We start from the raw sequence: 57,671 nt of genomic DNA on the forward strand, positions 1-57,671 counted from the left end.
GCTTCACCCCAGGACCCGCACACACCGAGACCATGATGCGCAACCTCACCAACGCGCTCGTCGAAATCTGGGGCCGGATCGAACGCAGGATGGCCGCGTGAGGCCGCAACATCATGATTTGACGGCGAAGCTTCGCGCGCCGCGCGGCGGCCGCGGGCCGGTCATTTCCTTAGCAGGGCGAGGTCGATGGAAGACGAAGTAACACTCAAGGCCGGGCTGTGGCTGTTCGCCGGCATAGGCGCCATCTTCATGGCGGCCATGGCCGCCGACGGGCCGTTCGCGGTTCACATGACCATCGTCTTCTGCGCGGCGGTTCTGACCGCCTTCGTGACGATGCGCGGCGTATCCGACACCGTCCGGTCCGCGGGTGCTGCCTCGACCGACCAGCGTTACTATGACGATGTCATTCGCTGGGGCGTGCTGGCCACGGTCTTCTGGGGCGTGGTCGGCTTCCTGGTCGGGATCGTCATCGCCGCGCAGCTCAGCTTTCCGCTGCTGAACCTCAGTTCCGAATTCACGACCTTCGGGCGCCTGCGCCCGCTGCACACCTCGGCGGTGATCTTCGCATTCGGCGGCAACGCGCTGATCGCGACCAGCTTCTACGTCGTCCAGCGCACCTGCCGCGCGCGGCTGGCGTTTCCGGGGCTCGCCCGGTTCGTCTTCTGGGGATATCAGCTCTTCATCGTCCTCGCCGCAACCGGCTATGTCATGGGCGTGACCGAGGGCCGCGAATATGCCGAGCCCGAATGGTATGTCGACATCTGGCTGACGATCGTCTGGGTCAGCTATCTGGCGGTGTTCGTCGGCACGATCGTCCGCCGGTCCGAGCCGCATATCTACGTCGCCAACTGGTTCTACCTGGGCTTCATCGTCACCGTGGCGATGCTCCATCTGGTGAACAATCTGTCGCTCCCGGTCTCCTGGGTGGGCTCCAAATCCTATTCGCTCTTTTCGGGCGTGCAGGATGCGCTCACCCAATGGTGGTACGGCCATAACGCAGTCGGCTTTTTCCTGACCGCGGGCTTCCTCGGCATGATGTACTATTTCGTGCCCAAACAGGCCGAGCGGCCGATCTACAGCTACCGGCTGTCGATCCTGCACTTCTGGTCGCTGATCTTCCTCTATATCTGGGCCGGGCCTCACCACCTCCATTACACCGCGCTGCCCGACTGGGCGCAGACGCTGGGAATGGTCTTCTCGGTGATGCTGTGGATGCCGAGCTGGGGCGGCATGATCAACGGGCTGATGACGCTCAACGGCGCGTGGGACAAGATCCGCACCGATCCGATCATCCGCATGATGGTCTTCGCACTCGCCTTTTACGGGATGAGTACCTTCGAAGGCCCGATGATGTCGATCAAGAGCGTCAACTCGCTCTCGCACTACACCAACTGGACGATCGGCCATGTCCATTCGGGTGCGCTCGGCTGGAACGGCATGATCACCTTCGGCGCGATCTATTACATGGTCCCGCGCCTGTGGGGCCGCGAGCGGCTCTATTCGCTGCGCATGGTCAACTGGCACTTCTGGTGCGCGACCCTCGGGATCGTCCTCTACGCCTCGGCGATGTGGGTGGCGGGCATCACCCAGGGGCTGATGTGGCGCGAATATGGGGACGACGGCTACCTCGTCTATTCCTTCGCCGAAGTCGTCGCCGCGATGCACCCCTATTACGTGATCCGCGTGACCGGGGGCCTGCTCTACTTCGCCGGCGCGATCTTCATGGTCTGGAACGTCTGGATGACCATCGCCGGCAAGCGCCGCGCGGAGGCCCCGATGTCCGCGCCCGCCTTCAATCCCGCGCTCGATCGCCCGACGCCTCGTGCCGCCGCCGCCGCCGCCGCCGCCGAATAGGAACCAGCGATGAACCTTGTTCAAAACCACAAGAAGATCGAACGCAACGTCACGCTGCTGGGAGCGCTCGCGCTCGTCGTCGTCGCGATCGGCGGCATCGTCGAGATCGCGCCGCTCTTCTGGATCCAGTCGACGGTCACCCGCGTGGACGGCGTGCGGCCCTATACCCCGCTCGAGCTGGCCGGCCGCAACATCTATGTCCGCGAGGGCTGCTATGGCTGTCACAGCCAGATGATCCGTCCGTTCCGGGACGAGACCGAACGCTATGGCCATTACAGCCTCGCTTCGGAAAGCATGTACGACCATCCCTTCCAATGGGGATCCGAGCGCACGGGCCCGGACCTGGCGCGCGTCGGCGGCCGCTATTCGGATGAGTGGCACGTCCAGCACCTCAGGGACCCGCGCGCCGTCGTGCCCGAATCGATCATGCCGCCCTATGCTTTCCTTGCCGATCGGGATCTGAAGACCACCGGCATGGCGCCCCATCTGAGGGCGCTGCGCGCGGAGGGCGTTCCCTACACCGATCAGGATATCGCCAAGGCCGATGACGACCTGCAGACCCAGGGCTACGGCGAAGGCGGCACCGCCGATCTCGCGCGCCGCTACCCCAAGGCTCAGTCGCGCGACTATGACGGCAACCCGGGCCGCCTGACCGAAATGGACGCGCTCGTGGCCTATCTCCAGGTGCTCGGCGTGCAGGTCGATTTCTCCAAAGCGGCCCCGCAGGAGCGCGAGAAATGACCTATGACGCGCTCCGCCATTTCGCGGACAGCTGGGGCCTGCTCGCCATGGCACTGCTGTTCCTGACCTTTATCGGCTGGACCTTCCTGCCCGCCGCCCGGCGCAGCCATCAGCGCGCCGCCCACAGCATCCTTGAAGATGAGGAAATGATCGATGGCTGAGAACAAGCGCATCGACCCCAAGACGGGCACGTCGACCGTCGGCCATGAATGGGACGGCATCGAGGAACTCGACACGCCGATGCCGCGCTGGTGGCTGTGGACCTTCTACGCCACCATCCTGTTTTCGATCGGCTATTGCATCGCCTATCCCGCATGGCCGCTGATCGACCGCGCGACGGCGGGCGCGCTGGGCTGGACCAGCCATGGCCAGCTCGAAAGCGAATTGTCGGCGGAGCGTGCGCGCCGCGCCGACCTCGTCCGCGCGCTGGCGGGCATGCCGATCGAGGAGCTGCCCGCCCATCCGGACCTGCTCGCCGCCGCCGAGCAGGGCGGGCGATCGGCATTCAAGGTGCATTGCGCGGCATGCCACGGCGCGGGCGCTGCGGGCAGCCGCGGCTATCCCAACCTCAACGATGACGACTGGCTGTGGGGCGGAAGCTTGACGGCAATCGAGCAGACGCTGCGTCATGGCATCCGCCAGCCGGGCGACGATGCGACGCGCCAGTCGCTGATGCCGTCGTTCGGCCGCGATGGCATCCTCAAGTCCGAACAGATCGACGACGTGGTGTCGTTCGTGCGGGTCGTGTCGCGCCAGGAGCGGCCGAGCGCCGCCTCTCGTCGCGGGGCTGCGCTGTTCGCCACCAATTGCGCCGCCTGCCACGGCCCCGGCGGCGAGGGCAAGCGCGACCTGGGCGCGCCGCGGCTGAGCGATGGCATCTGGCTCTATGGCGGCGACCGCACATCGCTGACCGACACGGTCACCAATGCGCATGCCGGGATGATGCCGGCCTGGGCCGACAAGCTCGATCCCGTGACGATCAAGATGCTCGCGGCCTATGTCCACTCGCTCGGGGGCGGCGAGGCGGCGCAACCCAGGCTCGCGCCTGCGCCAGTGCGGCGATAGCGATGACCGCCCATACCAATGTTCCCAGCCCGCCGCGTCTGTTCGAGGCGCGGCGGAAGATCTTCCCCAAGGCGGTCAGCGGGCCCTTCCGGCGCTTCAAATGGGCGGTGATGGGGATCACGCTGCTGATCTACTATGTCACGCCCTGGCTCCGCTGGGACCGCGGCCCCTATGCCCCGCATCAGGCGGTACTCGTCGATCTCGAGCACCGCCGCTTCTACATGTTCGCGATCGAGATCTGGCCGCACGAATTCTATTATGTCGCGGGGCTACTCGTGATGGCCGCGATCGGGCTGTTCCTGGTCACCTCCGCGGTCGGCCGCGCCTGGTGCGGCTATGCCTGCCCGCAGACGGTGTGGACCGACCTGTTCCAGCAGGTCGAACGGCTGATCGAGGGCGACAGGAACGCCCAGATCCGTCTCGCCCGCGCGCCCTGGAGCGCCGGGAAGATCGCAAAGCGCGTCGCCAAACATGTGAGCTGGATCGCGATTGGCATCGCCACCGGCGGCGCCTGGATCTTCTATTTCGCGGATGCGCCGACGCTCGCACGCGCGCTCTTCAACGGCAACGCCGCCCCCATCGCCTATGCGACCGTCGCGATCCTGACCGCCACCACCTACATTCTGGGCGGGCTGATGCGCGAGCAGGTCTGCCAGTTCATGTGCCCCTGGCCACGCATCCAGGCGGCGATGATGGACGAGCGCTCGCTCACCGTGACCTACAAATTCTGGCGGGGCGAACCGCGCAGCCACGGCACGAAGCGCGCCCAGGCCCGCGTTCCCGTCGAGCCGGTGCGGCCCGTTCCGTCGCTCGCCCGGCTTGCTGACGACCCAAGTCTGCTCGCGGGTCCCGGCGATTGCATCGATTGCGGCGCCTGCGTCGCGGTGTGCCCGACGGGAATCGACATTCGCGAGGGACCCCAGATCGGCTGCATCACCTGCGGCCTGTGCATCGATGCGTGCGACGATATGATGGTCAAGATCGCCCGGCCCACCAAGCTGATCGGCTATACGACCGAGCTTGATGCGCGCGCCGAGCAGGCGGGCCGCCCGGCCCAGCCTCCGCTCCGCCGACTGCTGCGGCCGCGCATGATCGCCTATCTGGCCATCTGGTCGCTCGTCGGCCTGACCATGTTGTTCGCGCTAGGCGCCCGGACCCGACTCGATCTCAGCGTGCTCCAGAACCGCAATCCGCTCTGGGTCCGCCTGTCGGACGGCGACATCCGCAACACCTATCAGGTCAAGATCCGCAACATGGAGGCGCGCCCCCGCGAGGTCGAGGTGTCGCTTGCCGGCATCCAGGGTCTGCTCTGGGACGAGCACGGATCGCGCGCGACCGCGGGACACAGCCTGCGGCTTCGGGTCGAGCCCGACAAGGTCGCCAAGGTCCAGCTCTTCGTCGCCGCGCTCGCCGATGGGCCCCCGCGAACCGATATCAGCTTCTCGGTCCGCGCGCTCGATCGCGAAGGCGGCGGCGACACCGATCACAGCTTCTTCGAACGGCCGGAGACCCCGCAATGACCAGGCAATTCACCGGCCGCCACATGACCGCGATCATGGTCGCCTTCTTCGCGGTCGTGATCGGCGTCAACGTCGTGATGGCGCGCAGCGCGATCGGCACGTTCGGCGGGGTCGTCGTCGATAACAGCTATGTCGCGAGCCAGAAATTCAACACCTGGCTCCGCGACGCCGATGCGCAGGACCGTCTGGGTTGGCGCGCGCGCGCTTCGGCGGAGCCCGGCGACCGGCTTGTCGTGACGCTGGCCGGACCGCGCGAACCCGTCACCCGTGCGACCGTGACGGTCGAGGCCGAGCACCCGGTCGGGCGGCTCAAGAGCCAGCAGCTGACGCTGACCGAGGAGCGCCCCGGCGTCTATACCGCCCCGCACGCGCTTCCCCGCGGCCGATGGCGGCTGCACATCGAGGCGCGGGCGGCGGCGGGCAGCGCGCGTTTCATCCAGGACATCCGGCTGTGAACGCCGTAGCGGCGATCCGGCCCGATAGCGCGACCGGCCGTACCGAGCTGGCAGTCGAAGGACTGCGCTGCGCCGGGTGCATCTCGAAGATCGAACGCGGGCTGCTCGACATCCCGGGCGTCCACGCCGCACGCGTTAATTTCACCGCCAAGCGGCTCGTCGTGGAGCATGCGGCACCGGTCGATGCGCCCGCGCTGGTCGATGCGCTCGAGCGCCTGGGCTTCACTGCGCATGGCATGGTCGATGCCCCCGCCGGCGCCCAGGATCGCGAGAGCAAGCGGCTCGCCAGGGCGCTGGCCGTGGCTGCCTTCGCCGCGATGAACGTGATGCTGCTCTCGGTATCGGTCTGGTCGGGTGCCGAGGACGCGACCCGCACCCTGTTTCACTGGGTGTCGGCGCTGATCGCGCTTCCCGCGGTCGTCTATTCCGGCAGGCCGTTCTACGAGAGCGCCTGGCGCGCGCTGCGGCACGGGCGGACCAATATGGACGTGCCGATCACCATCGGCGTGGCGCTCACCTGCGCGATGAGCCTGTACGAAACCGCCACGGGCGGCGCGCATGCCTATTTCGACGGCGCGATCATGCTGCTCGCCTTCCTGCTCGGCGGCCGGTTGCTCGATACGGTGATGCGCGAACGCGCGCAGGACGGCGTCACCGCGCTGCTTCGTCGGCTTCCCGAAGCCGCCACCATTCTCGCGCAGGACGGCACCGCACGGCAGGTCCCGCTGGCGCAGCTCCGCGCCGGAATGCGCGTGCTGGTCGCCGCGGGGGAGCGTTTCGCCATCGACGGGACCGTGGAAACCGGCGCCAGCGACGCGGATTGCAGCCTGGTGACCGGCGAGAGCGCCCCCGAGGCGATCGCAGCCGGCAGCAAAGTCCTTGCCGGGACGGTCAACCTCACCTCACCCGTCACCGTGCTGGCCTCCGCGGCGGCGGACGATACCGCGATCGCCGAGATCGCGCGGCTGATGCAGTCCGCCTCGCAAGCCAAGTCCCGCTACGTCCGGCTCGCCGACCGTGCCTCGCGGCTCTATGCGCCCGCTGTCCATATGCTCGCCTTTGTCAGCCTCGCCGGCTGGCTGATCGCGGGGGCCGGCTGGCACCAGGCGCTGTCGATCGCCGTCGCGGTGCTGATCATCACCTGCCCCTGCGCGCTCGGGCTCGCGGTCCCGGTCGCGCATGTGGTTGCCGCGGGCGCGCTGATGCGGCGCGGCGTCCTCGTCCGCGACGGCGCGGCGCTCGAAAAGCTCGCGAGCATCGACCGGGTGCTCCTCGACAAGACCGGCACCGTCACCTGCGGCAAGCTGGCGCCCGTGGCCGGCCTGCCCACCGGGGGACGCGAGCGGGGCATCCTGCTCGCGCTCGCCCAGGCAACGCGGCACCCGATGGCGCAGGCGATCGCCCGCGCGCTCGAAGCCGAGGGTGTCGCCGCCGAGCCGGTCACCGAATTGCGCGAACTGGTGGGCAAAGGAATCGAAGGCAGGATCGACGGCGTCCGCGCAGCGCTCGGCCGCCCTGACTGGGTCGGCGGGGTGCTGGCCGCCCAGCCAGCCATGCTCACTGCCTTCCGGCTGGGGTCCGGACCTGCCAGCGCCATCGTCTTCGACGATGCGCTGCGGCGCGACGCCTCGTCCGCGATCGACCGCATCCGCGCACTCGGGCTCGACGCGCAATTCGTGTCGGGTGACAGCTGGACCGTGGTCGAGCCGCTGGCGCGCCGGCTCCGCTTGTTCGCCCGTGCGCGCATGTCCCCCGCCGACAAGTTCGAAACGGTCGCGCGGCTGGAGGATGGCGGGCATCGCGTCCTGATGGTGGGGGACGGCGTCAATGACGGCCCCGCGCTCAAGCGCGCATCGGTGGCGATGGCACCGTCCGTGGCGAGCGATGTCGGGCGCCAGGCCGCCGATCTCGTCTTCTTCGGCGATCTGCTGATGCCGGTGCCCCAGGCGATCGCGGCGGCGCGGCGTACGATGCAGGTGGTGCGCCAGAACTTCGCGCTCGCGATCCTGTACAATCTGCTGGCGGTGCCGCTCGCGATTGGCGGGATGGTCACGCCGCTGGTCGCGGCCTTGGCGATGTCCGGCTCGTCGGTTCTGGTGGTCGCCAACTCGCTCCGCCTGCGGAGCGCCGCGCGATGAATATCGTCGCAGTCCTCATCCCGATGGCGCTGCTGCTCGGCCTGCTGGGTCTGGGCGCGTTTTTCTGGGCGTCGTCGAGCGGCCAGTTCGAGGATCTGGACGGCGCCGCCTTGCGGATCCTGATCGAGGACGAACCGGAGTCGAAGCCGTGAACCCGGAACACCCTGCAAGCTGGCCCTGGCATCCCGAGCTGCTGGCCAGGCCCGTCCCGCGCTACACCAGCTTTCCCACTGCTGCCGAGTTCGGGGAGACCGGGGCGGACCCGTTCGCGTCGAACCTGGCGGCGCTGCCCGAGGGCGAGCCGGTCTCGCTCTATCTCCATATCCCCTATTGCCACGAAATCTGCTGGTATTGCGGATGCAACACCGGCGCCGCCAACCGGCGCGGCCGGCTGGCCAACTATGTGCAGCGATTGCGCGACGAGATCGCGCTCGTCGCCGCGACCATCGGGCACCGCGCGCGCGTGAGCCGGATCGCGTGGGGCGGCGGCAGCCCGAACGCGCTCGAGCCTGCGCAATTCATCGGCCTTGCCGAGGCCGTTGCCGATGCTTTCGACACGAGCAGCGCGGTCATGTCGGTCGAAGTCGACCCGCGCGCCTTTACGCCCGCCTGGTCGGACGCCCTGTCGGAGAGCCGGACTTCGCGCGTGAGTCTGGGGGTTCAGACATTCTCGCCCACGATCCAGGCCGCCATCGGCCGCGTGCAGCCCGAGGCGAGCATCGTCCAGACCGTAGCGCTGCTGCGCAAGGCGGGGGTGGAGTCGATCAATTTCGACCTGATGTACGGCCTGCCCGGACAAACCCCGGGCGATCTGCGCGAAAGTATCGACCGCACGATTGCCCTGTCCGCGGATCGCGTCGCCGTGTTCGGCTACGCGCACGTGCCCCACCTGATCCCCCGCCAGCGCCGGATCGATGCCGTCAACCTTCCGGACGCGGAGCAGCGCTTCCGCAGCGCCGAGCTGGCCTATCGCTGTTTCACGGCCGCAGGCTATGCGCCGGTCGGTTTCGACCATTTCGCCAAGCCCGGCGACGCGCTTGCCATAGCCGCGCATTCGCGCACGCTGCGGCGCAATTTCCAGGGCTTTACCGAGGACAGCGCCGAGGTCCTGATCGGCCTTGGTGCCTCTGCGATCAGCGCCTTCCCCGGCGCCTTGCTGCAAAATGAAAAGAATGCCGGCCGCTACGGCATGCGGATCGAAGCGGGCCAGCTCGCCACCGCGCGCGGCATCATCCGGCGGCGCCCCGATCGGGTTCGCGCCCGCGCCATCGAGCGCATTCTCTGCCAGGGTGCGGCGGACCTTTCGGCGCTGCCCGATCTCGACCGCGTGCGGCGCGCCCTCAGGCCGTTCGAGCTTCGCGATCTCATTGAGTGGCGGGCCGGCGTCGTTCAGCTGACGCCACCGGCCCTGCCCTATTCGCGCGCAATTGCCGCCACCCTCGATCCCTTCCGCGTCGAGAATAGCGGGGCATTCAGCAATGCGGTTTGACGCCTCCCGGCTGCTCGCCTGCGGCGTCGCGGCCGGGCTCGCGGCATCGCCGCTTGCCCCCTCGCCCACTCATTATCTCGAGCTGTCGATCTGCGGAATCCAGGACAGAAAAGTCCACATCCCGATCCCCGGGAAATCCCCGCCCCGTCCCGATTGCCCGACAGCATGCCATGCGCTTGCCTGCCGCCGGGGCGAAGTGGAGGAGGATCCGGCGTGATACGGGCGCGGGGCTAGCGCTTCGATGCGTCCGAACCGGATCGGCACATCATGGACAAGGGGTTCGGCCCCTTCGCGGTGATGAGCCCGAGCCGGTAGGGCAGGTTGATATAATCATAGGTCCCGCCGGGCGCGTAGCCCTGGTAGAGGAATCGAAGCGGTTTGCACGGATCGATGGTCAGGTTCTGGTCATTGCCTTCACGGATCATCTCGCCGTGCGAGATGTCCATCGACCAGCGTCTGCCCTCATAGCTCACATTGGCCGGGCCCGCGAACGGCTCGCTCACGCTGCCCGCCAAAGGCGTCCAGCTGCCGTCGAGCCGGTCGCTCGTCCAGGACCGGAAATAGCGTCCCTGCGGTCCGATCGCCTCGATCATCGTGACATAGCTGTCCGTGCCGGCGACCCGATAGGTCATGCTCGCCTCGAACAGCCGGTCGCGCTGGTCCTCGAGAACGACCCGGGTATTCGTGAAGCCGTGCGGGAACGCCCCGAGCGTGGTTTCCGAACGGTAGAAGCGCCCATTGTCGCCGGTGTTGAACAGATAGCATTTGGCCGTGTCGCAGATCACCCAGAAGTCGAGCCAGACGGGCCTGCCGTCGCTGCCCTTCACCGCATCGGGCACCTTTTCGAACAGGGGCCTGGGCGCGCTCCACGACATCGGATCGCCGATCGTCCGGGTCGTCGAATAGAAGGGGTCGCCGCCCTGGAAGACCATGTACCACAGGCCCTGCGGCCCGAAGTAGAAGACCTGCGGCGCGGCATGATAGCCGCCGCCGATCGGTGTCGTGTCAAGGAAGGTCAGCGGCGCGGACGGCGCCTCGTCCCAGTCCCTGAAGCTCGCATAGGCGAGCCCCCAGCCCTGCGCGCCGGCGGTGGTCATGAAGACATGATATTTGCCGTCGGCATGGACGATCGACGGATCCTTGACCGCGACGATCGCGTGGTTGGCGTCGGGCTTGGGCAGGATCAGCGGCTGGCTGGAGGCCCAGCGGAACAGCGCCGGGGGGGATGCGCCCGCCCCGCCAAGCCGCTCGCCGCCGGGGGGCCCACAGCTGGCGGTCAACAGCGCAACCGCCATTGCCATACCCGCACAGTGGCGCCTCAGTTTCATATCCATCCCCCTTCAAACCCCCAAGCTAGCCGGCGCCGGACATCTCCACGCCTGCGCGATAGGTGAGCGTGCGGAACAGGACCGAACCCGGGCCCGCGGCGTAGAGCGCGGGCCTGAGACTCAGAAAGCCGTCCGCCATATTGTGGTTGTAGCCCGCGATCTCGAACGAGCGCTCCTTGCTCCAGCGCTGGCCGTCGGTGCTGTAAAAGAAGGTCGCGATATTCTCATGGTTGCGGACGCGCAGATACATGCGCCGCGTCGATGCCGGCCCGCCGGGCGGCCAGCGCTCCTCCTGCCCCAGCCGATAGGCGTGCAGCCTGCCCTCGCTGAGGCCGAGGCCGCAGAATAGCCGCTCATTGTAGAAGAGCAGCAGCCCGCCCTGCGCGCCGCTGTCGATCTCGATTTCCACGGTCACTTCATAGGACCGGTCCCCCGCCACGAAGAGCAAGGGCGAGGCGTCGGCAGGCCCGCTGCCCTGCCCGGCAAGGCGCAGCGTGCCTGATTTGAGCTGCGCGCGGTCGGGACCGTCCGCGCGAGGCGAGAAGAAGGCGAACTTGGTCTTGAACGCATCGGGCGCAAAACCCGACAAAGCGAGACCGTGCGGCCCGGCCGCGGCGCCCTTCGGCTTGGCGAGCGGCCGCGACAGATCGGCGCCGAGCGCCCTTGGCCAGCCGTCGGCGGTCCACTCGATCGGCTCGAGCAGCATCTGCCGCCCGAGCGTCCGGTAGCCATTCTCATAGCCATGATAGACCAGCCACCAATCGCCCCCCGGACCCTGAACCGGGGTGGCGTGGCCGCGCGACCACCAGGGCTCGCCGGCGCTTTCGGTGCGGACGATCGGGTTTTGCGGGCAATTCTCCCAGGGCCCCTGGATCGAGCGCGAGCGCGCGACCACGACCATATGGCTGGTCGGCGGGCCCGCAGTGCCGCCCTGCCCCGAGAACATGTAGAACCAGCCATCCTTGCGCAGCAGCTTGGGGCCCTCGAGCGCGAAGCCTTCGATGATCCAGTCTTCGGGAATCGGCCAGCCGCTATAGACATGTTTGGGCTCGCCATCGGCCGAAAGCCCGTCGTCGCTCAGGCGAACGCAGTTCCCGCCGTTGAAGAAGAGATAGCGTTTGCCGTCTTCGCCCACGGCATGGCCGGGATCGATGAACCCGTCGAGGTGCAGGTCGATCGGATCGCTCCACGGCCCGCGCATATCTGCGGCATGGATCACCCAGGTCTTGACCGGCCGCGCGCTATCCACGAGATCGAGCGCGGGAATGTAGATGAAGTAGCGGCCGTCATGCTTGGCGATGTCGAGCGCCCAGACGATGCCGATATTCCGGGTCAGCGCCGCGGTGACCGGGGTCCAGTTGACCAAGTCGCGCGAATGCCAGATCGGGATGCCCGGATAATATTGGAAGGACGAAAAGGTGGCGTAGTAATCGTCGCCGTCCTTCAGGACATTGGGATCGGGACGGTCCCCCGCGAGCACGGGATTGAGATACCGCCCATCGCCGAGATCAGCCTTGCGCTGGCCTTCGATGCCGGCCCTCCAGCGCGGGTCCGGCGCCTTGCAGTCGCGGGCGCCGTTCGGCGTGGCGTGTGCCGGAAGGGCAAATCCGGCGCTTCCCAACGCAAGGGCGAGAGTCTGGCGGCGTGTGGGTTTCATACGTCTTTCAATCTCTCGCGTGCCCGCAAACGGGACTGATTCAGGGGCGGCGCCGGCGTTTGGCGGGCTCGATGAGCGCCAGAACGACGTCGTTGGTGCGCATCGGTATGCGAAGCGTGTAGCGACCGTTGGTACCGATCTGAATGACGATGTTCTTCTCAGGGCGGTCCCGCGTAAGCGCCTGGAGTTCGCTCAGCTGCGTGGGGCTGAGCGCTTTGGGCGACCCCATTTCGAGGTAGCGCGTATGGGCGTCGTTCGCGTGGAAGCCGGTGCGGCGCACCGTCAGGCGATAGCTGCCCTTCGCCAGCCCGGCGAAGCGGATCTCGGTCGCGGGCAAATCCGTGGCGGGTAGTAGCTTCGTGAAGAAGGGCCGATTGCTCAGCGTCTGATCGGGCTGCCGCCAGCTCCAGGCGAGCACGCCGGTCCGCCCCTTCTCGGTCGCGGCAAGCGTTTGATTATCGGCCGAGGGCACCTCGCGCCCGCGCAGCAGGTTCAGATATTTGTACGCGAACCAGGCGGGCTTGCGGATGCCCTCGCGATTCATCAGCCCGAATCCGCCATGGAACGGCGTCGGCGGCGGACCGGCTTCCTCGAACAGGTCACTGTAGGTCCAGTAGCTCATGCCCTGCGCAAAGGGGCGGGCCGCCTTGAGCTTGCCCAGAATATAGGCCGCGCTGACATAGGAATCGTGCACCGGATCGCGCGGATTGTAGCTCGTGCTCCATTCGGTGAAGAAGAGCGGGAGGCCCGGGAATTTCGAGGCCTCGATCTGCTGGCGCACGCGCCGCACATCGCCGGTCACCGCGTCGGGATTGGACGACAGCCTGTTGTCGTCATGGCCATTCTCGTCGAGAAAACCGCCATCGACGCCATAGGTGTGGGTGGAGACGAAATCGACGGCGATCCCGCGCTCCGCCGCAAAGCTCAGCAGCTCGGGAACCCAGGCCGCGCCCGCGGTCGAGGGACCACCGACCCGCAACGCCGGATCGATCGCCTTGATGGTGCGGGCGGTGTTTTCGTAGAGTTCGAAATAGGCCTTCTGGTCAGCCTTCTCCCAAAAGCCGTCGAGGTTGGGCTCGTTCCACACCTCGAAATACCAGGTGCGGACCTCAGCTGCGCCATAGCGGCCGCGCAGATGCCGGATGAAGGCATCCATCAGCGCGTGCCAGGCTTCGGGCCGGGGATGCGACGTATTGCCCTTCCAGTAGAAGATCGTCTGCGGCGAGGTCGCCATCGCCTCGGGGGTGAAGCCGAGTTCGACGAACGGCTTGATCCCCATGCCGAGAAAGGCGTCGTACAACCGGTCGATTTTGGTCCAGTCATAGACGGTCTTGCCGTCCACGACGCGCACCGTTCCCAGCGCATCGTGGAAGATCGCATGGAAGCGGACGTAGCGAAAGCCGAGCTCGCCGGCCGCGGTCTTGAGGTGGCCCAGCGCATCCGGGCGGATCATCGTCCCGGCATAGTCCCCGCCGACCGAGAAGTTGAACGACCGGTCCAGCGGCCGGCCGGCCTTCGAGATGTCGATATCGATGCGGCGCGGATCTCCAGGCGCAGACGCAGACGCTGCGGACGCCCACAGCATCGCCGCCGCTGCCGCGATGGCCGCAAACCGCGACCTCCACTTTCCTGGATTCATTCCTGTCACCTTGCTTGTGCTGAAAGGCCGAAAGGCGAAATCCCGGCGCGTTCGGGCGGCGCGTCCGACTCCTGATAGGCTATCGCGTGATCGACGACGGTGTTTTGAATCAAGGGCTCCTCGCCCCGGCTCAGCGCGACAAGTTCCTCAAAGAGCTGGCGGATACCCCAGCTGACCATCTTTGCGATGGGGCGGCGGACCATCGTCAACCGCGGACACGTCATTAACACGGCCTCGCCATCGTCAAAGCCGCAGACGGTCAGCGAGCGGGGCACCGCGATCCCGCGTCCGATCGCCATATGGATGACGGCGGCGGCCATATCGTCGTTCGACGCGACAATGGCGGTCACGCGCGGCTGCAGGGCGAGCGCATCGGCGGCAGCGATCGACGAGTCGAAGGTGTAGGGGGCTTCCCATTGCAGCGCCTTGTCCGGCTTGATGCCCTGCTCGATCAGCGCAGCCTCATGGCCCGCCCTGCGCTGGGCCGAGGAGCAGTGGCGCGGATTGCCGGCGATGAAGCCGATGCGCCGATGCCCCAGTTGGAGCAGATATCGGGTCAGATCATAGGCCGCGCGCGCATCGTCGATGCCGATGCTGGAAAGACCCGGATCGGAGTCGCTGGAACCGACCGCGACGAACCGCATGCCCGCTTCGCGCAGGACGACCCGCAGCCGGGTATCGTCGCAGAGCGGCGCCGACAGGAGCACGCCTCTGATCCCGAGATTCTCCAGCGTCTCGAGGGTGTGGATCGGGTCATCCTCCCTGCGCACCCTGACAAACACCAGCTTCACGTTCAGCCGCGCGGCCTCGTCGGAACCGATGCTGACCATCTCTCCCAGAGCGGTCACGTCCCGGGTGTCGAACAGAAGCGCGATCTTGTCGGTCAACTGGGTCTTCGCCAGCGCCTGCGCGGCAAGGTTCGGGAAATAGTTGAGCTCCCGCATCGCCCGCTCGACAAGCGCCCGCTTGTCAGGGCCGACACCGCGCTCGCGGTTGATCACCCGGGACACCGTCATGTTTGAAACGCCGGCCCTTTGCGCCACGTCGCGAAGCGTGGGGCCCCGCCTCGCGCGCCGGGATTTGGGTCGCTGGGTCGGTGCCGCGGCGGCTCCCGGAGATGCATCGCCTCTCATCGGAAGGTCGGGGAACGCCCCGGAAGCGTCTAGCAAAGCGGACATCTCACACCGTCTCCGCCGCCTTCGCCGCGCAGTTTTGCGCGATGAAATCGCCGTGACTGGGCATCGCCGCCGCGGTCTTGCCGATCACGTCGCGCAGGTGAGCCATGAAGCGGCCGGCTTCCTCCACCGGCAGCCCGTGGACGAGCGGGTCGAAGGATTGCGGGATGATGCGCTGGCCGAACAGCACGGCATACCAGCTGTCTTCGGTGAACAGATCGTCCTGCTCCCGGATGCTGCGCGCCTTGCCGCGCCACAGCGCCAGCTTGGCGGCCAGGCTGTCGGGCACTTCCATCGTCCGGCAATGATTCCAGAAGTCGGAATCGCTGCGCTCGGTGGCGTGATAGTGGAGGATGATGAAGTCGCGGATCAGCTCATATTCGGTGATCAGCCAGCGATTGTAGCGGTCGATCTCGGCCTGGGCGAAGCCCTTGTCGGGGAACAGCGCCATCAGCCGCGTGATCCCCTGCTGGATCAGGTGGATGCTGGTCGATTCGAGCGGCTCGATGAACCCGCTCGCCAGGCCGATTGCGACGCAGTTCTTCTCCCAGAGCCGCTCGCGCCGCCCGGCGGTGAAGCGAAGCAGCCGCGGATCCGCGGCGGCGGGCGCGTCGAGGCCGTCGAGCACCTGCCGGGTCGCTTCGTCGTCGCTGATGTGGGCGCTCGAATAGACAAGGCCGTTGCCGACACGGTGCTGGAGCGGGATGCGCCACCGCCAGCCGGCATTGCCCGCGCTCGCGCGCGTATAGGGAACCGGCGGCCCGGCGACCTCGCTCGGGACGGCGACCGCACGGTCGCACGGCAGCCAATGCTGCCAGCTCCGGTATCCGACGCCGAGCGTCTGGCCGAGGAGCAGCGACCGGAAGCCGGTGCAGTCGACGAAGAAATCGCCTTCGACGCGGCGGCCGTCCTCGAGCGTCAGCGCTTCGAGGAATCCCGTTTCGCCATTCTGCTCGACCGAAGCGATCTTCCCTTCGACACGGCGTACGCCCCCCTCCTCGGCAAAGCTGCGCAGGAAGCGCGCGTAGAGGCTCGCGTCGAAGTGGAAGGCATAGCGAAGCGTCGAGAGCACCGCCGCGGGATTGGCCGAGGGGCGCGTGAAGCGGCCCATGCGGGCGGCGACCACCGACAGGCAATAATCGTCGATCGGGCCGACATCCGCGCCGCCCTCCAGCCGCGACTGGCGCAGCCAGAGCTGATGGAATTTCACGCCCTGGACGTCGCGGCCATAGACGCCGAACGGGTGGATGTAGCGGTCGCCGATCCGGGCCCAGTCGACGAATTCGATGCCGAGCTTGAACGTCGCCTGGGTCTGGCGAATGAAGTCATTCTCGTCGAAGCCGAGCAGGCGATTGAAATCGTGCAGCGGCGGGATCGTCGCCTCGCCGACACCGACCGTGCCGATCTCCTCGGACTCGACCAACGTCACCGACACGTCTTCGCCCAGCATCCGCGCCATGGCGGCGGCCGTCATCCAGCCGGCGGTGCCGCCCCCGGCGATCACGATCCGGGAGATCGGCTCCCCCGTCATGCGGCTGCCGATTGCGGGCCGAAGCCGCGGGTCTGGGCATATTCGACGAGTTGGCGGTTCGAAGGCAGGTTCGCGATCGCGTAATCGGCCTGACGCCGGACCTCGGCAAAGGCGGCACGCGCATCGTCGAAATAGCGATAGGCGCCGGCCTTGGCGCTCAGATCGGTCTTCCAGCCCATGCCGTAAAGCACATACTGCCAGCTTGCTTCGGTGAAGATGTCGATCCTGGGGTCAATGTCGAGTTCGGTCGGCGGACGAAAGCGCCATCGGTCGAGCAGTTCGTGGAGGCTGTCGCGCACGCTGCCCGGATCGACATTGTCGCGCCAGAACTGCGTGTCGCGGCGTTCGGAGATGCAATAGTGCAGCTTGATGAAGTCGAGCGCCCGCTCGTAGCGCTGCCGCATGACCGTGTTGAACTGGCGCGCCGAGGTCTCATAGTCGCCGCCCCAGGGAAAGAGATTGGCGACCAGCGCGGCGGCGATTTCGGAGAAGACGATGCCCGTAGCCTCGAGCGGCTCGAAAAAGCCGCTCGAAAGGCCGATCGCGACACAATTCTTGCGCCAGTTGATCTCGCGATAACCCGCTTCGAACCGGAACTTGCGGATCTCAAGACCTTCGGCCTGGGGGCCGATATAGGCGCGGAGCGCAGCCTCCGCGCTCGCATCGTCGCTGTGATCCGACGAATAGACATGGCCGATGCCGCGGCGGTGATCGAGGCCGATGTCCCAGATCCAGCCCGATTCCTGCGCGGTGGAGATGGTGTAGGAGGCGATCGGCGCGTCCGGCCGGGCGTACGGCACCTGCATCGCCAGCGCGCTGTTGCAGAACAGCACGTCGCGGCACGAGCGGAAGGGCACGCCCAACGCCTTGCCGATGAGCTCGGCGCGAAATCCGGTGCAGTCGATATACAGATCGGCGTCGAGGATGCCGTTGGCCTCGGTACGGACGCCGGCGATCGCGCCGTCCTCGCCGACCAGCACCTCGGTGACGGTGTCGACGAGATGCTCCACCCCATTCGCCACTGCCTGGTCGCGCAGCAGCTGCGCCAGGGTCACCGCGTCGAAATGATAGGCATAGTTGAGCGGGCCGGCAAAATCGGGATGGTTGGGGAGCTTGGGCGCGCGATGCGCGTCCGCCGCCTTTTTCTGCGGCGTATTCACCTCGTCCCAATTCTCATCCCCGGCGACGCCGAGCAACCAATAGGGCAGCAAATCGAGTCCGCCGCGATCCTCGGTGGTCTGGAACGAATGGAAATAATGATCGTGCGGGCCCTGGCCGGGGGTAAACCGCCAGTGCGCGAACTTGGCGCCCTGCTTGAAGGTGGCACCGCACCGCCGGACCATCTCGGCCTCGTCAATGCCGATCGTCGCCAGGGTCTTGCGGATTGTCGGGAAGGTACCCTCCCCGACGCCGAGGATACCGATCTCGCGGGACTCGACGAGGCGTATCGAAACCGCATCGGGAAGATCGGCGCCAAGGCGCTTGGCCAGATAGCCCGCGGTCAACCACCCCGCGGTCCCGCCCCCCACAATCAATACGCGCTTCGACATGGTATTTCCAAAAAATGCGGCCGGCCGCCCTTGGGGATTGGGCGGCCGGCCTGTCGGCATCAGAAGGCCAGATTGATGCCTGTGCTGATCCGCCGGTCGCTCTGGAACCAGCTGCGATTATAACGCACGCCGTTAGGATACCCACCCATTTCGGTGCGGAACGTCGTATTCAGCAGGTTGGTACCCTGGACGCTGAACGAGAAGTTCTCCGTCACCTTGAACCGGACGCCCGCATCGAGGGTACCGTTGGGAGAACCATAGACCGGCAACGCGGTCTGGATCCCCAGCCCCTGAATCCCCGGTCCGGAGACATAGGTATATTGCGCATTGGTGCCGTTGGCGTTGGTCGTTTGCAGGTAACGCGACCGCCAGGAGTAGGAGAGACGGAACGAGATCGGATCCATCTCATACAGCAGCGTGGCGTTGAAGTTGTGCTTCGACAGACCCTGCAGGGTCGCGTCGTTGTGCGCCACTCCGTTGATGTCGAGATACCGGTCGCCCGGATTCTTGCTGTCGACAAAGGTATAGTTGGCCTCGACGCCAAAGCCGTGGAGGAAACCCTTGTCGAAGAACATGCGCCCGCCGACTTCGATGCCCTTGACCTTCGCGGGAACCGTCGCATTGGCGACGTCGGTCGACGTGACCATCTCTATGGAGCTGGTTCCGCCGGTGTAATAGACCGGCACGGGCTGCTGCGTGAGCGTATAGATCGTCAGGTTCGTGATGGTCTTGTGGAAGGCGGCGACGTGGAAGGTCGTACCCTGGCGGGGGTACCATTCCATCGACAGGTCGAAATTGTTCGACATCGTCGGCTTCAGCGTCGGATTACCCGTGTTCGTCGTGAAGTTGACGAAGATGGGCGGAAGCTGCGGCGCCGGCGACGGCGGGTTGTTCGGATTGGTCAGTGTCGAAACACCGAGCGATCCGGAAGCCCGCAGCGCGTTGAACGAGGCATTGTCCGTCGTGATGTTGTAGCCAAACCGGACCTTGGTCGTGCTGCTCGGCGCGAAATTGAGGTTCACCGAGGGAAGCACGCGCGTGAACTCCGCGCCAGCCTTACGGATTGCCGAAAACTGCGCCAGCGACACCGTCTGCCCGTTGCGGATGTATGTGGTAGGGTTCTGCTGGTAGAAGCCCGAACTCTCGTTCTGGATGTTCACCACGCGCACGCCGATGTTGCCGGTGAAACCGAGCCAGTCCTCTTGCCCCACCCGCAACAGCGCATAGCCGGCCAGCGTCCGGGTCAGATAGTCGGTCTGGTCCGAGGGCAGGAAGCCGGGGGTGCGGTAGTCGGGCCCGCCATAGCCGGACTTCGGCAGCGGGCCTGCGGACGAGCAGTTGAAATAGGTGGCATTGCCCCAATCGGCCGGACCACAGAAATTGGTGGGCGGCGGGGAGTGGAGCAGGTTCCGGTCGAAGGTGCTCACCAGCGCCGATGACGGGAAGTAGAGATTGGCCGGAAGCACGGCCTGGCCGTGGAAGAAGTTCTTGAAGATGTGCAGCCCGACATCGCCCGGCGCCGCGTTGGCATAGGTCAGCTGCGGGGCCTGCACGGCGCCGAAGCCGTTCCAGCCGCGTCCGAGCGCCGTCCAGTTGTAGCCGTTGTCGAAGTCGCGCTCGGTGCGTTCCGCCCAGCGCCCGCCGATCTTTACCGAGCGGAAGAAGTCGTCGCCGAACTTGTACTCGAGGTCGAGAGACGCCGAATCCAACCGGCCCCTGTTGTTCGCCTCATGCGGCATGTCCGCCGACCACACATAGCTCGCCGGATTGGCGAAGATCGCCTGGGCGCTCGCCGGCACGGTCACCAACGGCAGGTCTCCGGTGAGATCCATCCCGAAGGTTCCCGGGAACTGCACGTCGCGGAACACGTCGAGACGGTGGGAGATCGAGGTCGACTCGACGCGCTGCACCGCTCCGCGGATCGCCAGCCGGCTGTCGTCGGGCGCCCAGGTGAAGGCCAGCGAATAGTCGCGCGTGACCGAATTGTCGCGATACTCGCCCTTGTTGCCGCCGCTCGTGATCGGCGAGTTGTTCGGCTGCAGTGTCGCAGGATCGCGCGTGAAATAGCTGGTTGTGGAAAGCAGCCCGTTGTTGGAGTCGAATTTGCTGGTCGCGGGATCGACCGCGAGATTCTGGGCGGCGACAAAAGCGCCCCAATCGCCCGAGTTATTCTTGTAGCGCGACTGGAAGAAAATCCCCGTCAGGGTCAACGAATCCGTGGGCGCCCACTGCACCGCGCCATAGATGCCCGTGCGCTGGCGTTCGAACTTCTCTTCGCCATAGGTGTAGCCGCCCGGGATATAATAGTCGGTCGCGCCGATGCGCGTCTTGTAATAGGTTTCCGCACGGAAGAAATTCGAGACAGACGAGAATTTGCTGTACGCGACGTCGACGAGCACACCGATGTCGCCGATCGGCGTGGACCAGCGCCCCGCGGCCAGAGCCGAACCCGAATAATCGGATTTCCGCGCCAGGTCGCCCATGCTCAACTCGCCCGTCGCGGCGACGTGGAGGCCAGCCTTGAAGTCGAAGGGCAGCTTGGTGCGCAGATCGATCTGGCCGCCGGTGCCGCCTTCGATGAGGTCGGCCGTGGAAGCCTTGTAGACATCGACCGCCGCCATCAGTTCGGGGGTCACGTCGCCCCAGAGCAGCGCGCGTCCATTATTGGCGCTGAAGATTTCGCGGCCATTGAGGCGCGAAGCGACGCCGGAGAGGCCGCGGACCTGGACGCCCGAGCCCTCGGAGGAGAAGTGGTCCGGATCGCCGAGCGCGCGGAAGCGGACGATCGTTACGCCCTGGACGCGCTGCAGCACTTCGGTGATCGAATTGTCGGGGAGCTTGCCCGCCTCGTCGGCCACGACCGAGTCGATGATCGTCTCGCTCCTGCGCTTGCGCTCGTCGGCCGCCTGAAGCGCCGCGCGCCGGCCGGTGACTGTGATAACGCTGTCATCCCGGGCGTCAGCATCTTGCGTCGCTGCTGGCGTATCCTGGGCCCAGGCCGGCGCGACGAAACCGCCCATCGCCAACGCGCACAAGGAAACTCCGGCGTAGGCGAGACGGCGCGCCCGGCCAGGCACCCGATTCACACGAACTTGCTGCATTTGAAACTACCTCCCCTATTTCATTCTCGACCCGCCGCGATCGCACTGACGGTCTCCGCCGCTAGCGCTGGCTCGCCGGTTGATTTTTCAAATATGCGATCGACCTCGCATATTTGAGAATTGTGCCTATCCAAAATGGCCAGACCCAATCAAGATTATTATTTAATCGAAGCCCCAGGCGGGCGCCACGAATCTCATGCTCCAGACCTGCGGGGCCGGGCGCAAAACACGCGTGAAATCAGCCATATAGTCCAGCTCGCCAATCCATGGACCGGATTGCAAACCCAGAGTCCGTTTCGGAACATTTCCGACAAGTGGCGGGCCGCGAGGCTTGGCCGGGCCCACTTTCCGGCCATAACAGCCGGGTCAGGCGGCCCGGCTTCCGCGCGGGCGCCCGAATCGCCCCACTACCCCCTTGCGGTCCGGAGGCGGCCAGCCGATCCTTCTCTCGGGTAAACGGGGTTTGCGGAGGCCATGAAGTTCGTCTGTCGTTCAACCACAGCAATCGCCGGATCTCGGTGGGCGCCCTTCGTCCGCCGCCGCAAACTGAGCGGGCATTCCGCTCACGGTTTTGCTATTGGCTGCAACCAGCGATGAGTACCGCCCCGCCCGATCCGACAATCCTTGCGCGCGGTGCGCCACGGCGCGCGCAGCCCGCCGAGGCAGGCGCGGAGGAAGGTCGCGCCCTGCTTGCCCGGCTTCGCCCGGCGATCCTCACCTTCCTGGTCTGGACGTCGGTCGGCGTGTTCCTGGCGGCGGCCGATGCCCTCAACGGATATTTCGAGTGGCACCGTTTCGTGGCCAAGATGATGGAGTCCTGGTCATGGGCATTGCTGACCCCAGTCCTGTTGCTGATCGACCGCAAGCTCGCTTCGGGCGAACAGAACATCGTTCGGCTGGCGTTCCTGTTCCTCGTTCTGAGCGTCCCTTTCAGCCTCGCCCACACCTATCTTACCGGCCTGCTCCTCTATCCGATCACCGAGATCTGGTGGAACCCGCTACGCCGTCACGATTATGCGGTCTTCTATTTCCTCGGCAGCTGGCAGATGTACTGCGGGCTGGTCGGCGTCCTCTACGCGTTCAAATATTACAACCGGCTCCTGACCAGCCAGCTTCAGCTGGAGCGCGTGGAAAAGAGCCTGCTTGAATCACGCCTCAACGCGCTGCGCCTGCAGCTTGAGCCCCATTTCCTGTTCAACGCGCTCAACGCCATCTCATCGGAGGTCGCCTCCGACCCGAATTTGGCGCGGGACATGATCGGTGACCTGGGCGCGCTGCTGCGGCAGTCGCTGGACTGCAAGGACAGGGCGGAAATAACGCTGGCGCAGGAGCTGTCGCTGCTCGAGCATTATCTTTCCATCCAGCGCGTCCGATTCGGAGACAGGATCGAGATCGAGATCGAGATCGAGCCTCGGACGCTATCCGCCATGGTGCCTTCCATGCTGCTGCAACCCTTGGTGGAAAATGCAATTCGCCATGGAATCGAAGGCCGGCTGTCCGGGGGGAAGGTCATGATTTCGGCGTCGCGGTCGGGAGACCGTTTGCTGCTCCTCGTGCGTGACGATGGCGTCGGCCTGCCCGCCGACTGGCGCATGGAAGCCTCGACCGGACTTGGCGTGCGTGTGGCGCGCGAGCGCTTGGCCGCGCTATACCCCGATATGGGTGAGAATGGTTTCCTGATCCGGCGCCGCGAGAGCGGAGGTACGGAGGTGGCGATAAGCATCCCCCTGCACGGTGCGGGCGACCGCGCATGAAAGCCGCGTCTCAGTCGATCCGTGTGCTGGTGGTCGATGATGAGGCACCCGCCCGCAAGCGCTTGCGGGATCTGCTCTCCAAAGACCGCGACGTCAGCCAGCTCTTCGAGGCGAAAAATGGTGTCGAGGCGGTCGCCCTGATCCAGGGCGAGCATCCGGACATCGTGTTTCTCGACGTGCAGATGCCGGGCGTCGATGGCTTCGGCGTCATCGATACCCTGGGCGCGGGGAATATGCCGCTGACGGTTTTCGTCACGGCGTACGATCAATTCGCGCTCAGGGCATTCGAGGCGGAAGCGCTGGACTATCTGCTCAAGCCGTTCGGCGACGCGCGCTACCGCACGATGATGGAGCGGGTCAAAAAGCGGCTGAGCGAGCTCCGTGCGGACAATGCGGGCGATGCCAATGCCTTCGGTCCGGAGCTGCTCAAACTGGCTGCCGCGCGGGCGAAGCCCGGTGAAATCTGGAACTGGATGGTGGTCAAGAAGCGCGACGCCACCCAGCTGGTGATGACCGAGGACATTGACTGGATCGAAGCGGCCGGAGTCTATGTGACCTTGCATGTGGAGGGGCAGGAACTTCTGTACCGCGCCGGCCTGGCCACGGTCGCGAAGAGACTCGATCCCTTCCGCTTCGTCCGCATTCATCGGTCCAGTCTTGTGAACCTGAGGTCCGTCGCCCTTCTCGAGCGCCGGTCCCATGGCGAGTTCGAGGTGGTGATGAAGGACGGCAAGCGCTTGACGCTCAGCCGGAGCTACCGCGCGGACGTCGAAGCGATGCTTGGCCAATCGCTTTAGGACCGGTCGCCTGCCTGCCCCTTTGGGAGCGCGTGCTCAGGCTGGCCTGTCCAATCTCGGTTCCGCGCTTGAAATGCAGCTTGCAGGGGCTACAGCCTGTCCGGAGCATTTTAGGTGAATAACTCTGATTATTAAGTATGAAAGCGTTATCGGCGCACCGGCGAGGAGGAGCGACATTCATACGCAGTTGATCATCACCCGGGCATCTTCTGTTCGAACCCGCACGGTCGGGCTTGCCGCGGGAGGCAGGTCTGCTGATCGTCGTACGTCGGATTCCCATGCGTAGCAGTCGCGTAGCCGGTCACGACGAAATCGTCGCCATTCTGGGCTCCCAGATCCTGTCGGGCGAGCTCCCGCCGGGCAGCCGCCTCCCGACGGAGGAGGAAATGCTTGCCCGTTTCGGCGCATCGCGGGTGCTGATGCGCGAAATCACCAAGACTTTGGTCGCGAAAGGGCTGGCGGTTGCCAAGACCCGCGTGGGCACACGCGTCTCGCCGCCGGAACAGTGGAGCTATTTCGATCCCGACGTGCTTGCCTGGCGCGTGCGTCTCGGTTTCGACCATCAGTTCCTCGAGCAGCTCGTTCAGATGCGCCGCGCGGTGGAGCCGGCGGCGGCCGCGCTTGCGGCGGAGCAGCGTACCGGCGCTCATCTTGCGGAAATGCGGAAAGCGCTGGCGGCGATGTCGGATGCGGGCAGCGACAGGCGCGCCTTTTCGGATGCCGATCTGGACTTTCATATCGCCGTCGCGGTCGCTTCGGGGAACCCCTTGTTCCGGTCGATCGCCAGCGTGATCGAAACCGCGCTCGAAGCCTATTTCGCGCTCAGCACGCCGCTGCAGATCGCGTCCATGGAGGCGGCCGTTGCCAGCCACACGCGGATTGCCGACGCCATCGAGCAACGCGACGGCGAGGCGGCGGCGCGAGCGATGCTCGCGGTCATCGATGAGGGGCCGGATCGGGTACGACGGCAACTCTTGGGGCTTACAAAGCCGGCCGAACCAAGCATCGACGAAGCGGCGAACCCGTCCGTGGTGACCTGCAGCTAGCCTTTGGCCGCTCCCGGCTCCGACCGGCGCGAGCGTGGCCAGCCGACTGCGCGCCGCCCCGAATCCATACCGGAATCGCATAAGTGAAAATCGAATTGCATATATAGAATTATGGCCTAAGCATCGGTGCGAGGATGTGAAGGGTAGCCATGAAAGCCGTGATTTGTGCCAAGCCCTTCCAGCTGGGCATTGTCGATTATCCGGCGCCGCAGCCCGCCGAAGGCGAGATTCTCGTGCGCATCCGCCGGATCGGGCTGTGCGGCACGGACTATCATATCTTCTCCGGCCGCCATCCGTTCCTGGTCTATCCCAGAGTGATGGGGCACGAGCTCGCCGGCGAAGTCGAAAGCGCGCCGCCCGGCTCGAGCTTCCGCCGGGGGCAGCAAGTGGCGATCAATCCCTATCTGCCGTGCGGCGCGTGCATCGCCTGCCGCAAGGGCAAGCCGAACGCCTGCGCCAATGTTCAAGTGCTCGGCGTCCATATCGATGGCGGCATGTGTGAGCTGCTGGCGGTTCCCGAACAGGCAGTGCTCGACGCGACCGGACTGACGCTCGATCAGGCCGCCATGCTCGAATTCCTCGCGATCGGCGCGCATGCCGTCGCGCGCGCGCGCCTCAGGCCGGGCGATCGCGTGCTCGTCCTGGGTGCCGGGCCCATCGGCATCGCGACCGGCCTCTTCGCGCGCCAGGACGGCGCGGTGGTGACGTTGGCCGATATGCGCCAGACCAGGCTCGACTATGCGCGCGCGCAACTGGGTTTCGATGACGTCGTCGCCGTGGACGCGGAACTGGCGGCAGCGCTGGCACGGCGCACCCGTGGCGAAATGTTCGACGCGGTGTTCGATGCCACGGGCTCGCTGGAATCCATGGGGCAGAGCCTGACCCATGTCTGCCATGGCGGCACGCTGGTGTTCGTCGGCGTGGCGCCTGGCGACCTCGTCCTTTCCGACCCCGAGTTCCACAAGCGCGAGACGACCCTGCTCGCGAGCCGCAACGCGCGAACCGAAGATTTCGAACGCGTCATCGCGGCGATGCGGGCGGGGCAGATCCCGTCAGAGGCACTTCAGACGCATGGCTTTCCCGCGGAGGAACTGCCCGAGCGTATCCCGCAACTCATCGCCGACGCCGATCACGTCCTCAAGGCCATCGCGAGCTTTTAAAGCTACTATCTCAAGCGCTTGAGCAGGATCGCCGCGCCGCCGCCTGGGCTCATCCGGACATGCAGCGTCTGCCGGCGCGTCACCTCGGCCGACGTTCGCCCGACATCATTGGCCGAAGCACCGTCCTGCCAGATCGTCGCGGCGTATTTTCCATCCCCGAGCATCCGAAGCGGAATGTCGATCTCGCGCCCATCCTCGTTGGTCATGGCGCCGATATACCAATCCGTCCCCTTGCGCCGGGCAAGGACGACGTGGCTGGTGGGCGTTCCGGTGACGAACCGGGTCTCGTCCCAATCGGTCGGAACCCCCTCGATGAAGTCGAAGCCGGCGGCGTTTTCATAGGCGTCCGGTGAATCGGCCACCATCTGCAACGGGCTATCATACACCACATATTGCGCCAGCGCCTGGCCCCTTGTGTGCCGGGTCCGCGGCATGACCTCACGCTGCTCATAGGAGTTCGGCGCGCTGTTGCGGAACCCGCCGGGCGTATAGTCCATGGGCCCCAGCAGCATTCGGGTATAGGCCAGCTTCACATTGTGTCCGGGCGTCACGCGCCCCCAGGGAAACTTGTTGTACTCGGCGCCCATGACGCCTTCCTGGGTGATGTAATTGGGATAGGTGCGCGCAAGACCCGCGGGCGGGAAGGCGCCGTGCATGTCGAGCAGCAGATGGCGCTGCGCCGTCGCCCTGGCGAGGCGGACATAGAATTCGACCATCTCCTGATCGTCGCGCTCCATGAAATCGACCTTGACGCCCTTGATGCCCCAGCGCCGATAGGTGTCGAGGATCTCGTCCATGCGCGGCGCGATATGCTGCCAATGGACCCAGAGCAGGAGGCCGACGCCCTTGCTCGATGCGTATGCTACCAGCGCGGGCATATCGATGGCCGGGTCGCTTCGGGTGATGTCGGTCTTCGGATCCGCGGCGCAGCATGGTCCCGCGTTGAGGGCCCAGCCGGCGTCGATCAGGAAATAGGGGATGTGTGACGCTGCCGCGAAATCGATGAAGCGGCGGAACCGCTCCATGGTCGGCCGTTCGCCCACCGTGGGTCCGGACCACCAGTCCCAGGCCGTCTTCCCCGGCTTCACCCATGAGAAATCGCCCTGGGGCGCCGGGGAAAGGCTCTGGATCAGCGTGGACTCGATCAGGTCGCCCGCACGATCGCCCATCATCACGACCCGCCACGCGCTGTGCAGCCCGCCGGGCGAGAGAACCGCGACCTCCGGGCGGTCCTTTCGGGGCGTCACCCGCACCTGCAGGCCGCCGCTGACGGGCCTGAAGCTCGATCCGGCGTAACCCTCGATCCCCGCCTGGGCGAGCGCGAAATGGGTGCGGCCCGACATCGACGCGCAGACAACGGGCACGTCGTAGAGCTTGGCCGCATCGAGCTGCGAGACCTTCAGCGTCTGGAACGCATTTTCGTGTGAACCCGAATATTCGGTGACCTCGCAGGTCGGGTCGCCCGCGAAGCGGAATCCGGTCGTCTCACCCTTGAGCGCGACCGGCGTGCCACCCGGCAGCACATAGCGAAAGGCCACGCCGTCATCATAGGCGCGCAGTTCGATCGTGATGTCGCGCCGGGCGCCCGAAACCTCGCGGAAGTGGATCGTCGCGCCATTGTACCAATCCCGCGCCCGGGCCGCCTTGGCCGCGGTCAGCGTGAGTTCGCCGCGGTGGCTTTGCCGTCTGACATCGACGATCCTCAACCCCGAAAAAGCGCCCCCATCGGCGAGCTCCAGCCCCAAAGGCGCATCCAGCAGAATCCGCTCCCGATTGCGCGTCACCGAATAGCGCGTGCCATCGGCGGCGACCGTGATGCCGATGCGCTTGTCGGGCGATGCCAGCGCCACCTGAGACACGGCAAGCGCCGAGGCGAGCAAGATCATCTTTCCCTCGTTTCAAAAGGCGATTTTGAAGACGCTGGCGTGGCGCGTCGGCAAGGACGGGGGCAGGTTCACGATCAGCCCGGCGTCGGTCTGGCGGAACGCCAATGGTTTTGGGATACCCAGCAGATACACCCGCTTGACGGCAGCCGCCTGATGGCCGGCGGACCGGCCCAGCGACGTGATGACGACGCTTTGTGCGGGTTCGCCGAGCGTGATGGCGTAGAGCGTCTTTCCGCGCGTGGTGAAGCGAATGTCCTGCGCGGTGTAGGCGACATTTTCCCGGAACGCGCCGCCCGCCACTTCGGTCGGCCCTTCGCCATGGATCGTCCACGGCCGCGTGCCGTGAATGGCTTCGGAATTGACCTTCATCCAGGCCGCGAGCTCGTCGAGCAGATGCTGGGATTCGGGCGGCAGGCTGCCGTCCGGATCGAGCACGACGTTGAGCAGCAGATTGCCGTTCTTGCTCACCACGTCCGCAAGCATCGAGATCACGTTCGCCGGCGTCTTGTACGTGTCGTGATCGTTGAAGAACCAGTCGCCGTTCGAGGTATCGGTCTGCCAGGGCAGCGGGCTGATGCCCTTGAGCACGCCGCGTTCGACATCCTGGACACAGGCTTCCTTGTGGAATTCGCCCGACTCCATCTCCTTGCAGTTGTAGACCGCCTCGAGCTTTCCGCTGCGCGCAATGCTGCTGTTGTAAAGATGGGCGATCAGCGACCGGCCGACCTCGCCGAACGGAATCCCGCCGTCCGAATAGAGCAGGTCGGGCTGGTAGCTGTCGATCAGATCGCGGATGCGGTTGAACCAGATCTGATGGAATTTCGGATCGGCGGTGTACCAGGTCCGGCCGCTGCCGCGATAGGGCTCGTTGTGCGGCGGATGATAGAGATCGGCATAGGCGGGATTCGCGCCGTCATAATCGACCCCCATTTCCGGCCAGAACTGGTTGTACAGGTGGCTTGGGTAGAACCAGTTGTGGCTGGCACCCAGATGCTCCGACACGCCGAAGCGCAGGCCCCGCTTGCGCGCGGCGGCACGCCAGGCGCCGACGATATCGCGCTTGGGGCCCATCGCCGCGGCGTTCCACCGGTGATGCACCGAGTTCCACAGATCGAAATTGTCGTGATGGCACCCCATGCTGACGAAATATTTGGCGCCCGCCGCCACATATTTGTCCATCAGACTCTCGGGGTCGAACTTGTCGGCCGTCCAGAGCGGGATGATGTCCTTGTAGCCGGTCTTGGAGGGCTGGCCCCAGGTCTTCACATGATGGTCGTAGTGGGGGTGGCCCGGAACATACATGTTCCGCGCATACCAGTCGCCGGAGCGCGCCACGGCCTGCGGGCCCCAATGCGCCCAGATCCCGAATTTGGCGTCGCGAAACCAGTCGGGCGCGCGATATTGTTTCAGCGATTCCACATCCGACTGGAAAGGTCCGTCCCTCACCGGCAAAGTATGATCCGGCTCGCCTGCGGAGGCGCTGGCCGCGACCGAATAGCCAAGCGCCGCGAGAAGAGGCGCCCCCAGAAACTCGCGCTTGCTGATCCTCACCACATTTCCCCTCATCATATCGTCCAAACCGACCCGCGCCGGAGCGCGGAATCAAGAAGTCAGGTCGAGCCGGACCCGTTGCACGGGCAGTCCTTCGACTTGGACTTCCACGACGATCTGCCCGGCCTGGCCGCCTGCCTGGACCACCGCCACGGCGCGGCCGTGAAAACTCATGCGATCGCCCGACTGCAGGCTGGATGCGTCTTGCGGGTCGCCATTGCCCATCCCGGCCAGGCGGCCCGCGCCCATCACACGCACCTTGATCCGGCGCTCGTCGCGCCGCGCGTAGATTGGCGTGCCCGCGGCATCGGCCAGCTCGACCGTGACATAGGCCAGGTCCTGGCCGTTCGCCGTCAGTTTCCGGCGATCGACCGTCACCCTGGCGGTGGCCGGGGCGCCCGCCGTGCGCAATTCCCAGCGTCCGGCTTGCTTTCCATCCCTGTAACCGACCGCGACCAGCCGGCCCGCTCGGTAATCGACCCGATAGGAGGCCTTGTATTCGCTATCGAGACCCGCCGGTTTCCGGCCCAGACTCCGGCCATTGAGGAACAGCTCGACTTCGGGAAATTCGGAATAGACCACGACCTCGAGCCGCCTTCCCTCCTGGCCGGGCCAAGTCCAGCTCGGGTGAACATCGTCCAGCGACCAGTCGAGGTGCGGCGGCACGATCGGGAAGAAGTGGCGGTCGGGCAGGTCCGCGGTGCCTTCGGGCTGCCGGACGAACGCCGCGATCGGGGCGATCCCGGTCTTCCACAGGATCTGGCGGTAATAGGCCGCCGGCCGCTTGCGCCCGGTCGCATCGATCTCGCCGCAATAAGCGAGGTTCCAGGGATAGGGTCCGAGCTTCTGCCAATCCTGGCTATAGCCCATCCACCCGATCCCCGCCTCGCCGAGATAATCCACCGCGGTCCATACGAAGTCGCCAATGACCCACGGCTTGGTCTCGACCTCCCGCCAATAGGGAAACGCGTCCTTCGGCAAGGATTCGGCCGTGTACATCGGCTTGTCCGGCAGCTTCTCATGATCCTTGCTGAACAGCTCGGCGTGATAATTATAGGCAGGCACGTCCAGCACCGCGGCCTGGTTGGTGCTCAGCGGCACGTCGTTGTTGATGGCCTGGGTGACCGGGCGCGTGGGATCCAGCGCGTGCACGCGTGCGGCCAGGCGTTTGGCGGTTTCGATACCCTGCGGCGTACCCGTTTCGGGGATTTCGTTGCCGATGCTCCAGAACAGCACGCTCGGATGATTGCGCCCGCTGATCACCAGGCTGTCGATATCCTGTGCCCAATTGTCGGCGAAGAAGCGCGCATAGTCTTGCGGCCGCTTGCTCCTGTTCCAGGCGTCGAAGGCCTCGTCGATGACGAGCATGCCCAGTTCGTCGGCCGCATCGAGCGTCGCCTGGCTGGCGGGATTATGGGCGTTGCGGATGGCATTGTATCCGGCCGCCTTCATCAGCGCGACCTTGCGGGCATCGGCAGCCGGCACCCCGGCGGCGCCGAGCATGTAATTGTCGTGGTGGATGTTCCCGCCGCGCAGCTTCACCGGCTTGCCGTTGATGCGCAGGCCGTGCTGCGCGTCGAGCGTGATGGTGCGGACGCCGATCCGGATGCGGCGGGTGTCGACGACCGCTTTCCCCAGACGCACTTCCTGCACCAGCGTGTAGAGATTGGGCGCATCGGGCGACCAGAGCGCGGGGCGCTTGATCTCGAGCGACTGTACGCCCTCGGCGCGCGCGCCCGGCTCGATCGACCGCGTCTCGCGGGCCTCGGCCACGGTCTTGCCCGTTGGGGAGATCAGGCGGGAAACCAGTTCGATGGTTTGCCGCTTCGTTGAGCGGTTATTGACCGCGGCGCTGACCGAAACCAGGCCGCGCGCCTCGGTTGCGACGGGCGTGGTGACGAACAGGCTGTCGCGATCCACATGGACGCGATCGAGGATCTCGAGGCTGACCGGGCGGATGAGCCCCGATCCGGCATACCATCGCGACGAGGGATCGGCGTGATTGGCACGGACGACGACGACATTGTCCCCGGCGCGCACCTTGCCCGTCAGATCGAGCGAGAAGGCGGTATAGCCATAGCGGTGGCGCGTCAGATGCTCGCCGTTGAGCCAGATGTCGGCGTCCATATAGACGGCTTCGAAAGTCAGCCGGACGACGCGGGCCGCCTCGGCGGCGGTCAGGTTGAGGTGGCGGCGGTACCAGCCGAGCCCGCCTGGCAGATAGCCCGAGTCCTGGCCCGCCACGGCCCCCGGATCGAAGGGCGGTCGGCCGTCGGGCCGGTCCATGATCGACCAGTCGTGCGGCACGACGACCTGCTGCCAGCCATGATCGTCAAAGCCGGCCCGCTCGGCGCCGGGGACATCGCCGGGCTCGAACCGCCAGTCGCGGGACAGCTCGGTCCGCTGCGCGCCGGCGGGCGCCATGATCGCGGCGGCGAGCAGCACGCCGAGCGCGAGCTTGCCCAGCAGGCGAGACCCGGCCTGCCGTTTCACGATCCGGCCCGCCGGATCTCGAGGATCGTCACCGGCGCCTGGTTCGGATGCGCGGGGGCGGAAATCCGGATTCCGCCCGGCTGCGGCTGCCACGACACCCGCGCGCCCGACATATCCCGGATCGACGCGATCCTGCCTTCAAGCGGCAGCGACAAGCCGCCCTCGGGCCAGCGCAGCACATGCACGAACACGCTGCGGCCCTTTTGGGTGGTGCCGTAGACGCCATCCACCGGCTGCAGCGGACCCGGGCGGGTGCCGTAGACCGCGCGCCCATTCTGCCGGAGCCAGGCCCCCACCGCACGCAGCGTCGCAACCTGCTTGGGCGGTATCACGCCGTCGGGATCGGGCGACATGTTGGCGAGGACATTGCCGTTGCGGACCACGGCGTTGACGATCAGCACGATGACGTCGTCGGCGCTCATTGCATTGTCGCCGGGGGTGAAGCCCCAGGCCGCGGGATTGAGCGAGAAGGTCTTTTCCCACGGGCGCGCGCGGATCGGCCCGGTGATCGGCGCCGGCCCCTCGGCAATGTCGAAATCGCCCTGCCAGCCCGATCGGGGGTTGATCACGATCTTGGGCTGATAGCTGCGGACCATGCGGTTGAGCCGGTCCGATTCCCAGAACCATGCCGCGTCGGCATCGGTCCCCTGATGCGCCAGCCAGCCGCCATCCCACCACAGGATGTCGATCTTGCCATAGTTGCGCATCAGCTCCTCGACCTGGCCCCAGGTCTGCTGCTTGAGCAGGCGCGCATTGTCCGGCAGCTCTTTCGGGCGGAAATAGGCCGGGAAGCGCCAATCGAGCGGCGAGTAATAGAGCCCGACCCTGAGGCCCTTGCGCCGCACCGCGGTGACGAAGGGCGCGATCAGGTCGCGCCCGGCGGCCGAGTGCATCGAATCGAAATGGCCATAGCTCGACGGGCTGTCGAACAGCGAGAAGCCGTCATGATGCCGCGCGGTCATCACCATGTAGCGCGCGCCGGCATCGCCCGCGAGCGCCGCCCATTGGTCCGGATCATAGTGGCGCGGCCGAAAGAGCGCGGCGAGCTTGGCATATTCCTCGGCGGGCACATGATCGGCGAACATGTGCCATTCGCCGCGCCCCGGAATGGCGTAGAGCCCCCAATGGATGAAGATGCCGAACTTGGCGTCGCGCCACCACGCCATGTCCTTGTCGGGCAGCAGCAGATCGGGCGCGAGCGCCGGGTCGCCCCCCGAAACCTTGTTGGCCGAACGCTGCTCGTCGGTCAGGATCTGCGCGCTGGACACCATCGGCGCCAGCAGCAGCGCGAGTGCCGCAACCCCCAGCCAGCGGACAAGGGGCGCTGCGGCCCGCCGCGCGGTAACGCTCCGTTCCCGGCTCATTTGGCCGGGTCCACGATGGCCTCCATCCGGTCCGGGCAAGCTTGAACCCCCATAGGCTGCGGGATCATTGCGCAGGCAGCCGGAGCAGTGCCGCGGCGTTCTGGTCGCCGGGCAGTTTTCCGGAAGCCGTGAGGCGCTTCGCCGCATCGTCCCAGCGCAGCGTCACGCGCGTGCCGCCGCCCTTGCGATAGGCGTTGGTCACGCCGTCATCGTCGTAGAGCGTGAAGCTCGCGTCGCGGCCCGGATAGACGCGGATCGCCTCGAGCGGCTGACGCGCCGACGTGTTCGGCACCTGCACGCCCATCGGCACGATCGAGCCGGCACGAACGAAGAGCGGGATCCGGTCGATCGGTGCGGCAGCCTCGATCGTCTGGCCGCCCGTATATTTGCGGTCGGTCCAGTAATCGTACCAGTCGCTGCCGGCGGGCAGATAGACGCTGCGGCTGGTCGCGCCCTGCTCGGTCACCGGCGCGACGAGGAAGGCCGGCCCGAACATGTACTGATCGCCGATCGTCGCGGCCCTCGGATCGTCGGGGAAGTCCATGAACAGCGCCCGCATGAACGGCGCGCCGGTTTCATAGGTGTGGTACCCCAGCGAATAGAGATAGGGGATCAGCGCGTAACGCAGCCGCAGCGTCTGCGCGAGCAGCGGCTCGGCCGCCTTGCCATATTCCCAGATCGCCAGACTGCCCGGGCGCTGGCCGTGGATGCGGAGCGTGGGCGTCAGCGCGTTATACTGGAACCAGCGGACGAACAGCTCGGGATAGTCGGTATAGTCGGGGCTCATCGCGGTCGCGCCGGCCGGATCGACCAGCACCGGATGCTGGGCCTTGGGCCCCTGCGGCCATTGCCAGCCGCCGGTGTCGCTGCTCCAATAGGCGATGCCGCTGGCGGTGAAATTGAGCCCGGTCGGCACCTGGCGCTTCAGCGCCTCCCACGATCCGTGCACGTCGGACGACCAGAAGATCGCGCCGGTGCGCTGGGAGCCCAGATAAGCGGCGCGCGCGAGGATCATGTTGCGCATGTCGGGACGGTCGCGGGCGCTGCCTTCCGCGACACCGCTGGTGTGCACCAGCGGAAACAGGTTGTGATAGCGGTCGCCCGAGCCGATCGAATAGAAATAGCCGTCGGGGACGAGATCGGGCTCGGTTTCGTCGAGCCAGAACCAGTCGAACCCTTCGCTCGCGATATTGTCGCGGATCTTGCCCCAGAACCAGGCGCGGGCTTCGGGATTGGTGCTGTCGATCAGCGCCCCCGCCCGGTCCGAGCGGACTTCCAGCCCATCGACAGGATTTCCGTCGGCATCCTTGAGCAGCCAGCCCTTGGCGGCGAGGAAATTATAATAGCGGGACTCGCGCTCGTAGCGCGGCCAGACGCTGATGATCGAATGCATGCCCCAGGCATGAAGCTGGCGGTTCATGCCCGCGGGATCGGGAAAGGCGCTGCGATCGATATCCATCTGGCCCATCCGCGTCCAGTGGAACCAGTCGAGCACCATTACGTCGATCGGATAGCCGCGGCTGCGATACCCTTCCGCGACGCCCATCAGCTCGCTTTGGCTCTCGTAGCGGGCCTTGCTCTGGATCAGGCCGAACACGGCCTTGGGCGGCAGCGGAGTCTCGCCGGTCAGCCGGGCATAGCCGGCATAGATCTCGTCCGCCGTCGCGCCGGTGATGACGAAGAAGGAGACGCGCTCGCCAACCTGCGACTGGAAGCTCGTCACGCGGTTCATGCCCGGCGTAACGGTGGTCGCCGAGGGGTTGTCCCAGACGATGCCATAGCCCTTGTTGGTGATGAGGAAGGGCACGCAGACCTGTTCGCCGGCGGGCGCATCGTAATAGTGGCGGCAATCGATCGTGCGGCCGCGCAGATCGAGGATGCCTTCCTGATTCTGCCCCAGCCCGTAATAATGGGTGTCCGGCGTATCGGCGAAGGTCGCGCCGACGCGGAAGGTCCGCTCGCCGTTCACGCGCTGCGGGGCCATTTCCCAGCCCAGCATCTGGGTGACCTCACGCCCGTCGGCGCGGGCGATCCCGATCGAGACCGGCGGAAGCGAGGGCGCGAAATAATGCTGCCCCTGCGTGGGCCGCTGGGGCCAGGGCTGCGGCTTGACGGTGACTGACAGCGTTGTCGAGCTATAGACATCGCCAGTGGCGTCCGCGCGATGCGTCCAGCCTGTGAGATTGGGCTTCGCGCTGATGCCATAGCCGGCCCCCGACGCGATCTCGTTCGGATCGAGCGCGATCGTCACGCGAACGATGTTCGGGGCGTAGGGCTCGACGGCGACGATGCTGCCGTTGCGCTGGACCGTGCCGGGCAATTGCGCGGCAGCGGGTGAGACCGACAGCAAAGCGGCGATCGCGAACAACATCTTCCGGAAATTCATCAAACCACCCTCTCGCCTATGTTCTTGAGCGCCCGTTCGCCGCGCTCTTGTCGGGGCCGCTATCATGGCCGCATGCGCTGTTCCACGAAAAAGGATTACTAATTGTATTTTCACTGATGGCAATAATTTTTCGCTACTGAACATTGCCGGAACGCACCGGACCGGCACGAGTCAGACACTTGGGCGGACGGCGCAGGCTGCCTTCGCGCCGGGATCAGTCGGCCTTTGTGTGGCCGAGCGCGAAGGAGATGCGCTGCGCGGCGGCGCGCAGCAGCTCGGTAGCGGTGGACAGATCCACTTTCTGGGAGCCGTCGATCAACTCCAGAAAGGGGATGGTCAAAGCACCGGCCACGCCGCCATCGAAGCCGAAGACCGGAAAGCTGATGTCGGTCACGCCATAGGTGATGGGGCTGGGCCGGCGGTCGAAACCCCGGGCACGCAATGCCGCGAGTTGCGTGGAAAGCCATTCCGGATCGACCGGCGCCTGCCCGCTCTCCAGCGCCTCCGCGGCGATCTGCTCGGCCATGGCGGGATCGCTGAACGCAAGGATGGTATTACCGGAACAGCTGCGCAGCAGATCGATCACCGCCCCCAGCCTGAGCGAGAAGCCGCGCATCCCCGGATTCTCCTGGCGCGCGATCACCAGCCCGCGCCCGGCATTCGGCACCACGAAATGACAGGACTGCCCGGTTTCCGACGCCAGAAGGCGCATCTCCGGCAACGCCGCGCCGAGCAGGTTGGCGGCGGGCGTGGCACGATGCGCGACGTCGAGCAGCTTGTAGGCGACGGTGTAGCGATCCGAATTGGGAGCACGCTGCAGATAGCCGAGCTGCTCCAGCACCACGACCATGCGAAAGATTTCGCCGACGGACCGGCCCAGGCTTGCCGCCATTTCGGTGACCATCGCGCCGTGCGGATAATCCGCCAGCAATTCGATGATCTCGAAGCCCTTTTCGAGAGCCGGCGCTGCGTATTTCCGTTTGGGCCTTTGGACGTTCATGCGGGCTCTCTGCTGGGCGCCGGGATATTGACCATCGTGGGCATGCATATGGCCGCGAAGTCAATCCGCGCGCGCAGCGACATCAAGTGATCGCAGGCGCGGGCCAAAACCGGTCCGCGGCACGGCGGCCAGGTCGGCTCGATCCGCTTTCCCACGGCCCTTGCCGACCCAGGCGCGAGCACGTTTTCATAAACGCCTTGTCTTTTTGCAGATAAAATAGTATTACCAATCAGATATGGAAACCGTCTTCCATCTACGAAAAATGGAAGGCACTTTCCATCTCGCAATTTCGCGGAACCGGGTTCCTCCCCGGTCCCTCTGGAGGGGCCGGCGCGCATGACACGCTTCTTCGCGCCGGCCTCTCCCTTTTCGGTTTTCCCGTCATGCGGTCCCGCCGCGACGCCGGAAACCGGCATCCGCCCGTTCCTGCCAAGACTTGCCGACAAGGACCATCGCATGCGCAATCCGTTCTCCGCCCGCTGGTCGAAACGCTGGCAGGCCATGGCCGCGCTGATGCTGGCCCTTCTCCCGCAAACCGCACTGGCGCAGCGGGCGACCGACGTGCCGCGCATCGAGAGCCGCGACGGCCGGCACGCGCTGATCGTCGATGGCGCTCCGTTCCTGATGCTGGGCGCGCAGGTCAATAATTCGAGCAACTATCCCGCCATGCTGCCCGAGATCTGGCCGGTGATTCGCACCATGCATGCGAACACGGTGGAGGTGCCGATTGCTTGGGAGCAGGTCGAGCCGCAGGAGGGCAAGTTCGATTTCTCCTTCCTCGACGCGCTGCTGAAGGAGGCGCGCGAGAACGACGTGCGGCTGGTGCTGCTCTGGTTCGGGACGTGGAAGAATACCTCGCCCACCTATGCGCCGGCCTGGGTCAAGCTCGACAATGACCGCTTCCCGCGGATGACCAATGCGCAGGGCGAAACCCATTACGCCCTGTCGCCGCACTATCGCTCGACGCTCGAGGCCGACAAGCGCGCCTTCGTCAAGCTGATGGAGCATCTCCAGCGCAACGATCCGCAGAACACGGTCATCATGATCCAGCCCGAGAACGAAGTCGGCACCTATGGCAGCGTCCGCGACTTCTCGCCGCTTGCGCAGAAGCTGTTCGATGGCCCGGTGCCCGAGGCGCTGCTCAAGCGCTTCCACAAGCGGCCGGGGAACTGGAAAACGGTGTTCGGGGCCGATGCCGACGAATATTTCCATGCCTGGCACATCGCGCGCTACATCGAGGAGATCGCCGCGGCCGGGAAAGCCGTGAAACCGCTCCCCATGTATGTGAACGCAGCGCTGGCCTCGGCATTCGGCCGCCAGCCGGCCAGCACCTATTCGAGCGGCGGGCCGGTGCATCATGTGATCGACGTCTACAAGGCCGCGGCGCCCTCGCTCGATTTCGTTGCGCCCGACATCTATGCGCGCGATCACGCCGCCTATCTCAACTATCTCGGTTTCTATCATCGGCCCGACAATGCGCTGATGGTTCCCGAGACCGGGAACGCGCCCGAATTCGCGCGTTTCTTCTTCTCGGTGGTCGGCCAGGGCGGTATCGGCTTCGCGCCGTTCGGGATGGACGCCACCGGCTATTGGAACTTCCCCCTGGGTGCCGAGGAACTCGACGACAAGACGCTCGACATTTTCGCGCGCAACTACCGGCTGTTCGGGCCGATGCAGCGCGAATGGGCGCGCTGGGCCTTTGCCGGCAAGACCTGGGGTGTCTCCGAGCCGACCGACCCCGCCGCCGAACACCGCCAGGTGATGGAGCTCGGCAAGTACCGGGCAACCGCAACCTTCGGCCAACGGCAGTTCGGTACCGACAAGCCCACCGGCAATCCGGCGCCGGTGGGCGGCGTGGCGATCGCCGAGATCGGGCCGGACGAATATCTCGTGACCGGCTTCAACGCGCGCGTGAGCTTCGCGTTGGCCTCGCCGAAGCCCCGGGAATCGATGATGTCCGTGCGGGTCGAGGAAGGGCGTTTCGAGGGCGGCAAATGGATTTTCAAACGCGTCTGGAACGGCGATCAAATCGACTATGGTTTGAACTTTACAAACCGCGAGCAGGTCCTTCGCATCACTCTCGTCAGCTACCGCGGCAATCCCGTCATCCCGGTCGGCAATCCGAATTGAAACGCGCTTCGGCGCGAAAACGAGCCGGCCGAGCCTTAGGGTAACGTTAACATTGCTACCCGGATGAATCCGGCTTGGGCGGGCGAGCCTCCACCGCCCCAAATTGGCGCAATCGCGCCGCTCCCCGGCCCCGGGGACTGAGCGCCGAAGCAATAATTCTCATTATTATTGTTCTATACCAATATATTAAAGCACATCCGTCACTCGGCGCGGCGCGGCTTCCCTTGCCGCGCCGAGCGATGAGCCACCCCCGGAAAATGGCGATTGACAGGGGAGAGGATAATAATACTAATGTTAACGTTAACGTTCCTCAGACACCGCACCCGAATCGGGGCGGCGTCGAAAAGGGAGGACGGACAAGCGCCGCAACCAAGCGGCGATGGGAGGAGGGGAAGACAATGTTGAAAATCAATAGTTTATTGCGTCATCGTCCGACGGCGGCTCTGCTGGGCAAGGCCAGCGCAATCGCCTTGGCGTGCTCGGTCCTCGCCCAGCCGGCGATGGCTCAGACGACCCCGCCGGCGCAGGCCGACGATCAGTCGAATGACGAGATCACGGTCACGGGCTCGCGCGTGATCACCAACAATCTGAACTCGCCGACGCCGATCACGACCGTGGATGTGGGTCAGCTGGCGAAAACGACTCCGAGCGACATCGCCGACGGGTTGAACAAGCTTCCCCAGATCATCGGCGGCCGCACCCCGCGTACGCAGGGCAATGGCGGCACCAATAATGGCGGCAACGTGCTGTCGCTGCGCAACTTCGGTCCCTCGCGCACGCTGGTGCTGCTCGACGGCCATCGCGTGCCTTCGTCGAACCAGGACGGCACGGTGAACATCGACATTCTGCCCCAGATGCTGGTGAAGCGGGTCGATATCGTCACCGGCGGTGCCTCGGCGGTCTATGGTTCTGACGCCGTGGCCGGCGTGGTCAATTTCGTTCTCGACAAGGAATTCACCGGTCTCTCGATCCGGGCCGATGCCGGCATTTCCAACTATGGCGACGGCGAAGAATGGCAATTCGGCGGGGCCTGGGGCACCGACCTGTTCGACGGCCGCGGCCATTTCGAGGCATCCGGCCGGTACCGCAAGCAGGCGCTGATCCCGCTCGACGCCCGGCCCTATGCTGCGGACGGCCAAGCCTGGCTGCTCGCCGGAAACGGTTCGCCGGGCAATCCCTTTGTAAACGTGCCTTACTCCCGCGTTTTCAACAGCGGGCAATTCGGCAACGTCCAATGCGGCAGTGCCTGCGGCTTCAACAATTATACGTTCAACACCGCCGGCGTGCTGAGCCCGATGATCCATGGCATCCCGACGGGGACCGCCAATCTGGAATCGGGCGGTGACGGCTCGTACAATAAGAACGGCACGTTTCGCTCGGAGATCGAGATGTACGACGCGTTCGCGCGCCTCGACTATGACGTCACCGACGACGTGAACGTCTATGTCCAGGCGACCTACGGCCGGGCGTTCAACAAGTCGAACTGGATCAGCTGGGTGGTGAGCCCGTCGGCCAACCGACCCAACACCCTCTTCGCCAACAATCCGTTCCTGGCGCCCGCGACGCAGGTGCAGCTGGGCGCGAACATCGTGTGCGGCACCCCGGCCGCGGCGGGCTGGCGCTGCCTGCCAGCCATGCCCGCGACCTCTCCGCAGACCAACACGACGCCGCCGGTGCCGCCCACCACCCCGTACTTCTCCGCCCCGTCCTATATCTGGCAGAAAATCGGCGGCGAGGACGTGAGGGACACCAATCGCCTGTACAGAACCGAGTCGGATCAGCAGAATATCAATGTCGAGGTGGGACTCACGGGTTCCCTGGGCAAACTGCGGTGGGACCTTTTCTATAGCCATGGCGAAAGCCGCCTGACGGTCACCAATCCGAACAACACCGACAACGCCAAATATCTCGCTTCGCTCGACGCGGTCATCGCGCCGCCGGGGACGACGGTGAACGGCCGCGACGTGAGCGGCACGATCGTCTGCTGGGTCCTGACCCAGCCGCAATATGCCGGCCTCTACCCCGGCTGCGTCCCGACCAACATCACCGATCCCAACGGGCCTTCGCTCGGCGCGTACAATTACCTCCGGACGCCGACCTCGTGGACCCTCACGCAGCGGCTCGACAATATCGGCGGCTCGATCGGCGGCGATATCGGTTTCGGCCTGCCCGCCGGCAATATCAGGGCCAACGTGTCGTTCGACCTGCGCTGGGCCACGTACAAGATGGAAAGCGCCTTCCGGCCGACCGACTTTGTCGATTGCACCGGCCTGCGCATGTGCCTCGCGAATGGCGGCGCCCCGGTGCGCTGGGTGCAGAACACCAATAACCCGGTGGACGCGAACAACAACGTCTATGAGGTCGCGGGCGAAGTGAATATCCCGCTGGTCAAGGACTTTGCCCTGGCTCAGGAACTCTCGGTCAACCTGGCGGGTCGCTATACCAAATATTCGACCTTCAGCGCGGTCAAGTCCTGGAAAGCCGGCGTCGACTGGCACGTGAATCCGTCGATTGCCTTCCGCGGTACCGCTTCGCTGGATATCCGCGCACCGAACCTCAACGACCTCTACCAGCCTTCCGGCGTTTCATCGACCGGCTTCCTCGATCTGCTGACCAACGGCAACAACAGCCTGCGGCTGATCACGAGAGGCAATCCCAACCTCACGCCCGAAAAGGCGCGAACCATCACGCTGGGCGTGGTGCTGACGCCGGAATTCCTGCCGAACTTCGGTGTGTCGTTCGACTATTACCGGACGCGCATGACCGACGCGATCACGCAAATCAGCTATCAGAGCACGGCGATCCAGAACATCTGCCTCGCCAGCGCACCCAACTATGATTCGCCGTTCTGCTCGCTCGCGGTTCGCCCGATCACCAATCCGGCGGATCCCAACTACAAGAATCCGAATTTCAACTTCCCGACCGAAATCCGCAACTCGCCGCTTAACGCGGCGCGCCAGGAAACCGAGGGCTTCGAAATTCAGGTCGATTACCGCTTCGACACCGCGCAGCTCATTTCCTGGCTGCCCGGGAGCATGTCGATGCGGCACATGCTGGCCTATCAGCCGGTGAACACGACGGTGAACATCCCCGGCGCCTTCCCGACCTGGGCCGTTCAGCCCAAGCTCCGGCAGACCACGTTCGTATCTTATCAGAACGAGGCCTGGGGCCTGTCGCTGCAGAACCAGTGGCTGGGCAGCGTCAGAATGGCCACCAGCGACAATGCCCTGAACGGCAACAGCCAGAATTACGTCATTCCGAAGCTGAAGCCGTTCAACCTGCTGGATGCCACCGTCAACGTGCGGATGCACCTGCTGGGTGGGGACGGCGAAGCCTTCCTGACGGTCAACAACGTCCTGAATGCCCGCGCGCCGCTCTATCCGTCGAACTCGGGCATCCCCAACCTCTTCTACCCGACGCTCGGCTTCCACGACGATATGGGCCGCTTCTTCACCTTCGGAGTCAGGGCCAAGTTCTGATGATCGTGTCACGGGCGCACCGAAACCCGGTCCTGGTGCGCCCGTGGCCTGCAAGAATATGAACGATACTCTCCCCTGTCCCGGCCTCGCGCCGGGACATTTTTTCGCGCTGGCGTGTCGCCGAGACCGGAACAGACCAACCCTGGACCATCAGCAGCTTGCGCCAGGCGCAAAAAAAACTAGCAGTCCAGCGGACATGACGGGAGACTATTGTTGGACAAGCCTGGCGGGCGGGTGCGCCGCGCTACGATAAAGGACGTGGCGGCACACGTCGGTGTGTCTCCAATGACCGTCTCGCGGGCGATCAATGGCCGCGCGGGCATGCGGCCCGACACCAGGGCGGCGATCATGGCCGCGATCGAGGCCCTCGCTTACAAGCCCAACGCCGCGGCTCGCAGCCTCGTCACTTCGGCCGAGCTCCGAATCGGCCTCATCTATGCCAACCCCCGCGCGGCATTCATGAGCGAATTCCTCATGGGCGCCTTCGAGGAAGCCGCATCGCGTGGCGCGCGTCTGATCATCTTGCCCGCCCCGCGGGACAGGGCGCTATCCCCGAAGGCCTTGAAGGATTTCATCGCCTCGGGATTGTCGGGTGTCCTGTTGACCCCGCCGCTGGGCGATTCCCCGGGGCTCTTGAGGTTCTTCGCGGATGCGCATCTGCCGACGGCGACGATCGGCGCCTATCCCGCCGAAAGCACGATATCGGTCCGGATCAACGACCGGCAAGCGGCCTATGAGATGTCCCACCACCTGCTGAGCCTCGGTCACCGGCGGATCGGCTTCATCATCGGCAATCCCGACCAGGCGGCCTCGGCCGAGCGCATGGCCGGCTTTTTTGCAGCCGTTCGCGAATTCGACAATGTCGAGGCCAGCGTCGTCCAGGGGGACTTCAGCTTTGCCTCCGGACTGGCCGCGGCGGAGCAATTGCTCGATCGCGATCCGCCCCCCACGGCAATCTTTGCCAGCAACGACGACATGGCGGCCGCGGTGGTCTCGGTCGCGCACCGGCGCCATCTGGACGTACCGCAACAGCTGACCGTGGCGGGTTTCGACGATACGATGACAGCGGTCACTTTATGGCCCCCGCTGACCACCGTGCACCAGCCGGTTCGCCAACTAGCCGCGGAGGCGTTGCGCCTCCTGGCGGAGCAGGTATCGACGCCGGCCGACCAGGCAGGGCCGTTGGGCGATCACTTGCTGGATCACACGATCGTCCACCGCCAATCCGTCGCCCCCCCGGACTATGCGGGATCGCTGCCGAAGGTGGTCACCGGCTGATCGCCCCGGCGGGCTGCCCGCCGCGACCCGCCCCGCGCCCATCGGGTTCCAGGTTCGATGAGGCGACCACGGAGCATCCGCGACGAGGCCGAGCAGTCGGAGCGGTTTCGGTGCGGCAACTGCCTGAAAAAAAAAGCCGCCCCAAGGGGGCGGCGAGGGAGAGGAAGCGCGTGGCACACCAAAGACGGCCGACCGAGGCCGGCCGCCTGATGTTTCAGAAGCGGCCGCGAAGACCGATCATCACCTGACGCCCCGGCCGGTAGACCGTGAACGCGGCATTTTCGAACTGGAAGTAGCTGCGCTGTTGGGCCTTGGTGATGTTCTGCACATCGAGCGTCAGTTGCGGCAGCCCCTTGGTTCCCAGGATTTCGGAAAGATCGAGCGAGCCACCGAAATCGAATTGCTGGTAGTCATCGCTGAAGATTGCGGCGGCAGGAATGCCGTTCTGGTTCGTTCCCGAAGCGACGAAGCCCTGGTTGAACGTCGTCGAGAAGCGCAGCGAGACACCATGGCCTTCATAATAGCCCGTCAGGTTGTAGGTCACGGGGGACACCCCGGTGGCGACCGCCGGCGCGTTGCCGGATCCCGTTTGGCTTATCAGCGTCAGGTTGGCGTTGAAGCCGAACCCGTTGAGACCGAGATAGCGCCCGAGCAGGAAGTCGAGCGGCTGCACCCAGTTCACTTCGAGGCCGTTGACCTTGAGCGTGCCGCTGGCATTGACCTGTTGGGTCAGCACCACCGTCGCCGCGTTGGGGCCGCCGCGACTATCGATCGCGGCCTTCTGGGTCGCACCAAGTGAGGCGTAGGTCACGCCATATTGCGCCAGGTCGGTGAAGGGGACCGTCGTGTTGCCGTTGACCGTGAAGCCGACGACGGCCTTCCGGAACGCCGCAAAGCCGATATAGCCCTCCGCGCCGGTGTAATATTCGAAACCGAGATCGAGATTGTCCGAGATGAAGGGAGTGAGCGCCGAGTTCCCCACGCTGCCGACGTCCGCCGATGGGCTGGAAAAGTTCAGGCCCGGAAGCATCTGACTGGGGTTCGGCCGAGTCATCGTCCGCGACACCGACGCACGCACGACCGCGTTATCGCCAATATGGAAAGCGCCGCTCGCCGAGGGGAGCCAGTTGTCATAGGTGTTCTCGGTGTAGACGACGCTCACGACGTTGGGGTAGCACGAGCCGTCGCGCAGATTGCCGGGCCCCGGGCACGTGTCCGGCAACGGGCCCGCGCCGTCCGGATCGGTGTTGTTGCGGGGGTCGGTGATGCTCGTGCGTCCGCCGATCCGCTGTTGCGTACGAACCCAGCGCACGCCGACATTCCAGGTGAGGCGATTGTCACCGAACGCGGTGTCACCGTTCAATTCCGCGTACGCGCCCAGCGTCCGCTCGCGCACATAACCCCCGCTCGCGCCGGTGTTGGAGCCACCAACCTCGGGTGACTGGTTGTGATAGGTATCGTAGTTGGTCGCGGCCTTGAACGCCTCCCAGTTGACCGCAAGAAAAGCCCCGGGAGACGGACGGAGGAAGCTCGGCAGCTGAGCATTGGTGACGAGCGAGCCGCCATAGGTGACCGGACCGGCCGAACCCGCGGTGTAGCCCGTGCCATAGGCCGGGTAGGTAGGATATCCGGCCGGGTTCGGCGTGTTGAGGCCTTCACAGAGCGGGGACCGGTTCGGTGCGGGCAGGTTGACGCTCGGCCGATCGCCGCAAGTCGCGTTCTGCCAGGGACCGGTATTGTCGTATCCGCTGATCTGGCGGGCGACATCATCATAGGCCGCGCCGACACGCAGATTGAGCGTCGAATCGCCCCATTCGAGGTTGCCGCGAACCCCCTTGGTGTAGGTAGACCGCCGTTCGTCCTGCATGTTCAGACGACCGCCGGGCCACCCAAAGCTCGCCGGATTGGCGAGGTCGATGTTGGTCGTGATCGTCGGCTCATAGCCGTCATTATTGTTGAAATTGACCGTGACGCCCGAGCTTGCGGGCGTGACCGGACCCACGGTCGGGGACTCGCGGTGGAAAATCGACTTGGTGTAGTTCGCGTTGATGTCGAATTTGAGGTCGTCGCTCAGTTCGACCTCGAGGCCGGGGTTCACGCCCCAATACTGCACATGCTCGATGAAGGGGCGATATTCGAAGAAGAACTGGGCGTTGTAATAGGTGCCCTTGGTGACGACGCAGCCATTGGTGCAATCGGTGCGGTCATATTGGGTGTTGACCGGGATGATGGCGCCGTTGCGCCCCACCCAGTTCATATCGATGCGCTCCATCTCGTTGAGCTTCCGGCCGAACATGCCGTCGATATAGGCGTGGATGCCGTCGCCCTTATACTCCAGGCTGCCGACGAAGTTCAGTCGCTCCTTGGTCCCGAACTCGACCATCGGGCGCCCGAGGCGCGGAAGAAGGCCGTTATCGATCTGGGTAATGTTCGCACCCGGATTCTGCGCGAGCAGGAACGCCTGATCGATCACCGTGCCAGTGGCGACGCCGGGAATATTGGCGTTGGCCGGAACCGAGCCGGGAATCGTCCAGTTGCCGCCGCCGGTCGAATTGCGCGTGGCGGACGTGTTCTGTGTGGCCGACAGGTTCGGGTTGGTGAGACCGATCGTCTCATAACCCGTGGTATTGATCCGGTTGCGGACGCCCGAAACGCCGAGGAGGATGCCGAAATTGCCCGAGGTGTAGCTGGCGAGGATCGACCCGCGATACCCCCATTTGCTGCCTGCATTGCTGCTGTTGGTCAGCTGACCCGAATAGGTGATGTGCGTACCCGGATTGTCGAACGGGCGGGCGCTGCGCATGTTGACCGTGCCGGCCGCGCCGCCTTCGAGCATGCTGGCCGTCGGGCTCTTCTGGACCGTCAGTTGGGTGAACAGCTCGGTCGGGAACAGGTCTAGATCGACTTCGCGGTTGGTGCCCTGGGCGTCGGACCGCCCCGTGGACGAGACCGCCACCGGGGCATTGTTGAGCAGCACGCGGGTGAAGTTGGTGCCGAGGCCGCGGATCGTGACCTGCAGGCCTTCGCCGGTGATCTCGCGGCTGATCGTCACGCCGGGGACGCGGTTGAACGATTCGGCGATGTTGGTGTCGGGGAACTTGCCGATATCCTCGGCAAAGATCGAGTCGGTGAAACCGGTCGCGTTGCGCTTGGCGTTGGTCGAGCTCTGCAGCGACCCGCGATAACCCGTGACGATGATTTCCTGGCCGTCCTGGCTGTCGCCGTCCTGCGGCGCGGCGGCGGTGGCCTCCGCGGTGGGATCGGTCGTCGGATCGGTGGTGGCGGCGAGAGCCGGCCAGGCCGTGCCCGCGAGCAGCACGGCAGCGAGCCCCGCGACGCGGCGTTTCGGATTCATTCCGGAAATACCAATCATGTCAGCCTCCCCAATTCGCGCATGCTTCACACGGAGTTGCGAGCCGATGCGCCGCAGCTCCGGAATTGGACCGGTAACCTGCGTTGTCAGTCCTCTTGTTATTTTTGGCCTTACCAGTCAACCGGTTTTGGTAATGATTGCGCTTGCCGCCTCTCAGCGCTATCGGCGGGGCATGCAGTCTCCAAATACGCGGCTATACGAGAAGGTCTCGGCGGCGCTGGCTTCCCGGATCGCGTCCGGTGAATTCCGGATCGGTGACCGCCTGCCTTCGGAGCGGGAGCTCGCCCAGTTGCATGGCGTATCCCGGCCGACAATCCGCGAAGCGATCATCGCGCTTGAACTGGATGGATTGGTGGACGTGCGGATGGGCTCCGGCGTGTACGTGATTGCGCGTCATCCAAAGGGCGGCATCGCCGGCGTTACGGATGTCGGGCCATTCGAATTGCTCGAATCCCGCCGGGCGATTGAGGCCGAAACCGCCGCGCTCGCTGCCCTGCACATCACCGACGAACAGTTGGAGGAACTCGAGGTCCTCTTGCATGAGATCAACGCCGGAATAGATTTTGGCGTCTCCGAAGAGGCTGACCGCAAGTTCCATATCGCGATCGCGGAATATACGGGCAACAGCGTGCTACATGGCGTTGTCGAAACGCTTTGGGAATCCCGAGACCGGTCACCCCAGTATAATCTGCTTGCCCAAAAAGCGCATGAAGCAGGCATCGGCCCGGACATGGATGAGCATGCGGAGATTCTCGCCGCACTGAGGCGCAGGGATCCGATCGGAGCGCGAAACGCGATGCGCACCCATTTGAGCCGCGTGATCGAGACCCTTCTCGAGGCAACCGAGGTGCATGAACTCGAGCAAATCCGCGAACGTGTCGATGCTCAGCGCAAGCGATTCGGCAGGATGCTCTAGACCAGTCCCGCGATACGGGAGAGCGACGACGCCAGGCTGCCGGGACAGCGGCCAGCGCAGATGAATTGCGCTTTTCGGCTTGAATTAAGGGCGAAGATTGGTCAGGCCACATCAACCGGCACACCTTCGATGCCGGCTCGCCGCTGAGGCGAGAATGGCCGGAGAGACCGAATGGACATGTCCACGAAGCCAGCTGTCTCGCGCGGCGATGTCGCCATCCCGCAGAAGATCGTGGACGCCAGGGTCATCGTCACCTGCCCGGGTCGCAATTTCGTTACGCTGAAGATCGTCACCGACCAGGGCGTCCACGGCGTCGGCGACGCGACGCTCAATGGCCGCGAACTCGCTGTCGTCAGTTATCTGCGGGACCACGTCATTCCCTGCCTGATCGGACGGGATGCGCACCGGATCGAGGATATATGGCAGTATCTCTATCGGGGAGCCTATTGGCGCGGCGGCCCGGTGGGGATGTCGGCCATTGCGGCGGTCGACATGGCCTTGTGGGACATCAAGGGCAAAGTGGCCGGACTTCCGGTCTACCAGCTGATGGGGGGGCGCTGCCGGGACGGCGTGATGGTCTACGGGCATGCGAATGGCGAGAGCATCGACGCCACGCTGGCCGCCGCGAAGGAATATGCAGCGCTAGGCTACAAGGCGATCCGCCTCCAGTGCGCGGTTCCCGGCCTGCCGTCGACCTATGGCGTATCGAAGGACAAGCTTTTCTACGAGCCCGCCGACGCCGACCTCCCGACCGAGAATCTCTGGTCGACCGAAGCCTATATGCGCGTCGTGCCCGAATTATTTGCGCGCGCGCGGGCGGAATTGGGCGATGACGTCCATCTGCTCCACGACGTTCATCACCGGCTGACACCGATCGAAGCGGCGCGGCTGGGCAAGGATCTGGAGGCCTATCGCCTATTCTGGCTCGAAGACGCCGTGGTGGCCGAAAACCAGGAGAATTTCCGCCTGATCCGGCAGCACACGACCATCCCGCTGGCGGTTGGCGAAATCTTCTCGTCGATCTGGGACTGCAAGGATCTGATCCAGAATCAGCTGATCGATTATATCCGGGCGACGGTGGTCCATGCCGGCGGCCTGACGCACCTCCGCAAGATCGCCGCGTTCGCCGATATCCACAATGTTCGAACCGGGTGCCATGGCGCAACCGACCTTTCGCCGGTCAGCATGGCGGCGGCGCTCAATTTCGACGTGTCGATCCCGAACTTCGGCATCCAGGAATATATGCGCCACACCGATGCGACCGATGCGGTGTTTCCGCACGCTTACCGGTTCGAGGACGGCTATCTGCACGTCAATGAAACGCCCGGACTTGGGGTGGACATCGACGAGGATCTCGCCGGGGAATTCCCGTATCGGCGCGCCTATCTTCCGGTCAACCGGTTGCGCGACGGCACGATGTACCACTGGTAAGGCCTCCTGCACGGCCGCCGCGGCGAGCGAGACAGGTTCGGGCCGATCATCTCGAAGGGGCTCATCGCCAACCTTGTCCTCGCCACATGGCAACAATTCCGTGCGATCGGGGAAAGGCCCGATCGGACCGGACGCTATTGGAGCAATTCCACGCCGAAAGGACCCAGCTCGATCGTCCGCGAATATTCTCTGTGCGTCAGCACGCCCGTCTTCGTTCCGGCGAAGGTGACGGTTGCGGGGAGGGCGGTCGTGTTCACGTACAGGGTTCTTCCATCGACGCTGCGAGCAACCACCCCCGGAGGGGTGACCGGCCCGCGTTCGATCCCGAGCCTGGCATATAGGCTGCGGATCAATGGGCCGATGAAGCTCGGCTGGGCGGCGGTAGCGAGATAGATCGCCTGGCCCTTGCCGAACCTGTTGATCGAGATGGCCGGACTTTTCCCGGGCGTGTTCTCGAACGTCGCCAATGGCTGCGCCGTGCTCAGTTCGAGCACCTCGTAATAATTGTCGGTTCCCGTCAGCACCTCGCCGCCGAACCGAAATTTGAGCGGCTGATCGGAACGATAGAATTCATTCGTTCGCAGACCGAAGACGTCGGAAAGGCGACCGGGGAGCGGCGTCTCGAACCATTTCCCCGTTTCATCGGCCTTGGCGGAATAGCCGGTCATGATGACCGTTCCACCCTCGGCGACATAGGTGCGGACCGCCTCCGCGGTTTCCTTGTCCATGAGGTAGGCGCTCGACAGGATGAGGAGCTTGTAGTTCCGGATCGGGTCGTGTCCGGCATCGATCACCGCGGCATCCAGATTGTCCTGGAACAGCGGCGCGAACGCGGCCTTCACCTGGTCGCCATAGTCGCCCTTGAAATACTCCTTCATCGTGTTGGGGCCGGGCGGCGGGCTGGTCAGCCAATTGGTCTCGAAGGAGTAATGGACCGCGATTTGAGGCTGGCCGTAGCGCGGAAAGCCCAGCTTGCGCAGCGTGCCGAACTCGCGGGCGATCTGCCCGAATTCATCGACTTTCCAGGAGGGACGGCCGTCATGGTCCACCAGGCCGAACAGCGACTGCTCCTCGCCGCCGATATGCGAATTGAACGTCCAGGCCAGGAAGGTCTGCGAATAGTAAAGCAGCCCGAAATAGGCCCACATCCGCGAGCGCCCCGGCGTGCCGTAATAGCCGCCTCCGCCGGCCGTGAATTCGTTGAACCAGACGGGCGTCTCGTGCGACGCCCTGTTCATCATCACCTCGAACCCCGCGCCCAAGGGATCGCCCGGATAGAAGCCCTGAGCCCCATAGGTCGATATGCGATCCCACGACCGGAGATAGTTGAAGCCCTTCGTCCACGCCGTCGGCCAGAGATTCGAGGCCACTGGAAGATTGGGCGCGAAACGTTTGCGGACCGCCTCCAAATCCTCGAGGGCGCCGATCGTGTCGTCCGACCAGTAGCGGCGCAGGTCCAGATAACGTTCGTTCGGCCCCGGGCCGCGGACATAGGGCAGATCGACCTGGTCCCAGCTGCTGATCCGGCGCGACCAGCGCTGGGTGGCCCATGCCCGATTGAGCGCTTCGATCGAACCGTATTTCCGCTGCAGCCACGCCACGAACCGGTCGCGATCGGCAGGGGAATAGGAAAGCTGGCCGTTGCCGATCTCGTTATCATATCCCAGCGCGATCACCGCCGGGTGCTTGGCGTAGCGCTGCATCATTCTTTCGGCGAGCCGCTTGGCGAGGCGGCGATAATCGGGGTCGCTGATATTGTCCCAATAGCGGGTCGCGGCGTTCAGCCGCACCCCCTCCTGATTGACGATATCGACGCCGGGATATTTCTTGTGCAGCCAGATCGGCGCGGGCTGGCCGGGGATGTCGAGCACCACCCCGATCCCCGCGGCGTGCATCTGATCCAGCACGTCGTCGAACCATTCGAAGGTGAAGCGCCCCTCCTCCGGCTCGAACGAATCCCATGAGAGGTCGCCCATCCGTACCAGGTTGAAGCCCGCAGACTTCATGATCGCGATGTCCTGCCGGATCTGTTCGGGGGAGCGATCGATCGGCTGATAATTGACACCCACGAACAGCTGACCCCTGCCCGGCCATTCCGGATGCCCGACCGCGCTTTGCGCCTGGGCGGGCGGGGGCGCGACCATCGGGGTGCCGGTGAGCGCCATCGCAAGTGCGATACCGACGGTTCGGACGATGCTGGGCTTCATTGGTGAGATTCCAATCCCTCGGAGACATCAGACGCAGGCCGAGCGCAGCTGCCACCCGTACGGCCAACATCAGCCTGTGTTCGGCAAACGGTCGCGACGCTCGCTGCAGTGACCCTAGCCGCGCCGTTCGCGGACGCGCAAAAATTGTTCCGGAATGGAGAGCCGGCCCAACCAGGCGGCTGAGACAGCAGCGAGCCGGAAAATCGTGGGCCTGGAGCGACTGCCCAAGCATCGATCCCATGGTTGCCCTCAGCCGGACGCCCGGCGCCGACGATCGAAGCGGGCAGCTCGCTCAGACCGGGATCACCGAGTCTCTCGGGCGACAGGGCCTTGCGTCGATCACCTGCCGCGCCGGCAATATCGGCGCGAAAGCGGATTCCGTCGCCGCCGCCTCTATGACGATACGGCCGCGCTTCCCGTTCGACCGCACGATCGCCTGCGCCAGCCCGTTGAAAAGCGAGCGCGAGGATCCCTTGTCGCTCTCGAGCGAATTGGGATTGCCGTTGCCAACGCCGATCAGTTCGCCGGGGCCGTCGATCGTGAAGACGAGCTTGTGCTTGGCCCTCGGAATGGGCCTGCCGCGGGAATCGAGCATCTCCGCCTTGACGACAACGACATCTTCGCCATCCGCGTCGATCGCCTGGCGATCGGCAGTCAGCCGGATCGAGCGGGCCTCGCCGGTCGTCTCGCGGCGCTGCCGCAATACCACGCGTCCGCCGCGGTAGCCGCGCGCCTCGATCGCGCCGGGCTGATAGGGCACCGCCCATTCGAGATGGCCAAGGCGCGGCATCGGTTTCCTGCCCAGGCTATGACCGTTCACGAGAAGCTCGACCTCGTCGAGGTTGGAATAGACCCAGACGGCGATGTTCTCGCCTTCGCGCCCCGCCCAGTCCCAGTGCGGGAAGAGGTGCAACGTCGGCGCCCTGCCCCACCAGGCGCGATAATAGTGGTAATAGTCCTTCGGGAAGCCGCACATGTCGACGATCCCGAATTGGGAGTTGATCGACGGCCAGCCATAGGGCGTGGGTTCGCCGCGATAGTCGAAGCCGGTCCAGGCGAAGCCGCCGGCCAGCCATTCGCGCGTCGCATAATATTGCCACCATTGTTCGGGCGTATTCCCCCAGGGCACTACGCCGTCGTAGCTGGAAACCGTGTTGTGCGCGGCGTCGTTGGCATATTCGCCGCGAGTCGAGATCGCGCTCGACACCTCGCTGCCGACGACCGGCCGGTTCGGATATTTGCGGTGGAATTCGTCGGGAAACTGCTGGTTGTAGTTGAACCCGATAAGGTCGAGCGGTTCCGACACGCCCTGCTCGTTGTTGCCGTTGACCGCCGCGGTCACCAGGCGGGTGGGATCGAGCGCGTGGCAGCGCTCGACCATGGTTCTTGCGATGCGCGCCCCCTGCGGCGCCAGTTCGCCCTGCTGGAGCAGCCATTCCTCATTGCCGATCGACCAGGCAATGATCGAGGGCGAGTTGCGATAGCGCTTCAGCATCGCGTCGAGCTGCTGCATCCCTTCGGAATTCGAGCTCATCAGGCGGGTTTCGCACAGCATCATCACGCCCATGCGGTCGCACGCCGTGACCCATTCGGGGGTCGGCATGTTGTGCGAGGTGCGGACGGCGTTGCAGCCCATGTCGCGCAGTATCGACAGGCGGAACGCCTGCAGCCGATCCGGCACCGCGGCGCCCACGCCGGCATGGTCGTGATGGTTGCACGTCCCCTGGATCTTGAGCGGCCGGCCGTTGAGAAAGAATCCCTTCTGCGCATCGAACCGGACGGTCCGCACCCCGAATTCGACGCGCTCCCCGTCGCGCACGTCCGAACCGGTTACGACCTTGACCATCGCCGTGTAGAGATTGGGCGTTTCGGTCGACCATAAAGCCGGCGCGGCGATCGTCGTGGCGGCGCGCATCGGCACGGAAGCGCCGGGCGCGATCCGCTGCGGGGGGCTGGTGACGTGCGCGACCGCGCGGCCGCTGGAATCGAGGATCGTCCAGTCGACCATCGCATCGACCGGTGCCTTGCCCTCATTCTCCACGACCGTGGCGAGATCCAGCGCCGCGCTTTCACCGTCCAGTTCGGACCGGACGACCGTCTCCCATTTGCCGAGGTGTACCGGGTCCATCTTCGTCAGCCAGACGTGGCGATAGAGACCGGCACCTTCGTAGAACCAGCCATCCCCGAACGAGGCATCGACGCGCACAACGACATAGTTGCGGCCCCCATAGGTGAGGAAATCGGTCAGATCGAAGCGGAAAGGGGCATAGCCATTGTCGTTCCGGCCAATGAAGCAGCCATTCACCAGAACCACCACGTCGCGCAACGCCCCGTCGAACTCGATCCAGATGCGCCGGCCAAGATCGCTTGCCGGAATGTCGAACGCGCGCCGGTACCAGCCAACGCTCGTCTCGGGATAGCTGCGCCCCAGCGGCTTGTATCCATGCGAGCGCAGCCGGCTGTCGCCCTCACCCGATTCGTCACGCACAAACGGCAGCTCGACCGCCCAGTCATGCGGCAGCGTGACCGGGGCCCAGCCCGATGTGTCGAACCCCTTCTTCGCCAGTTTGAAGTCGCCCGTCTTGGCGAAATCGGCCTGGCCCCGTCCGAAGCCGAAGTCCTTCGACGGATCAGCGCCATGCCCAAAGGCGAAGCGCCAGCCGAAATCGAACAGCAGCTGCTCGCGCGGGGCAAGTGCGGGAATGGCTGCGGCGCTGGGCTCGGATACGGGCTCCGGCGAAGCGATCGCGCGAGCCGGCGCGCCGAGCAGGCCCGGCACCGAAAGCGCGACACTGGATGTCATCAGGTTCCGGCGCGTGAGATCGATCATGGTTCCTCCGGAAGTAGAGGGGACGCGGAGACGCAGGTGCCCGCCCCTGCCTCCCGCGCGCGGTGTGCCGCGGCAGGCGCGGCAGGCGCGGCAGGCGCGGCAGGCGCGGCAGAGATCGCAAAACAGGCGGCGAAAAGGAATAGCGCCGCCAGAATGAAGCGGACCCGGATCGCCAACGCTCCCGTCGCCCCGCTCAGGGCTGCACCTTCAGCATAACCACCCCATGGCCTGGAACCGTGGCGGAATAGCCCCCCACGGCGGGCTTCAGGTCCTTGTGCGCCCAGAGGTCGCGAATGCTCGCCTTCAGCGTCGCGGGGTAGCCGAGCGCCTCCCAGCCCAGGGAAATCGTCTCGGGCTGCGCGCTCCGATTGAACAGCACCACCGCGCGGCCTCCACCGGACAGCGGTTTCACCCACACTTCCCGGTTGCCGTCGCGGCTGACGCGCCGCCCCTGAACGCCGAGCGCGTCCTGGTTCACGGCGATAACGTCGCGGTTGAGCAGGATCTCCCTGGTCGCCGCATCCATGTTGGCGATGTCGTTACCCGCGATCAGCGGCGCGGCCATGATCGCCCAGAGCGAAAAGTGCGAACGATATTCCGCGTCCGTCATCCCGCCATTGCCGACTTCGAGCATGTCGGGGTCGTTCCAGTGACCGGGGCCCGCAAACGGCCAGAGCGGCTCGTTCATGTCGAGGATGTTGAGCATCCCCCAGCTATAGCCGTATTTTCCTTCCCACTTGTCGGTGATGTCCCCCGTGGTTCGCCACAGGTTGCCGATCTTTTGTCCCCATAACCACGGCCGGTTATTGCCCCATTCGCAAAGCGAGAACACGATGTCGCGGCCGGTTGCGCGCAGCGCGTCCGCCATCAGCGCATAGGCCTCCTCCGCATTGCGCGTGCCCGTGTTGCACCAATCATATTTGAGGTAATCGACACCCCATCGGGCATAGGTCAGCGCGTCCTGATATTCGTGGCCCTGGCTGCCCGGCCGTCCGCCGCAGGTCTGGCGCCCCGCATCGGAATAGATGCCGAACTTCAGCCCCTTCGAATGGATATAGTCGGCCAGCGCCTTGATGCCCGAGGGAAACTTGACGGGGTCGGCGGTGACGAACCCGTTCTCATCGCGCTGCCCGTGCCAGCAATCGTCGATCACGATATATCGATAGCCCGCGTCCTTCATCCCGTTGGAAGCCATCGCATCCGCCGTGTCGCGGATGATCTTCTCGTTCACGTTGCACGCGAACTTGTTCCAGCTGTTCCATCCCATCGGCGGCGTCAGGGCAAGGCCGTTGGCAACCCGCTTCGGGTCGCTCGATGGCGCAAGCGTATTGGGATCCGCCTCCTGCGCGAAGGCCGGCATGGTTCCATTGAGGAGGAGCGCCGCGGCCAGTGCGCGAAAGGCCGTTTTTCCAGTCATTGGCGGTTCCCTTAGAACAGTTTTTGTTCGCGCGCGAAGTTGAGGAAGAGCGGCAGCCACAGGCCGTCGGGGCTGCCCGGCCTGGCGCCCACGCTGAAGCCATGCCCGCCATGGGCAAACAGATGGGTCTCGACCGTGATCCCGCCCGCGACCATGGCGTCGCGCAGCCGCGCCGTATTGGCGACCGGCACCGTGCCGTCGTCCTCGGCATGCACCAGGAAGGTCGGCACCGCGGCGGGCGTGACATTGAGATCGGGCGACCACTCGCGGATCTGGGCCGGTGTCGGCGGCCCCCCGAACAGCGACGGCGCGACGCCACCATAGGCATAGGCCGGATCGACCGACTGCACCGGATAGATCGGCGCCGCCAGCAGCGGCCGCGCGCTGAGCTGGTCCGTGGCGTCGACCGGAGCGTAAAGGGGGGCTGAGTGCCGTGTGGCGAGGGTCGATGTCAGGAACCCCCCGGCGCTGAAGCCCAGGACGCCCAGGCGGGCCGGATCCAGATGGAAGCGCCCGGCATTGGCGCGGATGACGCGCATCGCCCGCTGGGCATCGGCGGGCCCGACGCTTGCCGGATCGCGCCACCCGTCCTGGGCCAGGCGGTAGAACAGCACGAAGCAGGTGATGCCGGCGCGATTCAGGATGTCAGCGATGTAATGGCCTTCATGCTCGAAATAGTTCCAGGCGAAGCCGCCGCCCGGAATGAGCAGCATGGCCGATCCGTTGGGCTGGGCCGCCGGAAACACGGTCATGCGCGGCCTCGAAATCCCCTTCATGCGCCGGCTGCTATAGTCGGGGTTCGACGAGGACTGTTCGACCAGCTCGGCCATGCCAGGATTCAAGGCGCCCGCGGGCGGGCGGGGCCACAGCTCGATCGTCTCGGCCGCCTCTCTCGAACCCGTCCCCGCCCGCGCCGTGGCCACCGTTCCCACGCCGATCGCCGAAGCGCCCGCCACGACCAGGGGCGTTTTTACGAAATCGCGCCGTGAAAGGCTCATCGAGGCTCCCCCCTGTCGCGCCCCGTCCGAGGCGCGTTCATCCGAAAACGCCGGCGCGCCCGGTCACTTCTTCCCCGCGCCCTCGAGCAATGCGTCCAGCCCCTGCTGGTCCTTAACCGCATAGGTGGAGCGATTGATGAGGTCGCCCGTGTCCCACACGAACGGCATGATGCCATTCGCCAGGGCTTGCTGCGTCACATATTTCATCCAGTGCGCGCGCGAAGCCAGGTGCTTGGTCAGATCGAGCGGATTCGAGCGCCGCGGCGCGCCATATTCGCCGAGCAGCACGGGGATGCCCTTGCTCACGAACAGGCTCTTCGCCAGCGCCATATGGTCGTCGACCGTCTCCTCCTCGCCCCAGGTGGCGTTGCGGTCCGGCTCGATCGTCGAGTGATAGTCCTTGCCCCAATAATAGAACATTTTGCCCCAGCTCGCATCCTCGGTCAGGATGCAGAAATTGGGCGGCGTGTAGAAATGCGGCTCGACCACCAGGCGGTTCGCCGCCGGATCGGTCGGCGTCTTCGTCCAGAGCGTCTTGGCCAGGTCGGTGCTGGTGCTGGGCAGCTGCAGCACCAGCGTGCGGTATGCGTTCCTCCCGCCGGTCGAGCGGACCGCATCGATGAAGGTCTGGTGATAGGCGAACAGCACATCCATCTGCTCCGCGGTGTCGCAATTCGGCTCGTTCGCGCTGGCGAACATCAGCCGCTCGTCGAAATCGCGCAGATGCGTGGCGATCTGCTCCCAGAACGCCTTCTGTTTCGCGACCACGGCATCCTTCTTGGCGACCGTGACATTGTTCTCGAGCCAGCCGTCGTCCCAATGGATGTTGAGCAGGACGTACAGGTCGGCGTTGATGCAATATTGCACCACGTCCTTCACGCGGTTGAGCCAGAAATCGCCGATCTTGGCGGTCGAGGCATTCGCGTACTGAT

Annotated in this window: 37 protein-coding genes (1 of these 37 running past the window's edge); 18 read left to right on the plus strand and 19 right to left on the minus strand. The window is 65.2% G+C overall.

The window, feature by feature from the left end; translation table 11 throughout:
- Positions 1–186: 186 nt before the first annotated feature.
- Genes ccoN through hemN form a run of 9 tightly spaced genes read left to right on the plus strand, consistent with a single transcriptional unit; the run spans position 187 to position 9,262 of the window.
- The gene (gene ccoN / locus OF829_RS19835) at positions 187–1,854 is read left to right on the plus strand and encodes a cytochrome-c oxidase, cbb3-type subunit I (RefSeq protein WP_264941942.1); all 1,668 of its coding nucleotides are present in this window, start codon (positions 187–189) and stop codon (positions 1,852–1,854) included.
- A gap of 9 nt (positions 1,855–1,863) precedes the next feature.
- Complete coding sequence (ccoO, locus tag OF829_RS19840; RefSeq protein WP_264941943.1) at positions 1,864–2,595, plus strand: cytochrome-c oxidase, cbb3-type subunit II; 732 nt, start codon at positions 1,864–1,866, stop codon at positions 2,593–2,595.
- Positions 2,592–2,756, plus strand: coding sequence for a cbb3-type cytochrome c oxidase subunit 3 (locus OF829_RS19845; RefSeq protein WP_264941944.1), 165 nt, complete (start codon positions 2,592–2,594; stop codon positions 2,754–2,756). The genes ccoO and OF829_RS19845 overlap by 4 nt, the downstream gene beginning before the upstream one ends.
- A complete protein-coding gene (ccoP, locus tag OF829_RS19850; protein WP_264941945.1) occupies positions 2,749–3,660 on the plus strand; it encodes a cytochrome-c oxidase, cbb3-type subunit III in 912 nt (303 codons plus the stop codon). The genes OF829_RS19845 and ccoP overlap by 8 nt, the downstream gene beginning before the upstream one ends.
- 2 nt (positions 3,661–3,662) lie before the next feature.
- Positions 3,663–5,180 carry a cytochrome c oxidase accessory protein CcoG gene (gene ccoG / locus OF829_RS19855; protein ID WP_264941946.1) on the plus strand — a complete coding sequence of 506 codons (1,518 nt, stop codon included), beginning with the start codon at positions 3,663–3,665 and terminating at the stop codon, positions 5,178–5,180.
- Positions 5,177–5,635, plus strand: coding sequence for a FixH family protein (locus OF829_RS19860; protein WP_264941947.1), 459 nt, complete (start codon positions 5,177–5,179; stop codon positions 5,633–5,635). Before ccoG ends, OF829_RS19860 begins: the two co-directional genes overlap by 4 nt.
- Positions 5,632–7,773, plus strand: a complete 2,142-nt coding sequence (locus OF829_RS19865; RefSeq protein ID WP_264941948.1) for a heavy metal translocating P-type ATPase — start codon at positions 5,632–5,634, stop codon at positions 7,771–7,773. Before OF829_RS19860 ends, OF829_RS19865 begins: the two co-directional genes overlap by 4 nt.
- Complete coding sequence (ccoS, locus tag OF829_RS19870; RefSeq protein WP_264941949.1) at positions 7,770–7,925, plus strand: cbb3-type cytochrome oxidase assembly protein CcoS; 156 nt, start codon at positions 7,770–7,772, stop codon at positions 7,923–7,925. Before OF829_RS19865 ends, ccoS begins: the two co-directional genes overlap by 4 nt.
- Positions 7,922–9,262, plus strand: a complete 1,341-nt coding sequence (hemN, locus tag OF829_RS19875) for an oxygen-independent coproporphyrinogen III oxidase (protein WP_264941950.1) — start codon at positions 7,922–7,924, stop codon at positions 9,260–9,262. Before ccoS ends, hemN begins: the two co-directional genes overlap by 4 nt.
- A 230-nt stretch (positions 9,263–9,492) precedes the next feature.
- On the opposite strand, the gene OF829_RS19880 is transcribed toward hemN, so the two are convergent.
- The 7 genes from OF829_RS19880 to OF829_RS19910 form a co-directional block, all read right to left on the minus strand.
- On the minus strand, positions 9,493–10,542 hold the full coding sequence (locus OF829_RS19880) for a non-reducing end alpha-L-arabinofuranosidase family hydrolase (protein ID WP_264941951.1): 1,050 nt from the start codon (positions 10,540–10,542) through the stop codon (positions 9,493–9,495).
- Positions 10,543–10,615: 73 nt separating this feature from the next.
- Positions 10,616–12,247 (minus strand): family 43 glycosylhydrolase, encoded by a 1,632-nt coding sequence (locus tag OF829_RS19885; protein WP_264941952.1) that lies wholly within the window; start codon positions 12,245–12,247, stop codon positions 10,616–10,618.
- Between the two features lie 40 nt (positions 12,248–12,287).
- Positions 12,288–13,832, minus strand: coding sequence for a GH39 family glycosyl hydrolase (locus OF829_RS19890; protein WP_264941953.1), 1,545 nt, complete (start codon positions 13,830–13,832; stop codon positions 12,288–12,290).
- 59 nt (positions 13,833–13,891) lie between these two features.
- Positions 13,892–15,064 (minus strand): LacI family DNA-binding transcriptional regulator, encoded by a 1,173-nt coding sequence (locus OF829_RS19895; RefSeq protein ID WP_319951568.1) that lies wholly within the window; start codon positions 15,062–15,064, stop codon positions 13,892–13,894.
- Between the two features lies 1 nt (position 15,065).
- Positions 15,066–16,592, minus strand: coding sequence for a tryptophan halogenase family protein (locus OF829_RS19900; RefSeq protein WP_264941955.1), 1,527 nt, complete (start codon positions 16,590–16,592; stop codon positions 15,066–15,068).
- Positions 16,589–18,142 (minus strand): tryptophan halogenase family protein, encoded by a 1,554-nt coding sequence (locus OF829_RS19905; RefSeq protein WP_264941956.1) that lies wholly within the window; start codon positions 18,140–18,142, stop codon positions 16,589–16,591. Before OF829_RS19905 ends, OF829_RS19900 begins: the two co-directional genes overlap by 4 nt.
- 59 nt (positions 18,143–18,201) lie before the next feature.
- Complete coding sequence (locus OF829_RS19910; RefSeq protein WP_264941957.1) at positions 18,202–21,243, minus strand: TonB-dependent receptor; 3,042 nt, start codon at positions 21,241–21,243, stop codon at positions 18,202–18,204.
- Positions 21,244–21,836: 593 nt separating this feature from the next.
- Between OF829_RS19910 and OF829_RS19915 the strand changes: the two genes are divergently transcribed.
- The 4 genes from OF829_RS19915 to OF829_RS19930 all read left to right on the plus strand — a co-directional run bounded on the left by OF829_RS19915 (position 21,837) and on the right by OF829_RS19930 (position 26,000).
- A complete protein-coding gene (locus OF829_RS19915) occupies positions 21,837–22,997 on the plus strand; it encodes a sensor histidine kinase (RefSeq protein ID WP_264941958.1) in 1,161 nt (386 codons plus the stop codon).
- Entirely contained in the window at positions 22,994–23,794 is an 801-nt protein-coding gene (locus OF829_RS19920) for a LytR/AlgR family response regulator transcription factor (RefSeq protein WP_264941959.1), read from the plus strand. Before OF829_RS19915 ends, OF829_RS19920 begins: the two co-directional genes overlap by 4 nt.
- Positions 23,795–24,072: 278 nt before the next feature.
- The gene (locus OF829_RS19925; protein ID WP_264941960.1) at positions 24,073–24,840 is read left to right on the plus strand and encodes a FadR/GntR family transcriptional regulator; all 768 of its coding nucleotides are present in this window, start codon (positions 24,073–24,075) and stop codon (positions 24,838–24,840) included.
- 149 nt (positions 24,841–24,989) lie between these two features.
- A complete protein-coding gene (locus OF829_RS19930; protein WP_264941961.1) occupies positions 24,990–26,000 on the plus strand; it encodes a zinc-binding alcohol dehydrogenase family protein in 1,011 nt (336 codons plus the stop codon).
- 5 nt (positions 26,001–26,005) lie between these two features.
- Here OF829_RS19930 and OF829_RS19935 read toward each other — a convergent pair whose 3' ends face one another.
- The 6 genes from OF829_RS19935 to OF829_RS19960 form a co-directional block, all read right to left on the minus strand.
- Positions 26,006–27,886, minus strand: coding sequence for a glycoside hydrolase family 97 protein (locus tag OF829_RS19935; protein ID WP_264941962.1), 1,881 nt, complete (start codon positions 27,884–27,886; stop codon positions 26,006–26,008).
- A 12-nt stretch (positions 27,887–27,898) separates the two neighbouring features.
- Entirely contained in the window at positions 27,899–29,437 is a 1,539-nt protein-coding gene (locus tag OF829_RS19940; protein WP_264941963.1) for an alpha-L-fucosidase, read from the minus strand.
- 51 nt (positions 29,438–29,488) lie between these two features.
- On the minus strand, positions 29,489–31,930 hold the full coding sequence (locus tag OF829_RS19945) for a glycoside hydrolase family 2 TIM barrel-domain containing protein (RefSeq protein ID WP_264941964.1): 2,442 nt from the start codon (positions 31,928–31,930) through the stop codon (positions 29,489–29,491).
- Positions 31,927–33,294, minus strand: coding sequence for an alpha-L-fucosidase (locus tag OF829_RS19950; RefSeq protein WP_264941965.1), 1,368 nt, complete (start codon positions 33,292–33,294; stop codon positions 31,927–31,929). The genes OF829_RS19945 and OF829_RS19950 overlap by 4 nt, the downstream gene beginning before the upstream one ends.
- 64 nt (positions 33,295–33,358) lie before the next feature.
- Positions 33,359–35,680, minus strand: a complete 2,322-nt coding sequence (locus tag OF829_RS19955; RefSeq protein WP_264941966.1) for a glycoside hydrolase family 31 protein — start codon at positions 35,678–35,680, stop codon at positions 33,359–33,361.
- Positions 35,681–35,894: 214 nt separating this feature from the next.
- The gene (locus OF829_RS19960) at positions 35,895–36,728 is read right to left on the minus strand and encodes an IclR family transcriptional regulator (protein WP_264941967.1); all 834 of its coding nucleotides are present in this window, start codon (positions 36,726–36,728) and stop codon (positions 35,895–35,897) included.
- A 465-nt stretch (positions 36,729–37,193) separates the two neighbouring features.
- On the opposite strand from OF829_RS19960, the gene OF829_RS19965 reads away from it, so the two are divergent.
- The 3 genes from OF829_RS19965 to OF829_RS19975 all read left to right on the plus strand — a co-directional run bounded on the left by OF829_RS19965 (position 37,194) and on the right by OF829_RS19975 (position 43,567).
- Positions 37,194–38,810, plus strand: coding sequence for a DUF5597 domain-containing protein (locus OF829_RS19965; RefSeq protein WP_264941982.1), 1,617 nt, complete (start codon positions 37,194–37,196; stop codon positions 38,808–38,810).
- 500 nt (positions 38,811–39,310) lie between these two features.
- Complete coding sequence (locus OF829_RS19970; protein ID WP_264941968.1) at positions 39,311–42,289, plus strand: TonB-dependent receptor domain-containing protein; 2,979 nt, start codon at positions 39,311–39,313, stop codon at positions 42,287–42,289.
- A gap of 213 nt (positions 42,290–42,502) precedes the next feature.
- Complete coding sequence (locus OF829_RS19975) at positions 42,503–43,567, plus strand: LacI family DNA-binding transcriptional regulator (protein ID WP_264941969.1); 1,065 nt, start codon at positions 42,503–42,505, stop codon at positions 43,565–43,567.
- Between the two features lie 214 nt (positions 43,568–43,781).
- Here the strand turns inward: OF829_RS19975 and OF829_RS19980 are convergent, their stop codons facing one another.
- Positions 43,782–46,940, minus strand: coding sequence for a TonB-dependent receptor (locus OF829_RS19980; protein ID WP_264941970.1), 3,159 nt, complete (start codon positions 46,938–46,940; stop codon positions 43,782–43,784).
- 133 nt (positions 46,941–47,073) lie between these two features.
- Here OF829_RS19980 and OF829_RS19985 point away from each other — a divergent pair, with 133 nt between their 5' ends.
- Both OF829_RS19985 and manD read left to right on the plus strand, forming a co-directional pair.
- A complete protein-coding gene (locus OF829_RS19985; protein WP_264941971.1) occupies positions 47,074–47,856 on the plus strand; it encodes a FadR/GntR family transcriptional regulator in 783 nt (260 codons plus the stop codon).
- 177 nt (positions 47,857–48,033) lie between these two features.
- Entirely contained in the window at positions 48,034–49,287 is a 1,254-nt protein-coding gene (gene manD / locus OF829_RS19990; protein ID WP_264941983.1) for a D-mannonate dehydratase ManD, read from the plus strand.
- A gap of 134 nt (positions 49,288–49,421) precedes the next feature.
- Here the strand turns inward: manD and OF829_RS19995 are convergent, their stop codons facing one another.
- The 5 genes from OF829_RS19995 to OF829_RS20015 form a co-directional block, all read right to left on the minus strand.
- Positions 49,422–51,494, minus strand: coding sequence for a beta-galactosidase (locus tag OF829_RS19995; RefSeq protein WP_264941972.1), 2,073 nt, complete (start codon positions 51,492–51,494; stop codon positions 49,422–49,424).
- Positions 51,495–51,786: 292 nt separating this feature from the next.
- Positions 51,787–54,324 (minus strand): beta-galactosidase GalA, encoded by a 2,538-nt coding sequence (galA, locus tag OF829_RS20000; protein WP_264941973.1) that lies wholly within the window; start codon positions 54,322–54,324, stop codon positions 51,787–51,789.
- A gap of 193 nt (positions 54,325–54,517) precedes the next feature.
- Positions 54,518–55,741, minus strand: coding sequence for a glycoside hydrolase family 27 protein (locus tag OF829_RS20005; protein WP_264941974.1), 1,224 nt, complete (start codon positions 55,739–55,741; stop codon positions 54,518–54,520).
- Positions 55,742–55,752: 11 nt separating this feature from the next.
- On the minus strand, positions 55,753–56,739 hold the full coding sequence (locus tag OF829_RS20010) for an alpha/beta hydrolase (protein ID WP_264941975.1): 987 nt from the start codon (positions 56,737–56,739) through the stop codon (positions 55,753–55,755).
- A gap of 63 nt (positions 56,740–56,802) precedes the next feature.
- A protein-coding gene (locus tag OF829_RS20015) for a glycoside hydrolase family 5 protein (RefSeq protein ID WP_264941976.1) crosses the window boundary here: on the minus strand, positions 56,803–57,671 show its 3' portion. Its footprint extends 202 nt past the window's final position; only the last 869 of its 1,071 coding nucleotides appear in the window; its start codon lies beyond the right edge, outside the window — the gene reads right to left on this strand; it ends in the stop codon at positions 56,803–56,805.

Origin of the sequence: Sphingomonas caeni, from assembly GCF_026013415.1 — a bacterium.
In the GTDB taxonomy this organism is placed as follows: Bacteria; Pseudomonadota; Alphaproteobacteria; order Sphingomonadales; family Sphingomonadaceae; genus Sphingomonas; species Sphingomonas caeni.

Excerpts from the sequence above, each read along its gene's own strand:
- OF829_RS19890 (WP_264941953.1), bottom strand. The coding sequence starts at position 13,832 with ATGCTGTGGGCGTCCGCAGCGTCTGCGTCTGCGCCTGGAGATCCGCGC.
- manD (WP_264941983.1), top strand. The coding sequence starts at position 48,034 with ATGTCCACGAAGCCAGCTGTCTCGCGCGGCGATGTCGCCATCCCGCAG.
- OF829_RS19950 (WP_264941965.1), bottom strand. The coding sequence starts at position 33,294 with ATGAGCCGGGAACGGAGCGTTACCGCGCGGCGGGCCGCAGCGCCCCTT.
- OF829_RS19920 (WP_264941959.1), top strand. The coding sequence starts at position 22,994 with ATGAAAGCCGCGTCTCAGTCGATCCGTGTGCTGGTGGTCGATGATGAG.
- OF829_RS19895 (WP_319951568.1), bottom strand. The coding sequence starts at position 15,064 with ATGTCCGCTTTGCTAGACGCTTCCGGGGCGTTCCCCGACCTTCCGATG.
- OF829_RS19960 (WP_264941967.1), bottom strand. The coding sequence starts at position 36,728 with ATGCATGCCCACGATGGTCAATATCCCGGCGCCCAGCAGAGAGCCCGC.
- OF829_RS19845 (WP_264941944.1), top strand. The coding sequence starts at position 2,592 with ATGACCTATGACGCGCTCCGCCATTTCGCGGACAGCTGGGGCCTGCTC.
- OF829_RS19925 (WP_264941960.1), top strand. The coding sequence starts at position 24,073 with ATGCGTAGCAGTCGCGTAGCCGGTCACGACGAAATCGTCGCCATTCTG.
- ccoP (WP_264941945.1), top strand. The coding sequence starts at position 2,749 with ATGGCTGAGAACAAGCGCATCGACCCCAAGACGGGCACGTCGACCGTC.
- OF829_RS19930 (WP_264941961.1), top strand. The coding sequence starts at position 24,990 with ATGAAAGCCGTGATTTGTGCCAAGCCCTTCCAGCTGGGCATTGTCGAT.
- OF829_RS19985 (WP_264941971.1), top strand. The coding sequence starts at position 47,074 with ATGATTGCGCTTGCCGCCTCTCAGCGCTATCGGCGGGGCATGCAGTCT.
- OF829_RS19860 (WP_264941947.1), top strand. The coding sequence starts at position 5,177 with ATGACCAGGCAATTCACCGGCCGCCACATGACCGCGATCATGGTCGCC.
- OF829_RS19885 (WP_264941952.1), bottom strand. The coding sequence starts at position 12,247 with ATGAAACCCACACGCCGCCAGACTCTCGCCCTTGCGTTGGGAAGCGCC.
- OF829_RS19915 (WP_264941958.1), top strand. The coding sequence starts at position 21,837 with ATGAGTACCGCCCCGCCCGATCCGACAATCCTTGCGCGCGGTGCGCCA.
- ccoS (WP_264941949.1), top strand. The coding sequence starts at position 7,770 with ATGAATATCGTCGCAGTCCTCATCCCGATGGCGCTGCTGCTCGGCCTG.
- OF829_RS20005 (WP_264941974.1), bottom strand. The coding sequence starts at position 55,741 with ATGACTGGAAAAACGGCCTTTCGCGCACTGGCCGCGGCGCTCCTCCTC.
- ccoO (WP_264941943.1), top strand. The coding sequence starts at position 1,864 with ATGAACCTTGTTCAAAACCACAAGAAGATCGAACGCAACGTCACGCTG.
- OF829_RS19900 (WP_264941955.1), bottom strand. The coding sequence starts at position 16,592 with ATGACGGGGGAGCCGATCTCCCGGATCGTGATCGCCGGGGGCGGCACC.
- OF829_RS19935 (WP_264941962.1), bottom strand. The coding sequence starts at position 27,886 with ATGATCTTGCTCGCCTCGGCGCTTGCCGTGTCTCAGGTGGCGCTGGCA.
- OF829_RS19995 (WP_264941972.1), bottom strand. The coding sequence starts at position 51,494 with ATGAAGCCCAGCATCGTCCGAACCGTCGGTATCGCACTTGCGATGGCG.
- OF829_RS19970 (WP_264941968.1), top strand. The coding sequence starts at position 39,311 with ATGGCTCAGACGACCCCGCCGGCGCAGGCCGACGATCAGTCGAATGAC.
- OF829_RS19910 (WP_264941957.1), bottom strand. The coding sequence starts at position 21,243 with ATGCAGCAAGTTCGTGTGAATCGGGTGCCTGGCCGGGCGCGCCGTCTC.
- OF829_RS20010 (WP_264941975.1), bottom strand. The coding sequence starts at position 56,739 with ATGAGCCTTTCACGGCGCGATTTCGTAAAAACGCCCCTGGTCGTGGCG.
- OF829_RS19905 (WP_264941956.1), bottom strand. The coding sequence starts at position 18,142 with ATGTCGAAGCGCGTATTGATTGTGGGGGGCGGGACCGCGGGGTGGTTG.
- galA (WP_264941973.1), bottom strand. The coding sequence starts at position 54,324 with ATGATCGATCTCACGCGCCGGAACCTGATGACATCCAGTGTCGCGCTT.
- OF829_RS19955 (WP_264941966.1), bottom strand. The coding sequence starts at position 35,680 with ATGAATTTCCGGAAGATGTTGTTCGCGATCGCCGCTTTGCTGTCGGTC.
- ccoG (WP_264941946.1), top strand. The coding sequence starts at position 3,663 with ATGACCGCCCATACCAATGTTCCCAGCCCGCCGCGTCTGTTCGAGGCG.
- ccoN (WP_264941942.1), top strand. The coding sequence starts at position 187 with ATGGAAGACGAAGTAACACTCAAGGCCGGGCTGTGGCTGTTCGCCGGC.
- OF829_RS19965 (WP_264941982.1), top strand. The coding sequence starts at position 37,194 with ATGCTGGCCCTTCTCCCGCAAACCGCACTGGCGCAGCGGGCGACCGAC.
- OF829_RS19980 (WP_264941970.1), bottom strand. The coding sequence starts at position 46,940 with ATGATTGGTATTTCCGGAATGAATCCGAAACGCCGCGTCGCGGGGCTC.